General features: G+C 58.7%; 36 protein-coding genes (1 of these 36 cut by a window edge). 20 read left to right on the top strand and 16 right to left on the bottom strand.

Going from position 1 to position 49,007, the window contains the following annotated elements; all coding sequences use genetic code 11:
- The 3 genes from AC2FNN_RS04015 to paaZ form a co-directional block, all read left to right on the top strand.
- Positions 1 to 816 carry the 3' portion of a TRAP transporter large permease gene (locus AC2FNN_RS04015; protein WP_496756768.1) on the top strand. The gene continues 537 nt to the left of window position 1, outside the view, so 816 of the gene's 1,353 nt are visible here — the last part of the coding sequence; its start codon lies beyond the left edge, outside the window; its stop codon occupies positions 814 to 816.
- Positions 816 to 2,003, top strand: coding sequence for a cytochrome P450 (locus tag AC2FNN_RS04020; RefSeq protein ID WP_496756770.1), 1,188 nt, complete (start codon positions 816 to 818; stop codon positions 2,001 to 2,003). The genes AC2FNN_RS04015 and AC2FNN_RS04020 overlap by 1 nt, the downstream gene beginning before the upstream one ends.
- A 119-nt stretch (positions 2,004 to 2,122) precedes the next feature.
- Positions 2,123 to 4,153, top strand: a complete 2,031-nt coding sequence (gene paaZ / locus AC2FNN_RS04025) for a phenylacetic acid degradation bifunctional protein PaaZ (RefSeq protein ID WP_496756771.1) — start codon at positions 2,123 to 2,125, stop codon at positions 4,151 to 4,153.
- Positions 4,154 to 4,468: 315 nt separating this feature from the next.
- On the opposite strand, the gene AC2FNN_RS04030 is transcribed toward paaZ, so the two are convergent.
- Entirely contained in the window at positions 4,469 to 4,924 is a 456-nt protein-coding gene (locus tag AC2FNN_RS04030; protein ID WP_496756772.1) for an Lrp/AsnC family transcriptional regulator, read from the bottom strand.
- Between the two features lie 115 nt (positions 4,925 to 5,039).
- Between AC2FNN_RS04030 and AC2FNN_RS04035 the strand changes: the two genes are divergently transcribed.
- The 10 genes from AC2FNN_RS04035 to AC2FNN_RS04080 all read left to right on the top strand — a co-directional run bounded on the left by AC2FNN_RS04035 (position 5,040) and on the right by AC2FNN_RS04080 (position 20,128).
- Positions 5,040 to 6,239, top strand: coding sequence for a methionine gamma-lyase (locus tag AC2FNN_RS04035; RefSeq protein ID WP_496756774.1), 1,200 nt, complete (start codon positions 5,040 to 5,042; stop codon positions 6,237 to 6,239).
- 14 nt (positions 6,240 to 6,253) lie between these two features.
- Positions 6,254 to 8,635: a thiamine pyrophosphate-binding protein gene (locus AC2FNN_RS04040; RefSeq protein ID WP_496756776.1), complete on the top strand. Its 2,382-nt coding sequence runs from the start codon at positions 6,254 to 6,256 to the stop codon at positions 8,633 to 8,635.
- Between the two features lie 387 nt (positions 8,636 to 9,022).
- Positions 9,023 to 10,999, top strand: coding sequence for a DEAD/DEAH box helicase (locus AC2FNN_RS04045; protein WP_496756778.1), 1,977 nt, complete (start codon positions 9,023 to 9,025; stop codon positions 10,997 to 10,999).
- Positions 11,000 to 11,184: 185 nt separating this feature from the next.
- Entirely contained in the window at positions 11,185 to 13,242 is a 2,058-nt protein-coding gene (locus tag AC2FNN_RS04050) for an adenylate/guanylate cyclase domain-containing protein (RefSeq protein ID WP_496756779.1), read from the top strand.
- A 298-nt stretch (positions 13,243 to 13,540) separates the two neighbouring features.
- A complete protein-coding gene (locus AC2FNN_RS04055; protein ID WP_496756781.1) occupies positions 13,541 to 15,124 on the top strand; it encodes an ABC transporter substrate-binding protein in 1,584 nt (527 codons plus the stop codon).
- Between the two features lie 68 nt (positions 15,125 to 15,192).
- Positions 15,193 to 16,287: a M24 family metallopeptidase gene (locus tag AC2FNN_RS04060; protein ID WP_496756783.1), complete on the top strand. Its 1,095-nt coding sequence runs from the start codon at positions 15,193 to 15,195 to the stop codon at positions 16,285 to 16,287.
- Entirely contained in the window at positions 16,287 to 17,294 is a 1,008-nt protein-coding gene (locus tag AC2FNN_RS04065; RefSeq protein WP_496756785.1) for an ABC transporter permease subunit, read from the top strand. Before AC2FNN_RS04060 ends, AC2FNN_RS04065 begins: the two co-directional genes overlap by 1 nt.
- A complete protein-coding gene (locus AC2FNN_RS04070) occupies positions 17,294 to 18,196 on the top strand; it encodes an ABC transporter permease subunit (RefSeq protein ID WP_496756787.1) in 903 nt (300 codons plus the stop codon). The genes AC2FNN_RS04065 and AC2FNN_RS04070 overlap by 1 nt, the downstream gene beginning before the upstream one ends.
- Positions 18,197 to 18,200: 4 nt before the next feature.
- Entirely contained in the window at positions 18,201 to 19,178 is a 978-nt protein-coding gene (locus AC2FNN_RS04075; protein ID WP_496756789.1) for an ABC transporter ATP-binding protein, read from the top strand.
- The gene (locus tag AC2FNN_RS04080) at positions 19,175 to 20,128 is read left to right on the top strand and encodes an ABC transporter ATP-binding protein (RefSeq protein ID WP_496756791.1); all 954 of its coding nucleotides are present in this window, start codon (positions 19,175 to 19,177) and stop codon (positions 20,126 to 20,128) included. Before AC2FNN_RS04075 ends, AC2FNN_RS04080 begins: the two co-directional genes overlap by 4 nt.
- 355 nt (positions 20,129 to 20,483) lie before the next feature.
- On the opposite strand, the gene AC2FNN_RS04085 is transcribed toward AC2FNN_RS04080, so the two are convergent.
- The gene (locus AC2FNN_RS04085; protein WP_496756793.1) at positions 20,484 to 22,268 is read right to left on the bottom strand and encodes an ABC transporter ATP-binding protein; all 1,785 of its coding nucleotides are present in this window, start codon (positions 22,266 to 22,268) and stop codon (positions 20,484 to 20,486) included.
- A gap of 444 nt (positions 22,269 to 22,712) precedes the next feature.
- Positions 22,713 to 23,651: a c-type cytochrome gene (locus AC2FNN_RS04090; protein ID WP_496756795.1), complete on the bottom strand. Its 939-nt coding sequence runs from the start codon at positions 23,649 to 23,651 to the stop codon at positions 22,713 to 22,715.
- A gap of 96 nt (positions 23,652 to 23,747) precedes the next feature.
- On the opposite strand from AC2FNN_RS04090, the gene AC2FNN_RS04095 reads away from it, so the two are divergent.
- The 3 genes from AC2FNN_RS04095 to AC2FNN_RS04105 are packed head-to-tail and all read left to right on the top strand — an operon-like array spanning position 23,748 to position 26,133.
- Positions 23,748 to 24,272, top strand: coding sequence for an RNA polymerase sigma factor (locus AC2FNN_RS04095; RefSeq protein ID WP_496756797.1), 525 nt, complete (start codon positions 23,748 to 23,750; stop codon positions 24,270 to 24,272).
- A complete protein-coding gene (locus AC2FNN_RS04100; RefSeq protein WP_496756799.1) occupies positions 24,269 to 25,006 on the top strand; it encodes a hypothetical protein in 738 nt (245 codons plus the stop codon). The genes AC2FNN_RS04095 and AC2FNN_RS04100 overlap by 4 nt, the downstream gene beginning before the upstream one ends.
- Before the next feature lie 47 nt (positions 25,007 to 25,053).
- Positions 25,054 to 26,133: a helix-turn-helix domain-containing protein gene (locus AC2FNN_RS04105; RefSeq protein ID WP_496756800.1), complete on the top strand. Its 1,080-nt coding sequence runs from the start codon at positions 25,054 to 25,056 to the stop codon at positions 26,131 to 26,133.
- Here AC2FNN_RS04105 and AC2FNN_RS04110 read toward each other — a convergent pair.
- The gene (locus tag AC2FNN_RS04110) at positions 26,106 to 26,996 is read right to left on the bottom strand and encodes a LysR substrate-binding domain-containing protein (RefSeq protein ID WP_496756802.1); all 891 of its coding nucleotides are present in this window, start codon (positions 26,994 to 26,996) and stop codon (positions 26,106 to 26,108) included. The two genes, AC2FNN_RS04105 and AC2FNN_RS04110, sit on opposite strands and share 28 nt — an antisense overlap.
- Positions 26,997 to 27,103: 107 nt before the next feature.
- On the opposite strand from AC2FNN_RS04110, the gene AC2FNN_RS04115 reads away from it, so the two are divergent.
- Positions 27,104 to 28,105 (top strand): sterol desaturase family protein, encoded by a 1,002-nt coding sequence (locus AC2FNN_RS04115; protein ID WP_496756803.1) that lies wholly within the window; start codon positions 27,104 to 27,106, stop codon positions 28,103 to 28,105.
- 72 nt (positions 28,106 to 28,177) lie between these two features.
- Here the strand turns inward: AC2FNN_RS04115 and AC2FNN_RS04120 are convergent, their stop codons facing one another.
- On the bottom strand, positions 28,178 to 29,482 hold the full coding sequence (locus tag AC2FNN_RS04120; protein WP_496756805.1) for a UDP-glucose dehydrogenase family protein: 1,305 nt from the start codon (positions 29,480 to 29,482) through the stop codon (positions 28,178 to 28,180).
- Positions 29,483 to 29,855: 373 nt separating this feature from the next.
- Positions 29,856 to 30,743: a LysR substrate-binding domain-containing protein gene (locus tag AC2FNN_RS04125; protein WP_496756806.1), complete on the bottom strand. Its 888-nt coding sequence runs from the start codon at positions 30,741 to 30,743 to the stop codon at positions 29,856 to 29,858.
- Between the two features lie 229 nt (positions 30,744 to 30,972).
- Between AC2FNN_RS04125 and AC2FNN_RS04130 the strand changes: the two genes are divergently transcribed.
- Positions 30,973 to 32,328 (top strand): MmgE/PrpD family protein, encoded by a 1,356-nt coding sequence (locus tag AC2FNN_RS04130; RefSeq protein ID WP_496756807.1) that lies wholly within the window; start codon positions 30,973 to 30,975, stop codon positions 32,326 to 32,328.
- Positions 32,329 to 32,646: 318 nt separating this feature from the next.
- On the opposite strand, the gene AC2FNN_RS04135 is transcribed toward AC2FNN_RS04130, so the two are convergent.
- From AC2FNN_RS04135 to xdhA, 8 genes are all read right to left on the bottom strand, one after another.
- Entirely contained in the window at positions 32,647 to 33,384 is a 738-nt protein-coding gene (locus AC2FNN_RS04135) for a maleate cis-trans isomerase family protein (protein WP_496756808.1), read from the bottom strand.
- A complete protein-coding gene (locus AC2FNN_RS04140) occupies positions 33,381 to 34,448 on the bottom strand; it encodes a pyridoxal phosphate-dependent aminotransferase (RefSeq protein WP_496756810.1) in 1,068 nt (355 codons plus the stop codon). The genes AC2FNN_RS04135 and AC2FNN_RS04140 overlap by 4 nt, the downstream gene beginning before the upstream one ends.
- Complete coding sequence (locus AC2FNN_RS04145) at positions 34,445 to 36,109, bottom strand: hydantoinase B/oxoprolinase family protein (RefSeq protein ID WP_496756811.1); 1,665 nt, start codon at positions 36,107 to 36,109, stop codon at positions 34,445 to 34,447. Before AC2FNN_RS04145 ends, AC2FNN_RS04140 begins: the two co-directional genes overlap by 4 nt.
- On the bottom strand, positions 36,109 to 38,205 hold the full coding sequence (locus AC2FNN_RS04150) for a hydantoinase/oxoprolinase family protein (RefSeq protein WP_496756812.1): 2,097 nt from the start codon (positions 38,203 to 38,205) through the stop codon (positions 36,109 to 36,111). The genes AC2FNN_RS04145 and AC2FNN_RS04150 overlap by 1 nt, the downstream gene beginning before the upstream one ends.
- A 516-nt stretch (positions 38,206 to 38,721) precedes the next feature.
- Positions 38,722 to 40,323: a xanthine/uracil/vitamin C permease gene (locus AC2FNN_RS04155; protein ID WP_496756814.1), complete on the bottom strand. Its 1,602-nt coding sequence runs from the start codon at positions 40,321 to 40,323 to the stop codon at positions 38,722 to 38,724.
- A 43-nt stretch (positions 40,324 to 40,366) separates the two neighbouring features.
- The gene (xdhC, locus tag AC2FNN_RS04160; RefSeq protein WP_496756815.1) at positions 40,367 to 41,245 is read right to left on the bottom strand and encodes a xanthine dehydrogenase accessory protein XdhC; all 879 of its coding nucleotides are present in this window, start codon (positions 41,243 to 41,245) and stop codon (positions 40,367 to 40,369) included.
- 3 nt (positions 41,246 to 41,248) lie between these two features.
- Positions 41,249 to 43,567, bottom strand: a complete 2,319-nt coding sequence (gene xdhB / locus AC2FNN_RS04165; RefSeq protein ID WP_496756817.1) for a xanthine dehydrogenase molybdopterin binding subunit — start codon at positions 43,565 to 43,567, stop codon at positions 41,249 to 41,251.
- A 15-nt stretch (positions 43,568 to 43,582) separates the two neighbouring features.
- On the bottom strand, positions 43,583 to 45,046 hold the full coding sequence (gene xdhA / locus AC2FNN_RS04170) for a xanthine dehydrogenase small subunit (protein ID WP_496756818.1): 1,464 nt from the start codon (positions 45,044 to 45,046) through the stop codon (positions 43,583 to 43,585).
- 155 nt (positions 45,047 to 45,201) lie between these two features.
- On the opposite strand from xdhA, the gene AC2FNN_RS04175 reads away from it, so the two are divergent.
- A complete protein-coding gene (locus tag AC2FNN_RS04175) occupies positions 45,202 to 46,104 on the top strand; it encodes a LysR family transcriptional regulator (protein WP_152460540.1) in 903 nt (300 codons plus the stop codon).
- A 53-nt stretch (positions 46,105 to 46,157) separates the two neighbouring features.
- Here AC2FNN_RS04175 and AC2FNN_RS04180 read toward each other — a convergent pair whose 3' ends face one another.
- Positions 46,158 to 47,390 (bottom strand): urate hydroxylase PuuD, encoded by a 1,233-nt coding sequence (locus AC2FNN_RS04180; RefSeq protein ID WP_496756820.1) that lies wholly within the window; start codon positions 47,388 to 47,390, stop codon positions 46,158 to 46,160.
- 101 nt (positions 47,391 to 47,491) lie between these two features.
- Between AC2FNN_RS04180 and AC2FNN_RS04185 the strand changes: the two genes are divergently transcribed.
- Positions 47,492 to 48,412, top strand: a complete 921-nt coding sequence (locus AC2FNN_RS04185; RefSeq protein ID WP_496756822.1) for a LysR family transcriptional regulator — start codon at positions 47,492 to 47,494, stop codon at positions 48,410 to 48,412.
- 5 nt (positions 48,413 to 48,417) lie between these two features.
- On the opposite strand, the gene uraH is transcribed toward AC2FNN_RS04185, so the two are convergent.
- Positions 48,418 to 48,771: a hydroxyisourate hydrolase gene (gene uraH / locus AC2FNN_RS04190; protein ID WP_496756823.1), complete on the bottom strand. Its 354-nt coding sequence runs from the start codon at positions 48,769 to 48,771 to the stop codon at positions 48,418 to 48,420.
- Between the last annotated feature and the right edge of the window lie 236 nt (positions 48,772 to 49,007).

The raw sequence follows: 49,007 nt of genomic DNA on the forward strand, positions 1-49,007 counted from the left end.
AAACTTTTCGTTGCTGGCATCATCCCCGGTGTACTTGGTATCCTCTTCTATCTGTTCGCGGTGCGCTGGACCGTTTGGCGCAGGCCCGAGGCCGGCCCCGCTGGTGAACGCCACGGCTGGGGCGAACGCCTGTCGGCCCTGCGCTCGGTCTGGGCGGTGTTGCTGTTGTTCTTCCTGGTGATCGGCGGCTTGTACGGAGTGTTCGATTTCCATCCTTTGAACCTGACCTTCAGCCCGACCGAGGCCGCTGGTATGGGCGCGATGGGTGCATTCCTGATCGCATTGTCGCGTGGCGGGCTGACCCTTGGGTCGACCTTTGAAGTGCTGAAGGAAACCAGCTTCACCGCAGCGGCGCTGTTCTCGGTTCTGATCGGGGCGCAGATCTTCTCGAATTTCATCAACCTGGCCGGTCTGCCCGAAGCGTTGATTGCCCTGGTCACCGCGTATGAGGTGGAACCCTTCGTCGTGATCCTGATGATCCTCGGGATCTACATCATTCTGGGATGCGTCTTTGAATCGCTGTCGATGCTGTTGCTGACGGTGCCGATCTTTTTCCCGCTGGTCACGTCATTGGGATATGATCCGATCTGGTTCGGCATCGTTGTCGTCGTCGTGACCGAGATCAGTTTGATCACGCCGCCCGTAGGTCTGAACGTGTTCATTCTGAAAGGCGTGGTCGGGGACGTATCGACCGGAACAATCTTCAGGGGGGTCACACCGTTCTGGGTGGCAGATATTTTCCGTCTGGCGCTGATCGTTCTGGTGCCGTGGCTGGTTCTGGTCCTTCCCGAACAAATGGGAGCGATGGGTCACTGATGTTCTCTCTGACTGCGCTTCCGGGCGGGTTTCATGCCGATCCCTATCCAACCTACGCCGCGTTGCGCGAAGACACGCCCGTCTGCTGGCAGCACGATGGTTCGGTGGTCCTGTCTCGGTATGACGATCTGGATCTGGTGTACCGGGATACCGAGCGTTTCATATCGGACAAAAAGGCGGTTTTCGGCCCCAAATACGGTATCGGCAGCCCGCTGTATGAACACCATACCACCAGCCTTGTGTTCAACGATCCGCCGCTGCATACCCGCGTCCGCAAGGTCATGGTCGGGGCGATGAACCCACGGGCGCTGGCGCAGATGGAACCGGGCCTGATTCAACTTGTCGATGGGCTGCTGGACGAGATGCAGGCCAAGGGTTCGGTAGAGTTGATCGAGGATTTCGCCGGGGCCATCCCGATTGAGATCATCGGCAACCTGCTTGGCATTCCCAGATCGGAACGTGGCCCTTTACGAGATTGGTCTTTGGCTATTCTGGGCGCTTTGGAACCTCAATTGACACCCGAGCAGGAAGAATGGGGCAACCGGTCGGTATCTGATTTCAAGGACTTTCTTCGGCATGTCATCGAAGATCGTCGGGCCAACCCCGGAGATCCTGCGACGGATGTCCTGACACGGTTGATGCAGGATGATACCGATGGTGGTTTGACCGAGGTCGAGCTGTACCAGAACTGCATCTTCATTCTGAATGCGGGGCACGAGACCACCACCAACCTGATCGGCAACGCATTGGAACTGTTGGAACGGCACCGCGACAAACGGGCCGAGCTGCTGGCCAATCCGGATCTGATCAACACGGCAGTGGACGAGTTCCTGCGGCTGGAAAGCCCAAATCAGTTTGGCAATCGTCTGACCACCGAAGATGTAACGTTCCACGGTCAGACCATTCCGGCAGGTACAGACATTCACCTGTGTATCGGCGCGGCCAATCGCGATCCGCGGCAGTTTGAACAACCTGATGAGGTTGTATTGGATCGACGTCCCAACAAACATCACGCGTTTGCCGGAGGGCCCCATACCTGCGTCGGCCTGACCCTGGCGCGAATGGAGGGTCGCGTGGCCGTCGGACGGTTTCTGGCGCGATTCCCGACCTATCGCATCACTGACGGCGCCGAACGGGGCGGCCGCATCCGGTTTCGGGGTTTCGCGCGACTGCCAGCGCAAGTCTGAGATGTGCGGTTTGGGGTGCCAATTCGCCAATTTATTGACCGACCGATCGGTTTATATTATGATTTCGTGAGACGTGCACATGGCCGCGCGAAGTTCACACAACAAATGAGGAGACGCTCATGACAATCCAACAGATTTCCAGCTTCGCGGCCGGTGAATGGGTTTCGCCCGGTGCGGGTGCCCGCAATATTGCAAGCGCGGTCACCGGCGAGGTGATCGCCACGGCCGGCAACAGCGCGTTGGATGTGCCGGGGATGCTGGACTATGCGCGCAATGTCGGCGGGCCGGCGCTGCGGCAGATGACGTTTCACCAGCGGGCCAAGATGCTCAAGGCGCTGTCCGTTCATTTGGGTCAGCACAAGCAGGCAATGTATGACCTGTCTTTCAGCACAGGCGCCACCCAGTCCGACCACTTGATCGACATAGACGGTGGTATCGGCACGATGTTCGTCTTCGCTTCGAAAGGTCGCCGCGAGATGCCGGATGGATATGTGTATCTGGACGGTGAGGTTGAGCAGTTGTCGCGCAACGGCACCTTTCTGGGGCAGCATATCTGCACCCCGTTGCATGGGGTGGCGGTTCACATCAACGCGTTCAACTTTCCCGTCTGGGGGATGTTGGAAAAGCTGGCTCCAACACTTCTGGCAGGCGTTCCGGCCATCGTAAAGCCAGCAACGAACTCGTGCTATGTCACCGAACTATGCGTCCGGCTGATGCTGGACTCCGGCATTTTGCCTGCTGGCGCGTTGCAGCTGGTTTCGGGTGGTCTGGGCGATATGCTGGACCGTCTGACCATGCAGGACGTGGTCAGTTTCACCGGATCTGCGGAAACGGCTTCGAAACTGCGTTCCAACCCGGTGATTCTGGAGAATTCAGTTCGTTTCGTGGCCGAGCAGGACAGCCTGAACTGCTCGATCCTGGGCCCTGATGCCGAGCCTGGAACGCCGGAATTCGATCTTTTCGTCAAAGAAGTCCAGCGCGAGATGACCACGAAGGCTGGGCAGAAATGTACGGCAATCCGCCGGATCATTGCCCCAGAACCTCAGGTGCAGGCGGTGATCGAAGCCCTGTCCGTGCGATTGGCGAAAACGGTCATCGGCGATCCGCGGCTGGAAACCACACGCATGGGCGCGCTGGTTTCGAACGGTCAGAAACGCGATGTTCTGGAAAAGGCGGCAATCATCGGGCAGGAAGCCGAGCGCGTTTTCGGCAACCCTGACGATTTTGAGGTTGATGGAGCGGATGCCGAAAAAGGCGCGTTCCTGCCGCCGATGTTGTTTCACTGTGCCAATCCGGATGCGGCCCGTCGCGTCCATGACACCGAAGCTTTTGGCCCGGTCAGCACGGTGATGGGGTATCGCGATCTTGACCATGCGATCGAACTGGCGAATCGCGGGCAGGGGTCGTTGGTGGCATCGGTCATAACCCGTGACGCGGATGTGGCACGGCACGTTGCCCTGGGGGCCGGGGCTTATCATGGGCGGCTGTATTTCAACAATCGCGACTCGATGAAGGAATCCACCGGCCACGGCTCTCCGCTGCCGCATATGGTTCACGGCGGACCCGGACGCGCTGGTGGCGGCGAGGAGATGGGCGGTGTGCGTGGCGTCAAGCATTACATGCAGAGGACAGCCATTCAGGGATCGCCCGATCTGCTGACCGCGATCGGGAACAAATGGGTTCCCGGCGCAACCGAAGTCGAAGGGCCCGCCCATCCGTTCACGCGCCGGTTCCACGAGCTGGCGATTGGCGAGACCCTCCACACGGCGCCCCGTACAATCACGATGGAAGACATCGAACACTTTGCCAATTTCACCGGCGATACGTTCTACGCGCATATGGATCAGGCAGCGGCGGAACGGAACCCGTTCTTCCCGGGCCGTGTGGCCCATGGGTATCTGCTTTTGTCATTTGCAGCCGGATTGTTTGTTGAACCCAACGAAGGCCCGGTTCTGGCAAACACGGGTCTTGACGGGTTGCGATTCATGAAGCCCGTCGAGGCGGGTGATACCATCAAGGTGCGGTTGACGGTCAAGGCCAAGACCAAGCGGAACGAAGAATACGGCGAAGTCCGCTGGCATGTCACCCTGACCCAGCAGGATGATGAAATGGTCGCGGAATATGAGCTGTTGACGATGGTCGCCTACTAGGTCGGGAACCCATTGAATTCGGCAGGTCAGCGTGTTCACGGTTCGAAAAACGAGCTGTGAACATGTCTGATCTCTGGGATACGCGCCAGAATCCAGGGTCGCAAGCTGTGCTGGTTGCCTGCGAAACACACCCAGCGGCGCACTCGCGTCAAGATCACGTTCGACAGGATCAAGGGCTGGCGGCGCGTCGCAACCCTGTGCGACCGGGGCTCAAAGGTCCTCTCGCCCGCGCTGCCATGAGTTGGCTGGAATCCTTATCCCAGCGCCCGTTAAACATGCACCTCAACCTGAGTTTGCAGATTGGCCGGGCGCGTTCTATCCGGGCGGAAAAACGGCGGTCTTTTTTACTGTTCCATAGACAAAGCTGGTATCGATCGAAGCAATCCCACCGATCGGATGAATTCTGTTTCGAATGAATTCTTCATATGCCTCGAGATCCGATACCAACACCCGCAACTGGTAGTCCATCGCCCCGGTCAGCACGTGGCATTCAAGAACTTCGTCGATCATCCGAACGCGTTTTTCGAAATTCTGTACGTCCGTTTCATTGTGCCGCTCCAACCGGATACGCACGAAGACGGTAATGGCCATCCCATACGCGGCAGCGTCAACGTCGGCGCTGTATCCCTTTATCACTCCGTTGGCTTCAAGGTTTTTGACCCGGCGCAAACACGGTGACGGGGACAGGTTCACTTCGTCGGCAAGGTCCTGATTCGTAATGCGCCCGTCCCGCTGCAGCGCCCGAATGATCTGTCTGTCTTTATCGTCCATTTCAACCTTAAACTTGGCAGAATCTGCCAATATAGCCACGCAAGTTGGCATAATTCGCAACCATTAGCCCAAAGTAAAGGTGCAAACTGGCGTCAGCTTGAAACAGGAGCTTGCAATGACTCGTTCAACCGGATTTGCCACCCGCGCCATTCACCACGCTTACAATCCTCTGGAAAATGACGGCGCCCTTACCCCACCGCTGCATTTGACGTCCACGTTTACCTTTGAAACCGCAGAGGCAGGTGGAGAGATGTTTGCCGGTGAACGCGCAGGTCATATCTACAGCCGTATTTCGAACCCCACGTGCGACCTTCTTGAACAACGCATTGCCGTGCTTGAAGGGGCCGAGGCCGGGCTTGCCCTATCAAGCGGCATGGGGGCGATTACGGCAGTGCTCTGGACCCTGCTGTCGCCAGGTGACGAAGTCATCGTGGACAAAACACTCTATGGCTGCACCTTCGCCTTCATGCGCCACGGTCTGGCAAAATGGGGGGTCACGATCACCCATGTCGACATGACAGACCCAGAGAACCTGAAAGCCGCCGTTTCTGACAAAACCCGCGTTGTCTATTTCGAAACTCCGGCCAATCCGAACATGCGTTTGGTGGACATCGCCGCCAGCGCCGAGATCGCGCATTCGGTCGGTGCAACGGTTGTCGTCGACAACACCTATGCCAGCCCCTACCTGACCCGCCCGATCGAGCACGGGGCGGATATCGTTCTGCATTCTGCCACCAAATATCTCGGTGGGCATGGCGATGTGGTGGCCGGGCTGGTTGTCGGGTCCGCCGAACAGATCGCTGAGATCCGCCTTGTTGGGATGAAGGACATGACCGGCGCGGTCATGGCCCCTTTCAACGCGATGCTGATCCTGCGTGGTTTGAAGACACTGAACCTGCGTCTGGATCGTCATTGTGACTCTGCCAAAGTCGTTGCGGACTTCCTCGAAGCGCACCCCGCCGTCGGTGAGGTTTATTTCCCCGGGCTGAAAAGCTTTGCCCAGCACGACGTCGCGCAGCGGCAAATGTCCCAACCCGGCGCCATGATCGCGTTCGAGATCAAGTCCGGCCTGTCCGGTGGGATTGAATTCATGAACCGCCTGAACATGATCCAGCGCGCGGTGTCCTTGGGCGATGCCGAAACGCTGATCCAGCACCCAGCCTCCATGACCCATTCGACCTATACCCCGGAAGAACGGGCCGAGCATGGGATCAGCGATGGTTTGATCCGTTTGTCCGTCGGGCTTGAGGATGTCGAAGATATCCTCGCAGACCTGGAGCAAGCTTTGCCTTACCCTGCCCGCAGCGCCGCCTGAACCCGGAGACCGCCATGCACATTGATCCCACCCAGTTGAAGATCGTTGAACAGCGCCTGCTATGGTTGTCGCATTGGATGATCCACCATGCCAACCACATCCGGCCAAAGGTGGATGGGATCAAGGTTGGTGGCCATCAGGCGTCGTCTGCTTCGATGGTGTCGATCATGACCGCGCTCTATTTTTCGGCCCTGCGCCCTGAGGACCGGGTGGCTGTCAAACCCCATGCCTCGCCGGTTTTCCATGCGATGCAGTATCTCATGGGCAATCAGACCCGAGAGAAGATGGAGAATTTCCGCGGATTTGGCGGTGTGCAAAGCTATCCCAGCCGGACCAAAGATATCGACGACGTTGATTTTTCCACCGGCTCGGTGGGTTTGGGTGTCGCGATCACCTCGTTTGCCTCGATCATTCAGGATTACATCAAGGCCAAAAGCTGGGGCTCGGATGCTCCGATGGGGCGGATGGTGGCCCTTGTAGGCGACGCCGAACTGGACGAAGGCAATGTGTATGAGGCTTTGCAGGAAGGCTGGAAGAATGATCTGCGCAATACATGGTGGATCATTGACTATAACCGGCAATCCCTGGATGGCATCGTCCGTGAAGGGCTGTTCGAACGGATCGAGAAGATCTTCGATGCGTTCGGTTGGGATGTCGTGCGCGTGAAATATGGGGTTCTTCAACGCGCGGCCTTTGAAGAGCCCGGCGGAGACCGCCTGCGTGATTGGATAGACGCTTGCCCCAACCAGGATTACTCCGCTTTGACTTTCATGGGTGGTGCGAATTGGCGACAGCGCCTCATGGACGATCTGGGGGATCAGGGGGATGTGACCGCTCTGATCGAACGGCGAACGGATGCAGAGCTCGCAGCGCTTATGGAGAACCTCGGCGGCAACTGCGTCGAGACCATGGCCCAGACATTTGCCGCTATCGATCATGATCGCCCGACATGCTTCCTGGCCTACACAGTCAAAGGTTGGGGTACCCCTATTGCAGGCCACAAGGACAATCACGGCGGACTGATGAACAACAGCCAGTTCGCCGCGTGGCAATCGCATATGGGCGTGCCAGAAGGCGAGGAATGGGAACCGCTTGCGACAGTGCAGGACCCCGCCGCATTCAAGAATTTTCTGGCCAAGGCACCGTTCTTTGCCAAGGGTCCGCGCCGCTATTTCGATGACAAGCTGGATGTGCCACGGATCGAGGTCGACACCAGCCGTGAAATCTCGACCCAGATGGCGTTTGGCAAGATCCTTGATGATCTGTCAAAAGGTGAAGGCCCGTTGACCGAACGCATCGTGACAACCTCTCCGGATGTCACCGGCACGACGAACCTGGGACCTTGGGTGAACAGGCGCAAGCTGTTTGCCCGATCCACGCAAGCCGACGCTTTCATCGAACATCGTATTCCTTCGACGGCGAAATGGGAGTTCACGCCGGAAGGGCAGCATATCGAGCTTGGCATCGCCGAAATGAACCTCATGTTGCTTCTAGGAGCGGCGGGTCTGTCGCATTCCCTGTTCGGTAAGAGGCTGATCCCAATTGGCACCGTCTATGATCCATTTGTCAGCCGAGGCCTCGATGCGTTAAATTACGCCTGTTATCAGGACGCGCGTTTCATGCTGGTTGGCACACCTTCGGGTGTCACACTCGCGCCAGAAGGTGGAGCACACCAATCCGTTGGAACACCGCTCATCGGGATGAGCCAAGACGGGTTGGCCGCTTTTGAACCCGCCTTTGCTGATGAACTGGCGGTGATCATGGAATGGGCCTTCGACTACCTGCAACGCGACGGCGAAGGACAACCGGACGAGCGCACATGGCTGCGCGATGAAACCGGCGGTTCCGTCTATCTGCGTCTGACGACCAACCCGATTGAGCAGCCCGGCAAACGCGTGGATGACGAGTTTCGTCAAGGCGCCATTGACGGGGCCTATTGGTTGCGAAAACCGGGACCCAATTGCGAAGTTGTAATCGCCTATCAGGGCGCGGTCGCGCCCGAGGCAATCAAGGCCGCCGGTATCATCGGCGAGGGCCGTCGCGATGTCGGCGTTTTGGCCGTGACGTCCGCAGATCGGCTGAATGCCGGCTGGACAGCCGCACAACGCGCGCGGTCGCGCGGCAACCCCGCCGCACTTTCCCACATCGAAAGCCTGATGTCCGGCCTGCCGGCGCATTGTAATCTGGTCACCGTGATTGATGGGCATCCTGCAACATTGTCGTGGCTGGGCGCTGTGCGCGGTCATCAGACCATTCCGATGGGCGTCGAACATTTTGGCCAGACGGGAACGATCGGTGATCTCTATCGTCACCACTGTATTGATGCCGATGCCATCATCGAAAAAGTGAATGGCTTGACCCGGGGCAGAGTACTTCTTCGGGCAACGGGGGCTTGAGATTGGGTCAACAGGATCAGGAACGAACCCGCTCGGACTCTTGTTTGACCCATGTCGCATCGACGACGGTCATGTCATCGAAATGATCGGCGCGATTGTGCGTGTCCGGGGCGGATATCCGTCCTCCAAAGGCAGTTATCTGCCGGCAAAATGTTGAATTATGTTCCCGCGTTGATCCAGTATTGACGCGGCCCGGCCCTGGCGGTTGCGTCAGGGTCTGACCTGTCAGGGAGTTCCTTTACGGGAAGCTTTTCGGCGAAAATGCCCGTTTTCCAGTCTATACAACCGGGTTGGCAGCCGGTAAGGGGCTGTCTTTACCCTTGGATGATCCGCTGATCGCAATTCCGCACAGCGCCTATCACCTGGCCGATACAAAGAACCACCACCGTGAAACAAACCATTGCAGATGCGCTGGCGCGCAAGGGCTATGATACATTGACCCAGGTTCAGCAAGCCGTCACCCAGCCCGAGCTGGAAGGGCGCGACATGCTGGTGTCGGCCCAGACCGGATCAGGAAAGACCATTGGGTTTGGCCTTGCGATAGCGCACAGGGTGCTGGGCGACGAAGAAACGTTCGGCAAGCCCGAAGCGCCGTTGGCGCTGGTTGTTGCGCCGACCCGCGAGCTGGCACTTCAGGTGAAGCGGGAACTTGGCTGGTTGTATTCCGGCGCGGGTGCGTTTCTGGCCTCGTGCGTCGGGGGCATGGACATTCGGGATGAGCGTCGCGCGTTGGCCAGAGGTGCCCATATCGTTGTGGCCACTCCGGGGCGACTTCGCGACCATATCAATCGAGGTTCAATCGATCTGACAGCTATCCGTGCGGTTGTCCTGGACGAAGCGGATGAAATGCTGGATCTGGGGTTCCGCGAGGATCTTGAGTTCATCCTTGATGAAACACCCGCAGATCGTCAGACTTTGTTGTTTTCTGCCACTGTGCCACGCGCAATTGCCAATCTGGCCAAGCGGTATCAGCGCGACGCGGTGCGTGTGAGCACGGTCGGTGAACAGACCCAGCACGCGGATATCGAGTATCGGGCCATGACGGTGGCGCCGCGTGATGGTGAAAACGCGATTATCAATGTGCTGCGATATTACGAGGCCCCCAATGCCATCGTTTTCTGCAACACCCGAGCGATGGTATCGCGCCTGACCGCGCGCCTGTCGAACCGGGGGTTTTCTGTCGTGGCCCTGTCCGGTGAGCTGACCCAGGGCGAACGATCCAACGCGTTGCAGGCCATGCGCGATGGACGGGCCCGGGTCTGTGTCGCAACCGACGTTGCGGCCCGTGGCATCGATCTGCCCAACCTTGACCTGGTGGTCCATGCCGAACTGCCCAACAGCCATGAAACGCTGCTGCACCGATCTGGCCGCACAGGTCGCGCTGGGCGCAAGGGCGTCAGCGCCCTGATCGTCGCGCCATCATCGCGGAAAAAGGCAGAGCGCATTCTGAAATTTGCCAAGCTGACTGCGGACTGGGGATCGGCCCCATCTGCCGATGAGGTGAACGAGCGTGATCAGGCTCGGATGCTGGCGTCGGAAGACTGGCAGGTCGAGATGACGGAAAGCGAACGCCCGTCTGTTGAAAACCTGATTGCTCGATTCACGCCCGAACAAATCGCAGCCGCTTACCTGAGGCAATACAAATTGCGCCATTCCGCACCGGAAGAGCTGTCGGCGGTCGATCAGACCACCCCAAAACCACGCGCATCCTTTGGGCCCGGCGTCTGGTTTTCATTGTCCGAGGGGCGCAATCAGAATGCGTCCCCCCGTCATATGCTGCCGATGATCTGCAAGGCGGGCGATCTGACAAAAGATGACATCGGTGCCATCCGGATTGCCGAGGACGTAACTTATTTCGAAATCAGTGAGGGAAGTGTCGACCGCTTTCTGACCTCCATTGGTCCAGAGATGAAAATCGAAGACACCAAAGACCTTGTGCGGTTGGAAAAAGCACCGGACCTGTCGTCAACCGGTCGGTCCGGTCTCAAAAGAAAGTTCAAAGGCGGACCTTCGGAACACAAAAAGGAAAACTCTCCGGCTGAGCGGAAAGCCCATCGCCGCCAATCCAAGCCCGAGGTTCAGCCCGCCGAGACTGTGCGCGCGACCGAAACCCGCCGGGCGTCGGATGACGACGCAAAAAGCCAGTTCAGGGCCTCGGGCGCAAAGCCGAAAAAGCGCAAGCCCGGCAGCGTTGAACAAAAGAGCGGTCGCTCCAAACCAGCCGGAGACGCGCCGAAAGGTCCGCCGCCGCCGAAGGGCAAGCCAAACAGCAAAAAGAACCGTGCACGCGCGGCGGCCGCCAAATCCGCAAAGGGTGGCAACGCTGTTCCAAAACGTCGCAAACCCGGACCCAAGGGCAGTTGATTTCCGGCACGCGCAAGGTCTGTCCGCTGGGCTATGGCAAGCGACCAGGTGCCGTGGATTTCTGTCACGACATACACATCTGCTTAACAGTTGCGTGATTTTTCGGGGTTGGAGCAAACTAAGCTTTGCTCTTCTTGCGATCTCAACCGAATACTGTGGTACACGACATTCTTTTCGGGGTTTTCATGCGGTTCAGTGTCGGCATTGCAGTATCTATGCTGGTCGCCGTATCCATCGGCGTGTCGACCTTTGTTGTTCATTCGTTGTGGTGGACGACCGCGCGTGACAACAGCCGCATGCTTGCCGCTGAGATCAACAGCCAGATTGCAAACGCGGTCCGCATCGAAGTCGGGGCAACCCTCAGATCCGCCGAAGCCGCTTGGTCGGCGGTGCGCACGATCTTTGTACAGAATGTCATCGCAACACGGCAGGCCGATAAACGAGAGTTCGTGTTTCTGTCTCAGTTGCAGGCGCAGCCGAATATTTCCTGGATTTTCTTCGGTTGGCCGGACGGCAACTTTTTCGCGTCGCACCGGTTGGGCGACAGCGGGCTTGAGATGATAGAGATCGACAAGGCCATCCGCGACCGGAACCTGCGAACCGATCGATACATATTCATACCTGGGGATATTCAGTTCGAGGAAAGGACCTTTGTTCCGACCTCCTATGATCCTCGCGATCATGCCTGGTTCAACAATTTTATGTCTCTGAACTCGATGGGATGGATCGAAGCACGCGATCTTCCGGGAAGTGACAAGACCGTATACGCATTTGCGGGGCCGATCGAAGTCAACCGGGCACGGCAAGGTGTCCTTGCGGTCGCAATCGAAACCGACCGTTTGTCACGCTTTCTGGCGACGCTCGAGCCCGGCGAATTTGGAGCCGCCTTTATTCTGGATGCCGATGGCAAAGTAATTGCTGTTCCCGACGCAAAAGCGGACGAAGTTACACCGGCGCGCATGGGCGAGGGTGAGCTGTACGAGGTCGCCAAGATCTCGGGGGAAAAACTGTTGGGCGACCCGGATGGCAAGACTGCGGGCAGTTCGACGAAACGCGTGGTGATCGATGGCGTCCCTTATGCGGTGGCCCTGACACCTTTGGGTTTTTACGGGTGGCGCGTCGCTACGGTCATTCCGGAGGCGGCGTTTTTGTCGGGTATCGATGCAACTTTGATAGATCTGATCTATATCCTGATCGGGGTCGTGATCGTCTCAACCGCTCTGGCGATCTGGCTGATCCGTCGAATTGTGGCCAATCCTCTGGCGCGGATTGCGGAGGATCTGAGCAAGATCGAACGCTTCGACGTGGAACGCATTCCACGCCGGCCGTCAAACCTGTCCGAGCTTGCCAATTTGTCTGCGGCAACGGCCAGCATGGCCGCAGGATTGTCCGCGTTCCGAAAATACGTACCGACCGATCTTGTGAAGATGCTGGTCGCTGAGGGCATCAAAACGCAGCCCGGTGGCGACATGAAGCAGATATCCGTGTTGTTTTGCGACGTGACCGGATTCACCGGGTTGTCGGAAAAACTCGGCCCCAAAATCATCCAGTTGATGGAACCTTTTTTCTCGGCGGCCGCGGCAGCCGTCGCGCGCCATGACGGGACGATCGACAAATTCATGGGTGACGCGGTCATGGCGATCTGGGGTGCGCCGCGTAAGGATGCCCTCCATGCCGAAAATGCCTGCCGCGCGGCGCTGGATCTTGTCGCGACCGTGGAAGATGCGGGCATCGAGGACGAGGCCGGAAATTCCCTGCGTGTCAGGATCGGGTTGAACAGCGGTGAAGCTCTGGTTGGCAACATTGGGTCAGAGCAGCGGTTGAACTATACGGCAATCGGCGACGTCGTGAATGTGGCCAGCCGGTTGGAAGGGGCCAACAAGGAGTACAGCACGCGCATTCTGATCGGTCCCGAGACCCGGCGCGAAGCAGGCGACGCAATTGTCGTCCGAGAGCTGGACACGCTTGCGGTTTTTGGCCGGACCGAGGAACTGGTGGTCTATGAGCTGATTGCGATGGCCGACAGTTTTGAAGGATCCTTTGATTGGATCGAGACATACGAACAAGGTCTTGCGCATTATCGTTCCGGTCGGTTCGAGCAGGCGATAGCTGCGTTCGAGGCCGCGAATAAAATGCGGGGCGGGGACCCTGTGTCCGTCGCCATGAAGCTGCGCGCAAACAAGCTTTTGACCAACCCTCCTTCACGGGATTGGCGCGCGGTTACGCATACGAACAAGACGTGAGAGTGCAGGCAATGAGAGCATGCTAACAGCACCCATGAACAGAAAGGTCTGAGTGCCCGGCAGAGGGTTTCGGGCCGTGGTATCGATTTCGCAGCGAAGATGAGAATGAGATCCGGAAATCAGGGTGCAACGGTAGAAAGAGTCTTCAAAGATTTCCGCAGAAAGACACTGTTGACATTAGATTTTGTATTTTGGATACATTGGGCAGAGAGATCGCAACGACCTGTGCTGTCACTGAATGCTCTGGCGACAAAGAGCCATGCGATTGTCTTTCAAAGTCCTTTTCTGGGAGAAAATCATGAAACTCAAACTTCTGGCCGCAACCACTGCGATCGCCCTGACGGGTGCCGTGGCGCAGGCAAATACACTTGTATATTGTTCCGAAGGGTCGCCGGAAGGGTTTGATCCTGCGCTGTACACCGCGGGGACGACCTTTGATGCGTCTTCACATCCGATCTACAATCGGTTGCTTGAATTTGAAACGGGCACGACCAATGTGGTCCCCGGCCTGGCCGAAAGTGTCGAAGCCAGCGATGATGGTCTGGAATACACTTTCAAGCTGCGCCAGGGTGTCAAGTTCCATTCGAACGACGAGTTCACGCCGACCCGCGACTTCAACGCGGATGACGTGATTTTCTCTTTCATGCGTCAGAAAGACGAAAACCACCCTTATAATCAAGTGTCAGGCGGAACCTGGGAATATTTCCAGGGTATGGGGATGCCGGATCTGGTCTCTTCTATCGAAAAGATCGACGACTACACGGTGAAATTTACCCTGTCCAAGCCCGAAGCGCCGTTTGTCGCCAATATGGCGATGGACTTCGCCTCGATCGTGTCGGCGGAATACGCTGCGGCAATGATGGAAGCCGGTACGCCGGAAAAACTGAATACGGCACCCATCGGCACGGGACCTTTCTCGTTCGTGGCTTATCAAAAAGACGCGGTGATCCGTTACGCGGCCAATGATGCGTACTGGAAAGACCCGGCACAGGTCGAAAACCTGATCTTTGCCATCACACCGGATGCGTCTGTGCGCTATCAAAAGCTGAAAGCAGGCGAATGTCATGTGATGCCCTATCCGAATCCTGCCGACATTCAGGCAATGAAGGATGATCCGGACATCAACATGCTGGAACAAGAGGGCCTGAACGTTGGTTATCTGGCCTACAACACCACGATGGCGCCATTCGACAATCCGAAGGTGCGCAAAGCGCTGAATACAGCGATCGACAAGCAGGCGATCATCGACGTGGTCTTCCAGGGCTCGGGTCAGGTGGCCAAGAACCCGATCCCGCCTACCATGTGGGGCTACAATGACGCCATCGTGGACGATCCCTATGATCCCGAAGCGGCCAAGGCGATGCTTGAGGCCGAAGGTGTTTCAGACCTGTCGATGAAAATCTGGGCCATGCCCGTCCAGCGCCCCTACAACCCCAATGCCCGTCGCATGGCCGAATTGATCCAGGCGGATTTCGCCAAGATCGGTGTGGGTGTCGAAATCGTCTCGTACGAATGGGGTGAATACCTGTCACGCTCGAAGGAACTGAACCGGGACGGTGCCGTTCTGCTGGGCTGGACCGGCGATAATGGTGACCCGGACAACTTCCTGGCCGTTCTGCTGGGCTGTGACGGGGTCGAAGCATCGAACCGGGCGCAATGGTGCCACCAGCCATTCGAGGATCTGATCCTGAAGGCCAAGCAAAGCACGGATCAGGCCGAGCGGACCAAACTGTATGAAGAAGCGCAGGTTGTGTTCAAAGAGCAGGCTCCGTGGGCAACTATCGCGCATTCGGTCGTTTACATGCCCATGAGCAACAAGGTGCAGGGCTATAAGGTGCACCCTCTGGGTGGTCACATCTTCTATGGTGTGAGCGTCGAGTAAGCCACCACTCACTCACCGGAGCTGCCTGTTCGGCGGCTCCGGCTTTTTAATTGAGGAGGTCGGCCTGAATGCCGGATTTGTCCGAATACCGCCAATTGGCAATGGATATGTCAGTGGACGCAGTGGCCCTGGTGCCCGGTCCGAATTTCACCCGCGCATTGGGCAAATCCTTCATGAGCCACGAGCGCCCTTTTGTCGTGGTGATTCCGACCCTGGGTGATCCGGCGGCGATCGTGCCCAATCTGGAACTCGCGTCATGGGATCTGGTCGGATTTGACGGTGCCGTGTTCGACTGGCGCGATCAGACCGGCTATGACGGTGCATTTTCCGCGCTGGCAGCGCATCGTCCGATCAGATCGTTGGCTGTCGAAGGTCAGGTGATGCGGGTTTTCGTGTCAGACGCGTTTACCCGCGCAATTCCGGGTCTGCGGATTGTGGACGGCGAACGCGAAATCTCAGGCCTTCGCATCATCAAAACCGAAGAAGATATCGCAGCGCTGCAAGCGGCCATAGATATATCGGAACGCGCGTTGGAGCGTGTGATTGCAGGTGTTCATGCAGGTCAGACCGAAAAACACGTTGAGCAGGCGCTGATTCAGGCGCTTTTTGCGGAAGGCGCCGAGACGCTGGCCTTTTCCCCCATCGTGGCTGCGGGGGACAACTCGGCACGACCGCACGGCAAGGCGCGCGCCGACTACCGGATCAAGACAGGCGACGCGTTGCTGTTCGACTTTGGCGCTCGAAAACATGGTTTCGCGGCCGACATCACGCGAACTTTTTTCGTTCAGGACGTCACGGACGAAGGCCGGGACGTCTACGACACCGTTTTGCGCGCCAACAAAGCCGGGTTCGAAGCCTGCCGCCCCGGCGTGACAGCGCATGACATCGACGATGCCGTCACAGGTGTGCTTGAGGCCTCGCCCTTTGCCGATCGTATCCGAACCAAGACAGGTCACGGTCTGGGCCGGGATGTGCATGAGGCGCCGTATATCATGCGCGGCAACAGTCAGAAAATCCTGCCGGGTATGGTCTGGACCAACGAACCCGGCCTGTATGAATTGGACAAGTTCGGCGTTCGCATAGAAGATGACGTTCTTGTCACCGGGGATGGCTGTCGGTCACTGACCCGCTTTCCCAAAGAACTTACTATCATAGGTCGCTGATGCTTGGCTATTTCCTCACCCGTCTTGGCCTGTTTGTTCCGACATTTCTGGGCGTGACGCTGATTTCGTTCATGTTCATCCGGGTGCTGCCCGGTGATCCGATCATCGTGATGGCCGGTGAACGCGGCATGACGGAAGAACGTTATCAGGAAATGGTCGAAAAGCTGGGTTTCGACAAGCCGGTGTTGCAGCAGTATTGGGATTACCTCACCGGAGTGCTTCAAGGTGATCTGGGCGAAAGCTTTGTCACCAGAAAACCCGTATGGGATGAGTTCTTTTCGCTGTTCCCCGCAACGCTGGAGTTGTCTCTGTGCGCCATGATCTTTGCCGTTGCGCTGGGTCTGCCGGCAGGTGTGATCGCGGCGGTGAACCGAGGGAAGTTCTTTGACCGGGCGCTGATGTCCTCGGCGCTGGTCGGGTACTCGATGCCCATCTTCTGGTGGGCGCTGCTTTTGATCATCATATTCTCGGGCAATCTGGGCTGGACACCGGTCTCGGGCCGGATCGACCTGTTGTATTACTTTCCCAGCGTCACGGGCTTCATGCTGATCGACAGCCTGTTGTCGGGTCAGGACGGGGCATTCGGATCGGCCGTGCGCCATCTGATCCTGCCGACGATTGTGCTGGGGACTATTCCGCTGGCGGTTATCGCACGCCAGACCCGGTCGGCGATGCTGGAAGTTCTGGGCGAAGACTACATCCGCACCGCGCGCGCCAAGGGTTTGTCACCTTCGCGGATCAATGGATTGCACGCGCTGCGAAACGCTCTGATTCCGGTTGTTACGGTGATCGGCCTGTCGGTGGGCACATTGCTGGCGGGGGCCATTCTGACCGAAACCATTTTCAGCTGGCCGGGCATAGGAAAATGGATGGTCGACAGCATCTTTCGCCGTGACTACCCGGTTGTTCAGGGCGGATTGCTGATGATCGCGGTGATCGTGATGCTGGTGAACCTGCTGGTCGATGTCCTTTATGGCATCATCAACCCCAAAATTCGGAGGCGGTGATGGCCGAATTATCCTCAACCCCGCCCAGAACGGAAGACCGCCCCAGCGCCCTGCGCGAGTTCTGGTATTACTTCAGTGAAAACCGTGGCGCTGTCATCGGGCTTTGGGTTTTTGCAGCCTTCGTGTTTTGTGCCGCCTTTGCGCCCCTTCTGGCCCCCTATGACCCAACCGAACAGTTCCGCGATCATATCCTGCAACCGCCTGCTTGGCAGGAGGGCGGAAGCTGGGCTTACCCGTTGGGTACCGATCCGCTGGGTCGGGACATGCTGTCGCGCCTGATCATGGGCTCGCGCTATTCCTTCTTTGTCGGAATCGTCGTCGTTTGTGTGGCCGTGTCGGGGGGCGTGATGATTGGCCTGCTGTCGGGCTTTGCTCCCAAATGGGTCGATACGCTGATCATGCGGGTGATGGATATCGTTCTGGCCTTTCCGTCGCTGCTGTTGGCACTGGTGCTGGTGGCCATCCTTGGCCCGTCGCTGACCAACGCGATGATTGCCATCGCCATCGTTTTCCAACCCCACTACGTGCGCCTGACCCGCGCGTCGGTTCTGGCGGAACGTCAGAAGGATTATGTCACATCGGCGCGTGTGGCCGGTGCAGGCAGGTCACGGCTGATGTTCATCACCGTGCTGCCCAATTGTCTGGCACCCATCATCGTACAGGCGGCGTTGTCCTTTTCGACAGCGATCCTGGATGCGGCGGCCTTGGGTTTTCTGGGCATGGGCGCGCAGCCGCCCACCCCGGAATGGGGCACCATGCTGGCCGAAGCGCGCGAATTCATACTGCGCGCCTGGTGGGTGGTCACCTTCCCCGGTCTGGCGATTCTTGTCACCGTTCTTGCCATCAACCTGATGGGTGATGGCCTGCGTGATGCGCTTGACCCGAAACTGAAACGGAGCTGATCGCATGAGCCTTTTGCAGATCCGCAACCTGACTGTTGAATTCGCCACGGCCTCGGGCAAGTTCCGCGCCGTGGACGGTGTCGATCTATCGGTCGACAGGGGCGAGCTGCTGGCCATCGTGGGCGAAAGCGGCTCGGGCAAGTCGGTGTCGATGCTGGCGCTGATGGGGTTATTGCCCTGGACCGCGACGATCACCGCTGACGAGATGCGTTTTGAGGGGCTGGATCTGGCCGGTCTTTCGGCCCGCGAGCGCCGCAAGATCATCGGCAAGGATATGGCAATGATCTTTCAGGAGCCGATGTCGTCGCTGAACCCCTGTTTCACGGTGGGATTCCAGATCAAAGAGGCCCTGCGCATCCATCTGGGAATGAACCGCAAAGACCGCCACCAGCGCGCGATTGAGCTGTTCGACCAGGTCGGCATCCCGGCCCCGGAAAGCCGTCTGAACACCTTTCCACATCAGTTGTCAGGGGGCATGAACCAGCGCGTCATGATCGCGATGGCCATCGCCTGCAAGCCCAAGCTGCTGATTGCGGACGAACCGACCACTGCGCTGGATGTCACCATTCAGGCGCAGATACTCGACCTGCTGGTTCGGTTGCGGGACGAACACGATATGGGCCTTGTACTGATCACACATGACATGGGGGTGGTGGCCGAAACCGCCGAACGGGTTCAGGTGCAATATGCCGGGCAAAAAGTCGAAGAACAGCCCGTGCGTGGATTGTTCCGCACGCCGCGCCATCCCTATACATCCGCCCTGCTGAGTGCTTTGCCCGAGCGCGCGACCTCAAAGATCCTTCCGACGATTCCCGGCGTTGTGCCGGGCCAATTCGATCGCCCCGCAGGGTGCTTGTTCAGCCCCCGATGCCGGTTTGCTGATGCAACTTGCGCTGAAATACCGCCGACCCCCCATGCCGACGCCTTCGGCAGGGCACGTTGTCACCACGTAGAGAAAATTGCGGCCGGAGAATTGGCATGACCGACCCCATCGTTCAGGCGAAAGATCTGACCCGTTTTTACACGGTGAAGGGCGGGTTGCTGTCCAAGTCAGCGACGGTAAAGGCCCTTTCGGGGGTGGATTTCGAACTGAAACCGGGAAAGACTCTGGCCATCGTCGGAGAGTCCGGCTGTGGCAAGTCAACATTGGCGCGATTGGTCACGATGATTGAAGAGCCGACGTCGGGCAGGCTGATGATTGATGGTGTCGACATTACCCCGTCGCGGTGGAGCAAGATGCGGGAAACGGTGCAAATCGTGTTCCAGGATCCTTATGGATCACTGAATCCACGTCAGCGCATCGGCCAGATCCTGCAGGAACCGCTGATCATCAATCGTCCGGACATGTCCGCCGCAAACCGCGAGACACAAGCGCGCGACATGATCGAGATGGTGGGATTGCGGCCCGAGCATTATGATCGCTATCCACATATGTTCTCTGGCGGGCAGCGTCAGCGTATCGCCATTGCACGCGCGCTTATGCTGAATCCCAGGGTCCTGGTTCTGGATGAGCCGGTTTCGGCACTGGACGTCTCGATCCAGTCGCAGATCCTGAACCTGCTTGTGGATTTGCAGGAACGGCTTGACCTCGCCTATCTGTTCATTTCGCATGATCTTTCCGTGGTCCGGCATTTCGCTGACGACGTGATCGTCATGTATCTGGGGCGCGCTGTTGAAAAGGCGCCCAAAGAACAGCTGTTCGCCGCGCCGCGTCACCCCTATTCCAAGGCGTTGCTGTCCACGACGCCCCGGGCCGACCCCACGGCCCAAAAAGAACGGATCAAGCTTGAGGGCGAACTGCCGTCGCCAATGAATGTTCCAATAGGTTGCGCCTTTGCGCAAAGATGTTGGCTGGCAACTGATCAGTGCAGGGCAACATTGCCTGAACTGGCCGGAGAAACGCATCAGGTCGCGTGTCTGTATCCTTTGTAGTGCAAGAGGATTCCCGTGTTGGTGTGAGGCGGTGGCAAACAGGGCGGCCTGAACAAAAGCGACGGTGATTTCTTGTGGGAGAACCACCCCGCCAAAGCGCTGGTAGGAGTGGCGCGCCAGCGTGAGCGACCATGCCACATGTTTGTGCCGGTACAGCCGATGAACGCCATCTTCGAACCCGCGCGAAAGACAGGACCGTTCATTTCCCCAGATGCGGTCCGAGCGGCCCATATCCCTTGGGCGGCTTGGGCCTGACTGTTTCGTTGCACGGGCGCGCGTGACCGGTACAAACCGCCCCTATCCCGAACGGGCCTTGCCCCGGGAAGGGAGGCATGTGCCGGACCGAATGCAGGGGCTACTCGGCCACTTCCGCCGAGGGTTCGTGTTTCTTGAACTGCTGATCGAACAGGTTGCGGAAGCTTCCGTTCTTTTTCATCAACTCGTCCAGATTACCCTGTTCCACGATCGAGCCATCCTGAACCACGATAATCTTGTCCGCTTCCAGAACAGTCGAAAGTCGGTGCGCAATGACAACGACGGTCACGTCCTTTGTCAGGGTGTCCAGAGCCTTTTTGACAAGCGATTCCGATTCAGCGTCCAGCGCGCTTGTGGCCTCGTCCAAAAGCAGGATCTCGGAATTTCGCAGTATTGCGCGTGCAATCGCAATTCGCTGTTTCTGACCACCTGACAGGAAGGTTCCGTTTTCACCGACTTGCGTTTCATACCCTTCCGGCAGGTCCATGATGAACTCGTGCGCATGTGCGGCTTTGGCCGCGGCAATGACCTCTTCCTCGGTTGCGTCAGGCGCCGAGCAGCGCAGGTTGTCCATGATCGACGTCGAAAACAGGAACGTATCCTGACCGACATAAGAGATTTTTTTTCGCAGGGACGCAAAGCTGACCTCGCGCAGATCCTGGCCATCGATCTCGACGCTGCCCTGATCAGGATCGTAGAACCGCATGATCAGCCCGAATATCGTAGACTTGCCACCGCCGGACTGACCGACAAGCGCGGTGGTCTTGCCGGCCTCGAACGTGACATTCATGTTTTCGATCACAGGTACGGCACCCTGATAGCCGAAAGTCACTTCGCGCAGCGTGATCTGGCCGGGGCCTTCGATCAGGTCATGGGCTTCGGGGCTTTCCACCATCGTGTCGTCCTGATCCAGCAGGCCGAACAACATGCTGATACCAACCATGCAGGTTTCGATCTGAACGCGCATTTTCGACAGCCGCTTGGCAGGTTCATAGGCCATCAGCAACGCTGTGATAAAGGACATCAGCTGGCCCGCACTGGGTTGTTCCGTGCCCGCGATTCCCATCGTGCTGACCACTAGTACACCCGCCACGGCGAGGCCGGCCAGAAACTCCATGAGAGGGCTGGCAATGGACTGCAACTTGGCGATGTCGTTCGACCGCTGTTCAACTTTGCGGATTGCCGTGTCCATGCGGTTGATCATACGGTCTTCGAGAGAGAAAACCTTGATGACCTTGATCCCTGCCGATGTCTCTTGCAGCACCCGAATGATTTCCGCCAGCGACTTGAACTCGGCCTGCATGATCGTGCGTACACTCTTCAGCAGATAGCGAACACCCAACAGGGCAATCGGACCCACGACAAAGAACAAGACGGACAGAACGGGCTGCTGATACACCATGACCGCAACCAGCCCGACCAGAGTCAGGGCGTCGCGGACAAACCCGGTGACCAGCACATCGATCAGGTTTCTGGCCGCCTGCGCACCATGGGTGGTGCGCATCAGAAGGTCCGACGATTCATTGGTCGAAAAGAACGAGACCCCATGTCTGAGCAGTTTTCGGTAAACCTTGTCCTGCTGTTCCGCCACGATCCGATTGCCTGCGCGGGCGAGGTAGATAGCCTGAATGTAGGATGCGACCGCCTTGACCAGAAACAGAAGGACAACCCCCAGCGCAATGACATGTGCCCAACCCTGCAAATCGGGGCTGGTCATGGCATCGACAATGTATTCCATCATATATGCGGAGCCGGCCGTGGTGACCGCCACGGCAATCATTGCCAGAACCGCAATACCATACAGTTTGCCTTGCGCGTAAAAGCTTTCACCTACAAGGCGGCCCATATAGCCTGATCGCCACTTGTTCCAGGCGCGCTTTATCATTGCGTTCTCCAAATCGTGAAACTGTGCGCACGCTCAGTTAACCTATATTTTGTCGGGCCTAAAGGACAGATGCCAAGCTGCGGCACAGCGGCCCATCCCGACTGTCTGAGCTGTACGCCCGCTAAATAATGGCTGGTTGACGATCGGACAAGAGTTGGAAAGCGCAAGGACAACCGCGATTTGCCCTTTTGTACGGGCGCAGGCAGGGTTGGTGGCGCGACAGGATTCGCAAAATAACGCCGTAGAACACGGGCTGTTTTGCCACAAATGAGTCGTATGTCCGGCATGAACCCGCTGACAGAAGGCTGTATCTCCTGACTTTGAACACGTGTTGATCCGAAAACCAGACAGGGAACGGACACAAGTATCGTGTCCGATCCTGTCCGGGCCCGGTTGTTTGAAATCGAAATTCAGCGCAGCGGCCAAGCCTCTCGGGTGTTGCCGTCACCCCTCTTCCTGCAAATACGCAAGAAGGTTAACAATATCTTCGTTCTTTTTCAGACCGCGAAACTGCATTCGATTGCCCTGAAGATACCCTTTGGGATCCGTCAGGAACGCGCTCAGGGTCTCATGCGTCCAGACGATGTCGGAACCTTCCAGCGCTGTCGAGTATTTGAACCCTTCTGCCTGACCGGCCTTTGTGCCGAGAATACCGTGCAGGGACGGGCCAACACCATGGCTGCCTTCTTTCAATTTGTGGCAGGCACTGCATTTGCGAAACACCTTTTTGCCCGCCGTCGCGTCCCCCTGAACGTCTGCGGCAGCAACAGCCTCTGTAGCTTCCGATGCCATCGCGGCCTGCTCTTCATCCGTGTGAAAGATCAGCCGGGCAGTAATTGGTACCGTTCGGGTGATGCCGGGCAGGCTTGCCAATTCCATAAGCTTGTCCACGCCAGCGTTGACACCGGCGTTTTCCGTGCTGAGAAACACCATGTCGTGCGTTGAAACAAGCACTGACGTCTCGGACAAGCGCGCGACGAACATTTCCGCGTCAAACTCAACGTCCGTGCCGGCCAGCGAAAGCACGGATGCAGCATCCACAGTGGTGGTTTCACCAACGGCCAGCCCTGAAACCTTTGCCATGTCGAATTCGGCCGTAAGGCGCGCAGTGGGTGCCTGGCGGAAAACAAACTCGATCATCCGTTCGTTGCGAATATCTATGTTGGTCTCGACCGAGGACAGGTCGATCTCGATTTCGGCCACGCCATCCTGCGTCACGTGTCCGCTCAGGCTGGTGAAGCTGTTGACCTCGCCCACCGCGTTTTTCTTGATCGTTCCATAGGCCAGATGCGAGCGGTCGGACTCCAGTGTCCAACCCGCTGCCCAAATGGGTGTTGCAACAATTGCCGACGCAAACGTGACTGCCTTCAACAGAAGTTTCATTTCTTTCCTCCGCGGTTTATGTCAGTTTTGGCCCTGCGGGCCGGGTCCGTTTCTGACAAACACACACAGGTCGCGATTTATTCGATGAGTGCCGAGATGACTTCCGAACAGGCCGTTCGTGACGCCGTACAGATGCACTCAAGACGCGTCTGGCGGTTTGCTCTGGCGTTGTCGGGGGCATCAGATGTGGCGGACGATCTGGTGCAGGCCACATGCCTGCGTGCGCTCGAGCGGCATCATCAGGTAACGTCGCATGATCGTCTGGACAGTTGGCTGATGACGATCTGCCGGTCAATCTGGTTGAACGAAGTGCGGTCTCGTTCCGTCCGGCGGGCACAGGCGCTGTCCGTGACCCCGGAAGCGGAACTGGTCGCAACTTTGCCGGATTCAGAAACGAATATATTTGCGGCTGAAGTGTTTACTCAAGTGATGCAGCTGCCAGAAGCGCAGCGGGAAACGGTCATGCTTGTGTTCGTCGAAGGGTACAGCTACCGCGAAACCGCTGCATTGCTGGACGTTCCCATCGGCACAATCATGAGCCGGCTATCGAATGCCCGGCGGAAACTGAAAACCGTGATGCAGTTTGAGGCGGCAGACGCCGCGCGACGGAGTGGCAAATGACGTTTTCCGACGAGACGCTGTTGGCGTATCTGGAAGGCACGCTGGATGAGGCTCAGAGCCGCGCCATCGAGGCCGCGGTTGAGGATGATGTCGAGCTTGAACGCCGCCTGATGGCGCTGGATCCGTTCGCGCCTGTCGTTCAGGACGTTTTTGAGAAACTGCCCACCAAAGCGCCGAAGGTTGATGTACCGGAACCCGCGACGCAAAACACCAATGGCGGGTTTCTGCGCCTTCTGGCCGTGGCCGCAGGCGTCGGGGTGGCAGCCGTTGCCCTGACATTCTGGGCGACGCGTCCGGCGAAACTGGGCTGGGCGCAGCAAGCGGCGATCTATCAATCGCTTTATGTGCCCGAGACGATTGTCTCGCTGGACAGTTCCGAGGCATCTCTGGACAAGCAGTTCGCGATGGCCGAGGCAGCACTTGGCAGGTCTCTGAACCGTGAAGCGCTGGACTCCCTGCCAGGGTTGGAGTTGAAGCGAGCGCAGGTTCTTTCGTTCAAAGGAAAGCCCTTGATTCAGGTGGTTTTCGCCGATGAGCAGGGTCAACCTTTTGCTTTCTGTGTTATCCGTCAGGGGCCGAACGCCCCGAAGGCAGAGGTCAAACAGGCCGTTCTGAGTGGTTTGGCAACAGCGACCTGGGCGCAGGATGGTTATGGTTACATGCTGCTGGGCAGCTCTCCGCAGACCGATTTGAGCAGCGAACTGGATGTTTTGACCCGAACCTTTGCGGGCTGACGGAATACCCCTTGTGAACCAGCGGGAATGCCCGAAGAATGCGGGGTATGACGTCGAAGAAACCCTTGCCCCTTCCTGAAGACGAGGCCGAAGATCTTGGCCCCGCCAGCATCTATGACGGCGATCCGTCCGAAGAGGACGACCTGTGGTTCTTGCCACCGGATGAAGTCGAGGAAGACGAGGGTTTCTTCCTGCCCGGGCGGCGACGCGAACAGCGCCTGCTGTTCGATCCGCGCGATTGGCGGGCTGCGCAGTCCGACCTTTCTGCGGAACTTGCGGATCTGGCCCTGACTTTTGGCGCGCTGGATGAGCGGTTGCGAGGGGGCCCTGAAGGCTGGACGCACCGTTTGGCATTGATGGAGACATCCGATCTGGGGTGGTGGACCGGAGACCGGATCAGCGTGGATCGATTGGCTTTGTGGACCGGTTTGCGGATCGGCGCGACTCATGATGACGTGCAGGCCCTGTTTCGGGCCGGATGGGCCGTACGACGCCTGAGTTCGGGCGCGCCGCCTGCTGCCGGCGGTTGGGAACGGGGGCTGACCGCGTTTCTTGACCGACTGGCTCAGGGGGCCGACGCGACCCCGGAATCCATCATTGATCTGGCCGAGGTCATGCAAAATTCCGAAGGGTTGCATCCTGTGACGCAGTCGGCAATTGCGTTTCACGCGTGGCGGGCGGTGTCACAAGGCATCGGACAGGACACGGAAGCAGCCGTCATAGCCGCGCGGCATGCGGCCTCCATGGGGCGTGGCGGTGCGCAGTTCATGCCCTTGGCCTTGTCCGGGCCGCGCGCGCTGCGCGGCTCGGGGGATCCGTCGGAAAAACTGAGCGCATGGATCGGTGGCGCAGGGCAGGCTGCCCTTGCGGCGTTGTTGCACCTGGACCGGATCAGCGCGTGGGAGGCGAAAGCCAAAGACGTCACGCAGGATCTGAGCGGTCGCACCCCGCCGCGCCTGATCCATGCATTGACGGCCTGGCCCATGGTATCCGCGCCTTTGGCCGAAGACCTGACCAAGGCTTCTCGCGCGGCGGTACAACGCAATTTCGACCTGTTCGCGCAGCGGGGTCTGGTTCGCGAAGTCACCGGGCAGGGGCGTTACCGCGTCTGGACGGCGGCGCTGTAATCCATCAGCCAATCGCGAAACGTACGCGCTGCCGGGCGCAGCGCCGTGCGGGAGGGATAGACCAGATGATAGGCTTCCTGCCCCGGACATGAGATGTCCGGCAGGCAGGGGACCAAACCGGACAGCTTCATAATGCGATCTGACGCGGGCGCGCGCGCCAAGGCAATGCCGCACCCGCTGGCGCAGAGCTCGGCCGCCATCACGGAATTGTCGGCAAAAAAATACCGTGCCTGGCCCGCTGGCAGCCGCTGGTGTTCGAACCAATGCGGCCAGCTTGCCCGATGGGTCGAAACTTCGATCAAGGTGAAGTCGAACAAGTCCCTTGCCGTCTCGATCCGGGCAGCAATCTCGGGTGGCGCGATGGGATAGAGATGTTCGCGCATCAACTCGTCACTTTCCGAGCCGAACAGCGCCGGGTTTCCGAACACGATCTGAAGGTCAGTGAACCGATTGGCAAAATCCGACACGACATTGCCGGTCGAAAGCGAAAGGTTGATCTGAGGATGCGCCGCCTGAAATCCGGGAACACCCCCGGCCAGAATGCCATGCGCAAACAGCAGCACGGACTGCACGTAAAGCCTTTGCTCGCGGGTTTCACCGAACAGACCGGCGGTTGCCGTTTCCAGCATGAGCAAGGATTGCTGCACCGACGGCAGATAGGCGCGCCCCGTTTCGGTCAAAGTGACCGCATGCGCGTGACGGTGAAACAAGGGTGTGCCAAGCCTTGTCTCCAGCGCCTTGACCTGCTGGCTGACGGCGGCAGGCGTCATGTTCAACTGGGTCGCGGCGCGGGCAAAGCTTTCGGTTCTGGCCGCAGCCTCGAATACGCGCAGCCAGTTGAGGGAAGGGACGCGGGTGTTCATTCCGACAGGCTAAGCAAAACTTAGCCTGACCGGCAAGACAATTAGGTCTGAGCTTTTGATCCCCGGCCTTAGGCTTGTGATCAGTGAACAGATGAAATGAGCCTTCTATGTCAGACCCCGCCCTGCCGCCACGAGCCAAGCGCAAGATCTGGAATTACACGCCTCAGCTGCCGATTCAGACCGCGCCCTATTGGGATTGGCCAATGAAACCTCTGGCCGCGTTGAAATACCTGCTGCAAAGCTGGAATCCGCTTGCATTGCGGGCGTTGCTGCTGGTCTTTGCGGTCATCACCTGGACCTATCTGACGCCCTCTTTAAGCAGGATCGAGACCTTCGGCTGGGATTGGGTTGCGGAAATCTGGTTCCGCAATTTCTGTATCCTGATGGTGGTCGCAGGCGGCTTGCACCTGGCCCTTTGGAGGTTCCGCACGCAGCAGGACGAATACCGCTATGACATGCGCCCGATGATGAAGGGCGCCAAGGTGTTCACCTTCAAAAATCAGGTCTGGGACAACATGTTCTGGACCTTGGGCCCGGCGTTGACGTTCTGGACGTTCTGGGAATGTCTGATCCTGTATTCCTATGCCAATGGCTGGGTCACGATGGTCACATTAGACGGCAACCCGTTCTGGTTCATCGCCGTAACCGTCTTTGTGCCGATCTGGGCCGGGTTCCATTTCTACTGGCTGCACAGGCTGCTGCACGTGGGTATGCTTTATACAAAAGTCCACGCTTGGCATCACCGCAACATCAATACCGGCCCCTGGTCGGGACTTGCGATGCATCCCGTCGAAAGTTTCTTTCTGATGTTCGATACGATGATCTTCTTCCTGCTGCCGTCCCATCCGATCCACGCCATTTTCCTGCTGTTCCATCACGGCATCGGCGCTCCGACCTCTCATGCCGGTTTCGAGCATGTGAAGTTCGGCAACAAGGCCAAGTTTCAGGTCGGGGATTTCTTTCACCAGCTGCATCATCGGTTTTTTGACTGCAACTACGGCACCTGGGAAACCCCTTGGGATGAATGGTTCAACACGTTCCACGACGGCACCGATGAAGGCAATGAAATGGTCAAGGAACGCCGCCGCAAGATCTGGGCCACCGAATAGCCCGTGAAGGCAGATCCCTGCCGGACCCAAGCGGGTCCCGTGGGCGCGTTTGATCCAACCGGCGGTGCGCGTTCAGCGTCCAACGCCGACATAGGTTTCAAAGCCGGATTTCAGCGCCTGCGACTTTGAATAGATATTGCGCAGATCCACCATTCGGGCAGAGTTCATGGAACCGGCTAGCTCGGTCAGGTTCAACGCGCGGAACTCGTTCCACTCTGTCAGCAACACCACTACGTCAGCCCCTTGAACTGCTGCATAGGGGTCGTCGCACCATTCGACCCCGGGCAATAGCGCATCGCCTTCCGATTTGCCCTGCGGATCGACGACGCGCACTTTGGCTCCTCCGCCGATCAAAGCGGGAATGATGGACAGTGATGGCGCGTCGCGCATGTCGTCCGTGTTGGGTTTGAAAGTGACACCCAGAACCGCCACCGTCTTGCCGTTAAGGCGGTCGTCGCAGGCGTCGCGGATTTTCTCGATCATCCGTTTCTTGACCTCGTCATTCACCCGAATGACGGTTTCCGTGATCTGCATCGGATATGCATGATCCTGCCCGATCCGCGCCAGCGCGGCGGTATCCTTGGGAAAACAAGATCCACCATAGCCCGGCCCCGCGTGCAGGAACTTGTTGCCAATTCGTCCGTCCAGACCGATGCCGCGTGAAACTTCCTTGACATCCGCACCGACCTTTTCACACAGGCCCGCTATTTCGTTGATGAAAGTGATCTTGGTCGCCAGAAACGCGTTGGCGGCGTATTTGATCATCTCGGCGCTTTCCAGATCGGTGGTCAGGATCGGGAAGTCTCGCAGATAAAGCGGACGGTAAATCTCGGCCATCACTTCGGCGGCGCGATCGCTTTCCACACCGACCACGACGCGATCGGGGCGCATGAAGTCATCGATTGCAGCACCTTCGCGCAGAAATTCAGGGTTCGAGGCCACGTCGAATTCGGCTGTGGGGTTGGCGGCCGCAACGACCTCCTGAACTTTTCTGTTTGTTCCCACCGGCACAGTCGATTTGGTGACAATGACCGTGTATCCGGTAACCGCTTGGGCGATTTCTTCTGCCGCGGCCATCACATAGGTCAAATCGGCGTGGCCGTCCCCTCGTCGGGTCGGAGTTCCGACCGCGATGAAAACCGCATCGGCGCCATCAACTGCTGTTTTCAGATCGGTTGAAAAACTCAGGCGACCGGCAGCAACGTTTTTTGCCATCAGCACATCCAGGCCCGGTTCATAGATCGGCACTTCTCCGGCCTTGAGCATGTCGATCTTTTGCTCAGCCTTGTCGACGCAAATCACGTCATGACCAAAGTCCGAAAAGCACACACCGGACACTAAGCCAACATAACCGGTGCCGATCATCGCAATACGCATCTAAAAATCCTTCTTACCAATTACCACGGACGGCGTGGGCACAATCAAAGAAACTGACGCCGGTTTCAATGGCCGTCAGCCGTTGCGTGATGCATCCCATAGATTCTTGCGGATATTGAGGCAATAAGAACGCAGACGGTGCAAAGCCCTTCGAGCCCGCGATCATGTCCGCTTTGTTCAGCGGAGCCGAGGATCAGGAAGAACCGGTTGGTGTCGAAATTCGGTTGAACAGATGGTGTTGTTGATGGCTGGAATAGCCCCTGCCTTAAGTATTGATGAGGCGCGGGGGTTATCGCGCGTTCTCGCCACCAACAAGCTGGCTGGCAATGGAAAATAGGGGCCGCGTGACATGCTCCGGCAAATGACCGGTCGATCAGCTGTCCATTTCAGCGGCGGCTTGCAACAGCCAGTTCTGAAACAGCCGGACCGGTGGCGAAACGGGTTTTTCCTTGAGACGCATGAAATAGGTCCAGGGGCTGTTCAGATCGAACCGGAAAGGCTCGATCAGCAGCCCCCGCTCGACATAGGACCGGGCCAGCGACCGGGGCAGGGCGACGCATCCCAGTGACTTGGCGGCCATTTCCATCGCCAGATTCGAGACATTCGTCCGCAACCCGCCCTTCTGGCTCAGATCGGACAATCCGAAATGCCGCGCCGCGTGCTCCCAATAGGAGGGGCGGCCCAGGATGTGGATCAGCGGTGCATTCTGCAATTGCTTGGGGTCGGTCAGTGGCGCGCCATCGACCAGAAAGTCGGGCGCACAGACCAGTGCCAGCTTTTCGATCCACAAACGTTGGGCGTCGGGCGACACATCGTCGACATGATTGATCGTCAGCGAGATGTCCGAAACATTTGGTTCGACATCAGCCCAGACAGTGCCATGAACCGTCAGATCAATATCGGGATGCACCGCGTTGAAACCACGGATCACATCCGGCAACCAGTTCTCGGCCAGACTGACCGGGCAAGATACCACAACTTTGCGGGTATGCGACCGCACGATGACCGATTGCGTGGCAGCATTGATTTCCTGGAGGGCATGGCGCACTGACGGCAGATAGGCCTCGCCCACATCTGTCAGCGACAGCGACCGGGGATGGCGCACGAACAGGGGGCGCTGCAAAAACTCTTCCAACGAGCGGACATGATTGCTGACGGCAGATTGGGTGCAGTTCAACTCTTCGGCAGCAGCGGTAAAGCTCAGGTGCCGTGCCGCCGCCTCGAACGAGCGCAGAAAGGTCAGGTGTGGAAGATTCATCATGACGGACGTTTCTCAGGCAAGGCACATCGCAAAGAATTAATAAGCCCAGGGCTTGCTGTCTTGCCCAGGAGCGACTCACGCGTATGGTTCTGCCTCGAAATGTGATCTGGTCCTAGTCACAAATAATCCGGGGCCATTGCCCCATGATTGTTTTCGTGCCGCTATGCGCAAATTCACATAGGTTTATTCTTGTAACCGGAATCCGAAAGAAAAACCTCGACTGGACACCGTGACAGATACCTTTCAGACCGTTGCAGATTTTGCGCTGGGGCGTGCAGCGCAGGATTTTCCCGACACCGCACGCAAGTCAGCGGCGTTGATGCTGCTGGATACGCTGGGGATCACCATAGGGTCGGGGCCGATGCAGGCCGGACGGATTGCGCGCGAGAGTGCGGCAGCGCTGTTTGGCGCGGGCGACCCGGGGCTGAGTGCGCGCATGCTTTTCGACGGTCGTCGCGTCAGCGTCGCGGGCGCGGCCTATGCGGCAGCCACGCAGACCGACAATCTAGACGGCCATGATGGATACAATCCGACCAAAGGCCACATCGGGGTTGTCGTTGTTCCCGCACTGGCGGCACTGGCTGAAACCGTTCAAGACTTTTCAGGCCCCGAAGCGCTGGCGGCGGTGATCGTTGGATACGAGGTCGCGGGGCGCGCGGGCATTTCTTTGCACGACACTGTCAGCGATTACCACACATCCGGAGCTTGGAACGCACTTGGCGTGGTGGCTGTGGCGGCGCGCTTGCGCGGTTTGACGGCCGAACAGATGCGGCAGGCCATGGGGATCGCTGAATATCACGGCCCGCGCAGCCAGATGATGCGCGAGATCGCCAATCCCACCATGCTGCATGACGGTTCGGGCTGGGGCGCGTTGGTTGGCATTTCTTCTGCGGTTTTGGCCGAGAAAGGCTTTACCGGGGCACCGGCCATCACCATCGAAGCGGCAGACGTTGCCCCCCATTGGCAAGATCTGGGTGATTTCTGGCAAATGGAGCATCAATATGTCAAACCCTACCCGATCTGCCGCTGGGCCCACGCGGCAATTGATGCCACCCGGGCGCTCATGCGTGAAAACGACCTGACTCACCGGGATATTGCCACGATTCATGTAAACACGTTCCGGGAAAGCGCCTGCCTCTTTCAGGGTATGCCGGATGATACGTCCAAGGCGCAGTATTCGCTGCCATTTGCCGTCGCGACAATGGTTGCGCATGGCCGGATCGGGGTCGAAAACATCACCGGTGCGGGCTTGGCCGACCGGCTGGTCGCCTCGATCGTCGAGCGTATCTCGGTTGCAGAGGCCGCACGACATTCCGACCGTTTCCCCGAAAGCCGGTTCGCCGATGTCAGCATCACCCTGACCGACGGGCGGATACTCGAGTCGGGCGACGTACATGCACGCGGCGGACCCGAGGCACCAATGGATGAGGCAGAAGTGATCGACAAATTCATGGAATTTGCGACACCATCACTGGGTGCATCCCGTGCTGCCGCCATTCGTGACGCGGTTCTGGGGCTGGGCGCGCCAGGTTCGAAATTCTCAGACCTTGGCGCGTTGATCTTCGCCCCCGCCGACCAGACGTAAAATCTGCCGAAACTGCCGTACAAACGCATTCCGACCGGCACATCCGCACCCTTGATCCTGATGACGGCGCGGCGACGGTCTTGCCGCCCGCTGCACAGGTTGAACGGAACGCCAAGGCGCTGTTTGATGCCGCCTACAGGATGTCACGCCTTGAAACAGGGGTTCGAAAACCGATGCTGTGCGACTGACTGCACCGGGAAATCTGGGCGAAGAACACGTCGCGGTACGCACCTGAAGCCGACAACAAGCCTGGCTGATCCAAGACGTGTTCGAGGTGAGCTTGCTCTTTTTACACTATCGCCTTGCGCCCTGATCCGGTCAAAGAAGGTCGAACAATCTCCCTGGCAGCGCGTCGTGACGCGGCAGGTTCAGCGCCCGCATAAGGCAGAACATCATCGCCTGATTTGAAGTAACCACCGGCTTGCCCAGCGTTGCTTCAATCCGGTCGATCGCCTCGACCGAACGCATGTCGGTGCAGCTGAGAATTATGGCCTGTGCCTGCGGGTGATCGGCCTGACAGGCCAGTTCATAGACGTCGTCCGGGGTCAGCTCTCCCTGACCGTAATTGCCCAGCTTTCGGCCCACATCGGCGCATCGAATGGTCTCGATTCCGTTCTGGGCCATGAAATTCATTGCCTGTACGTTTATTTCGCCCAGATAGGGTGAGGAAAAGCCGACCTTTGTGGCCCCCAGTGCCTTGATTGCGGCGATCAGTGATCCGGCCGCGGTCAGCGACAGCGCACCGGATTCCGATTTGATCTGTTGCGCCAATTCAGCGTCGAAAGACGGCCCATGGGTCAGGGTGGCCGAGGTGCAGCCGTACAGCACCACATCGGGCCGCACCCCTGAAATCATCCGCAGATCGTGGCTGATATCCGAAGCGCCCAAACCTGCCATTTGATCCGAACCGGGAATTTCATCCACGTCATAGCCGCCCATGCGCTGGAAATGGATGGTGGTGTTTGGCGGTCGCAGCATCTCCATATCCGGTTCCAGATTGGTGTTGGTGAAGGGCACCAGAACACCGATCTTGGCGGCTGTGCGGGTCTCGGTCATGTAAGCGCTCCTTTCAAGATGTCGCGGGCCTTGTTCATCACCTCGGGCGCACAGATCGTGACGCGCAAACAGTCCGACAAACCATAGCCGCCCATGCCGCGCATCATCAGGCCTTTCTCCCGCAGGGCCGTGTCGGCGCGCTGTGCCTGCGCGGTCGAGGCAAAGCGGATCAGCACGAAATTGGTGTGGCTTTCCGACACGCTCAGGCCCAGTTCGCGGCATTCCTGCGCAAACCGGCCCCGAATTTCGGCTGTCCGTGCGACCACGTTGCGCATATGGGCCTGATCGCGCATCGCCGCCGCCGCCGCTGCCTGCGAGGCAATCGAGATGTTGTTGGGATTCAAAAGCTTGCGGACCTCGCCCGAGATTTCGCTTGGGAAACAGCCCCAACCGGCCCGCGCCCCCGCCAGCCCGTAGGCCTTGGAACATGTACGCGTGATTACGGTGTCGCCCTGATCCACCAGCGCAAAGATTTGTGCGGGATCGTTCGTGGCATCGGCAAATTCCGCATAGGCCTGGTCCACCACCAGCAGTGTATCGCCGGGCAGATCCGATCGCAGGCGGACAATTTCGTCATTCGGGATCAGCGTGCCGGTGGGGTTGCCCGGATTGCAGACGAACACGATGCGGGTGGCAGGTGTGACAGTGGCCAGAAGCGCGTCCACCGATACGGTCAAATCGACCTCGGGCGCTGCCACATATTCGGCCCGCGCCTGCGCTGTGGCCGAGGCGACAAAGGCATAGCCATATTGTGTGCCCAGCACCTGATCGCCCGGCCCGGCAAAGGCGCGGATCAGACAGCCAATCAGTTCCATTGAGCCTGCGCCACACAAAATGCGTGCCGGGTCGAGCCCGTGCACCTCGGCAATGGCCGAGCGCATTTCGGCCCATTCCGGATCAGGATAAAGGGCCAGATCCGCCAACGCTGCCTGCCCGGCCGCAACGGCGGCGGGGCTTGCGGGAAAGGCGCTTTCGTTCTGCGCCAGTGAAATCGTGCCTGCGCCGTTCGGATCAGCCAGCGCATAAGCGTCCATGGCGCCAACGTAAGGAACCGGTCGGATCATGCGTTACCCCCGTAAATCCTGGCGCCTTGCGCACTTACCAACCCGCGTTTGATGTCCAGCGCCAGCGCATCCGGGTCGCGTTCGGCGGGGTCGCCAAAGCCGCCACCCCCCGGTGTATCGAAGATCAGGTAATCACCTTGTTCCACCCGCAATTCTCCTTTGCCCGGAATATCGTTTGCACCGTCCCTGAAACGGATGCGACCGGGCGCGCCGGGTTTGCCGCCCATACGGCCAAGCGCCGGGTATTTCAGCCGTTCGACCGACAGGAACACGATAAAGGGCGCACCGTTGGACGAGGTCATCTCGATCCGCTGCCCCAGCCCGCCGCGATACTTGCCCGCGCCGCCGGAATCTGGGCGCAGTTCGCGCCGCCAGATCGTTACGGGTGCGACGCTTTCGGTGATCTCGACCTGACTGCCGAACACGCCGGACGGATAGGCTGTGGCCGACAGACCATCAGCATGAGGCCGCGCGCCGGTTCCGCCATTGTGCACGGGTTCCACCGCGAATTCGCGACCCCCATCACGAGCCACTTCGGGGGCATGGCGCATGGGCAGGTCGAACATGCAACTTGCGCCTTCGGCCGGGACTGCATCGGGCAGGGCCTGATGCAGGCAGCCCAGAACCAGATCGGGCGTGACCTGACCCAGGGTATGCCGCATCGCAACCGGCACCGGGCGCTGCGCGTTCAGGATGCAGCCCTTTGGCCCGTCAACGGTAAACGGCTCCAGCGATCCCGCATTGTTGGGAATGTCCGCGCCGACAATGCAGCGCAAGGCAAACACCGTGTAGGCTGTGGCATAGTTCCGCGGCACGTTGATACCCTTGCGCGAACAGCCCGAGGTGCCCGAGAAATCCACATGCATGCCGTCCTTCCTTATGGTCAGGGTGGCGTGCAGTTCCAGCTCATTCTCATAGCCGTCCATCTTCAGAACATTCTTGTAGACACCTTCGGGCACGTCGGCGATGGCCTCCAGCGTGCCGCGGCGCGACGTGTCTATGATATATGAGCCGAGCGCCTCCAGATCGTCGAGGCCAAATTCCTCCATCATCGACAGCAGCCTTGCAACCCCGGCTTCGCAGCAGGCGATCAGTGCATAGATGTCGCCATCATTGGCGATGGGTTCGCGGCTGTTGGCGCGGATGATGTCCAGCAGCAAAGCGTTGGGAATGCCCTCTTCAACCAGCTTGCAGGGCGGGATCAGCAGGCCCTCGTCATAGATGTCGGAACCTTCGGGGCCCATGCCCAACCCACCCAGATCAACAAGATGCGAGGTGCAGGAGGTAAAGCCCACCACCTTACCATCCTTGAATGCGGGCATCATCAGCAGAAAATCGTTCAGGTGCCCCGAGGCCAGCCATGGGTCGTTCGTCATGTAGATGTCGCCCGGCTTCATGGTCTGAACCGGGAAAGCCCGGCGCAGGTGCTGCACCGCCTCGGCCATGGTGTTGATGTGCCCCGGCGTGCCGGTCACGGCCTGCGCCAGCATCCGGCCATCGGCGTCAAATATCCCGGCAGAGATGTCACCGCATTCGCGTACGATCGGGCTGAAGGCGGCGCGGATCAGGGTTTGGCCCTGTTCTTCGACCACGGCCAGCAGGCGATTCCACATCACCTGCAATCGGGCAGGCGAAAGATCGTGTGAAAGATCGGCCGACATCATGCGCCTCCTTTCTGGTCCTGCACGAGGACGAGGTTTCCCATGGCATCCACATGCGCCGAGAAGTCGGCGGATACGAACGTGGTTGTCTGCGGCTCGGTGATCAATGCGGGACCGTGAAGGTGGTCGCCGGGCTTCAGATCCGCTCGGGCAACGAAGGCCGCTGGCTTCGATACTCCGTCCACGTCACAGGTGATCGGACGGGTTTCCGGCGCCGAAATCGTCTTCAACCGGGGCGTTTTAGGAACCGCCGGCGCGACGCTGTCACAGGTCGCGACACGCACCGCCCAATTGAGAATCTCGATCTGCATTCCTGGTACCGGGCGCGAGAATTGCTTGCGGTATTCCTGTTCGAATGCAGCGGTCAGCGGCACGATATCTTCGGCGGTCAGGGGGCGGTCGGGAAGGGTGATCTCGATCTCGTGCCCTTGTCCGTTGTAGCGCATGAAGGCAGTGCGCAGCGTCTGGGTCGGGACATCGCCGGCCCCTTGGAAGACGACCTCTCTTGCCTCGGAAATCATGGCTTGGAACAGCGTGTTGATCCCGTTCAGGTCCATGCTGCCCAGCAACGAATAACGCGAGCGGACGATCTCGAAAGACACCGGAGCGAACAGGAAACCGACGGCCGATCCGACACCGGGATCGGGCGGGATCACGATGCGGCTGACCCCGGCGGATCGCGCGACCCGGCTGGCGTGCAATGGCCCGTTGCCCCCAAACGCTATCATTGTTCGTGGGCCAAGGTCCTTGCCGGATTCCACCGCGTGCATCCGACCCGCGCTGGCCATGCTTTCGTCGACGATACGGCTGACGCCATCGGCGGCGCCTACGGCATCCAGATCCAGCTTTGACCCGATCACCCGGCTCAGCGCCCGTTTCGAAGCTTCGGGATCAAGCTGAATATGCCCCTCGGCAAACGTGTCCGGTACGATATATCCCAGTGCAATATCGCTGTCTGTTACCGTGGGTTCGGTTCCACCGCGCATGAAGGCGACGGGGCCGGGCTCGGATCCCGCTGATTTTGGCCCTACGGTCAGCCGTCCCAACCGGTCAACCCCGGCAATAGAACCGCCTCCGGCGCCGATCTCGATCATTTCGATGACCGGTATACGTACCGGCATTCCGGACCCTTTGATAAACCGTGCGGCGCGGGCAATCTCGAACTGGCGCGAGGTCTGGGGACGGGCGTTGTCGATCAGGCACAGTTTGGCGGTGGTGCCGCCGACGTCAAAGGACAATACCTGATCCAGACCGGCGCGGGCGGCGACGCGGGCGGCCAGAATTGCACCACCGGCAGGGCCGGATTCCACCAGCCGGATCGGAAACCGCGCGGCGGTTCGCATGGTGCACATTCCACCACCCGCTGTCATCATCAGGATCGGACAGGTGACGCCCCGGGCCTCGAATTGTCGGACAAACCGGGCCAGATACGTTGCCATCAGAGGCTGGATATAGGCGTTGGCGACTGTCGTGCACAGCCTGTCGAATTCGCGCGCTTCGGGGCTGACATCCGACGAAATCGAGACGGTCAGATCGGGGCGCCTGTCCGCCAGCGTATCGCGCAGCCTGCGCTCGTGCTCGGGGTTTGCATATGCGTGCATCAGGCAGATGGCGATGGCTTCCGCTCCGCTGGCGTCGATATCCTTCAACAATGCGTCGATGGCTGTGTCTTCCAGCGGAATCAATACTTTGCCATCCGCCGAAACGCGCTCGCGGACCGTCAGCGCGCGCTCACGCGGCACCAGCAGATCAGGTTTCTCCAGATTGATGTCGTATTGCGAGTAGCGCCGCTCATAGGCGATTTCCAGAATGTCCCTGAACCCTTCGGTGGTCACGGTTGCCACGACCGCGCCGCGTTTTTCGATCAGCGCGTTGGTGGCCAGCGTGGTGCCGTGAATGAAACCGGTGACTTCGCTCAGACGGTGCCCTGTCTGTTGCATCACGCGCGCGGCACCTTGCATGGCTCCGTCGGCGGGGTTGTGATGCGTGGTCAGGGTTTTGGTCGAGGCAAGTATCGTCTCTTCGCCAGAGACAAGAACCGTATCCGTGAACGTACCGCCAATATCGATGGCCAGGCGCAGCGCTTGAGTTGTCATGAGGTTATCCGAAAAATCCGTAGTCACAGCGTGATGCGTAAGGGCCAGAGGCCCTGAGATCAGGCTGGGATCACAAGGTCACAGCCGGTGGCACGGCGGTCCATAGGATTTGGAAAACAACTCTTCATAAGCAGGTATTCTTGTTCACACCAGCATGCCGCAACAAGCCGGAAAGCGACACAAAAGCCCGCAAACGACAAAATTCGTCACGCCTGGCCGAATGCGGGGCTTGCGGGTGAGGTTCTTGAACCCGCGCAAATCACTTGCGATCGTCTGTTTTGTGTGACCCAGCCGATGCTGCGACCGTATTCGTGATGGAGGATGCCCCGGCGGCGCAGCCGTGTGGTGCGCAAGGGTGATCCGCTGCAAGACCCGTGCGAACCACATGCGGTCACACTGAGATAGGCGAGAGAAAGATCAGCAAGCGACAGCAGGGCAAACTCTGCCTCATGAACGGCCGCGATTGGTCGGGAAAGGATGGTTTTTGGGGCAGCCATGCGACTGCCCCGTTGCCGATCAGACCTGTTGAGCGGGTGAATCGTCATCGATGAGATCAGGTTCGTCAGGAACGATGATGCGATGCTCGAGATCCTCTTTGGGGGCGAACATCGGGTAGACGTAGAGGAACGCGCCGATGATCAGATAGCCGATGGTTATCTCGTCGAACTGAGGCATCTGTAGCGTGTAGGAATGGATGATGCCGATCGAAGACATCAGCCCACCTGCGACAGCAAACGCGCCGGCCATCCGGAAGCGCCCGTCAATCACGTCGGCCACGATGGCACCCCAGACCAGACCGGTGATGATCGCCCCCTGGCTCAGGGCAAGGTGCCCCTCGTAATGCGCCCCTTCCATCAGAAGGGCCGAGGTCAGGTCAGGATCTCCCAAGGATGGCAACCCTTCGATACCGCTGCTGCGCAGGGCGTTCATCAACGATCCCCATTTGACCATCAGGAAGGCCGAGATATGGGGCAGGATCGCAAAGGATACCGCAGCCATGTGCATCGGTTTTACAGCCCAGGCCGTGTTGGTGATCAGGCTGACTGAGACAAAGACCAGTACCGGTGCAGCTGCGGCGATCGGGATCAGTCCCGCAAGGAAGGACAGGAAGCCCAGAAAGGCGGCGGCGGCAATGACAACGGCCACACCGACAATATACCCCGCATGGGCATCCAGCCGTTTATAGGCCGGATGGCCGATGTAAACGGTTGTCGGGAATGGCGAACCAAACAGAGCGCCCAGCATCGTGCCCGCGCCGTCCGTCACCTGGCAGAGCCCGACAGGGTAATGGTCGCCTGCCGCTTCGGCGGATTCCACGTTGTTCATCGTTTCGATGAAGTTATAGATCTGCACGGGGATCAGCACCAGGAACAGCTCTGGGTTAGCGAACAGGTATTGCACACCGGCGATCAGGTCACCGAAATACGGGATTGGCGGGTAGAACCCGATGCCGCTGACATCAATTTTGGACTCGCCAAGCAGAAGGGCGATCACGGTACCAGCAGCTATCGCGACAAGGCCGGCTGGAACATTGCCCGGCAGGCGGAAACGGCCGATCAAACCCCAGAGGATGAACAGCAGCGACGTAAAGCCGATGATTGGGTTCTCGAACACTTCGGCCAGCGGCACAGAGCCGATGAAGACCAGGGCAATACCGCACAGCGTCCCCAGCATACCGGCGCGTGGCGTGATCCGCTTGAGATACGGTCCAACCACGGCACCCAGAGCCGCAACGATCCCGCCCATGAATCCGGCGCCGATGCCCACTTGCCAGGCAAGCATTGGGTCATTTGTCGCCCAATAGATGGGTCCGATCACCCCGAACAGGTAGACGAACATAACCGGGGTCGAGATGCCGTAGGGCAACGCGGTTACGTCTTTGCCCTGGGCGTTCGCCGCCCATTTGGCGAGGTAAGTGTAGACAGCGACACCGGCCAAAATCGCGATGGCGGCGCCGGGAACGATGCGGCCAAAGACGATGTCCGCAGGCATTTGAAACACGAACTGGCAGACCCCGGACAGGATCAGCAGGTTGACAAGGTTGTCGGTAAACAGCGCCCAGAAAGCGCTGAAATCGCTGCGGGTAAACAGCTTGTATTCATAGGTCCTCCCGTCCATGACGGTCTCCTCCTCTGATGTGACCGGTTCGGCCCGACGGGTGTCAGGCCGATCTCCCTTTCCGGTCGTGATGGTGGCCCCGCAGGGGCGCCTGGTTTGCCCCGGTCAGGGCGGTCGCGGCAGTTTCAGAGGTCAATTCAGCCATCACTTCGGCCGCCACGAAGGCGGCGATGACGCTGGGCCGCTTGTCGCGGCTACCGCTGGCCCCGATGGGGCATTTCAAATGTTCGATGGACTGTCCGTCACAGTGTTTCTGCGCCCAGTTCCTGAGCTTTATCCGCTTTGTGGCGGAACCGATCATCCCAACGTAAGCGGCGTCCTGACGTTCCAGTGCTGCGGAAGTCAGCAGGAAATCCAGCCCGTGATCATGGGTCAGGATGATAAAGGCACTGCCCGCGGGCGCTCCCCAGATATCAGTTTCCGGGATTGCGCTGACCCGGGTTTCGACATTTGCCTTGCACTGGTCAATCTCTTCGGGTCGCGTGTCGACAAGGATGCAGCGCACCGGCAGATGTTGAAACTGATTGGCCAAGGCACGCCCCACGTGGCCCGCCCCCATGACATAGACATGAGGCAAAGCATCTTCGTTCCGGGCCGCGCGTTCCGTCGCGGCCCATTTGTCGGACGCACGCATGCGGGACAGGTTCAGTTCGACCCGGCCGCCGCAGCATTGCCCGATCTCGGGGCCAAGTGGCACGTCCAGATCCTGATGCAATGCACCGTCACGCAGCATGTCCCGCGCGGCGTTGATTGCGAGGAATTCCAACTGCCCACCGCCTATGGTTCCCCACAACGCCCCGGGCGCGACGAACATTTCTGTCCCCTCATTGCGCGGCGAAGACCCACGTACACGCGTCAACGCAACGCGGATCACGCAATGCTGCGCGGACAGAAATTCGCTCAGGGAACTCGGGACAGCCATGGCTCAGGACCCTGCTTGCAGCCGCGCGACTGCCATCAGCACACGTTCGGGCGTGGCCGGCGCGTCAAGGCGGGGGCATTCCCGGTAATCAGCGACCGAGGCCACGGCCATCGAAAGGGCCTCGAACACCGAAATTCCCAGCATGAACGGCGGTTCGCCAACGGCCTTGGAGCGTTTGATGGTCAGCTCGCGGTTTTCCGACCAATCGGCAAGGTTCACGTTGAAGATGCGCGGGCGGTCTGACGCCAGCGGGATCTTGTATGTCGACGGGGCATGGGTACGCAGGCGACCGGCATCGTCCCACCAAAGCTCTTCAGTGGTCAGCCATCCCATACCTTGAATGAAAGCGCCTTCGACCTGACCTTTGTCCAGCACAGGGTTCAGCGAACGTCCGACGTCGTGCAGCAGATCGGTGCGATCCACGCGGTATTCACCGGTCAGAGTGTCAATCGTGACTTCTGAACAGGACGCCCCATAGGCGAAGTAATAGAACGGGCGGCCTTGTCCTTTGGCCCGGTCCCAGTGGATTTTTGGCGTCTTGTAGAACCCGGCCGCCGACAGTTGCACGCGCGCCAGATAGGCCTGTTTGATGAATGCATCGAAGGCCAGAACGTCTTGGCCGATATGCACCTGATTGGCGTGGAAGGACACTTCCTCTGGCGAGACGCTCCAGGTCTCGGATGCGAACTTCACCAGACGTTCCTTGATCTGTTCGACCGCGTTCAACGCCGCCATTCCATTCAGGTCGGTCCCGCTGGATGCCGCAGTGGCCGAGGTGTTGGGAACTTTTTCAGTCGTCGTCTTGGTGATCTTGATCCGGTTGAAATCGACCTGGAAGGCCTCGGCCACGACCTGAGCAACCTTGGTGTTCAGACCCTGGCCCATTTCGGTGCCACCGTGGTTCAGGTGGATCGACCCGTCATTATAGACATGCACCAGCGCACCGGCCTGATTATACCAGGTCGCAGTAAAGGAAATGCCGAACTTGACCGGTGTCAGCGCGATGCCTTTTTTCAGAACCGGCGATGTCCTGTTGAACGCGATGATGTCCTGACGGCGCTTGCGGTATTCCGAGGTCTCTTCCAACTCTCCGACCAGCCGGTCGAGAATGCAGTCTTCGACCACTTGGTGATACGGGGTCACGTTGCGGTCCGTGGTGCCATAGAAATTGGCCTTGCGCACATCCAACGGATCCTGCCCCGTGGCATAGGCGATTTCTTCGATCATCCGTTCCGCCGCGATCACGCCCTGCGGGCCGCCAAACCCACGAAACGCAGTATTCGATACGGTGTTGGTTTTCATAGGGTGGCTGTTCAGACGCACATTCGGATAGAAATAGGCGTTGTCCGCGTGGAAAAGCGCCCGGTCGGTCACGGGGCCGGACAGGTCTGCCGAAAAGCCACAGCGCGCGGCGAAGCTGCCTTCGACCGCCTGAATGCGGCCCTCGTCGTCAAAGGCGACATCATAGTCGATCACGAAATCATGGCGTTTTCCGGTTGCGGTCATGTCCTGATCCCGGTCGGGGCGGATTTTGACAGCGCGGTTCCACTTTTTTGCAGCCATGGCCGCCACTGCGCAGAACAGGTTCATCTGGCTTTCCTTGCCGCCAAATCCCCCACCCATGCGGCGGACGTTGACCACGACCGCATTGGACGGCACCCCAAGGACATGCGCCACCATGTGCTGCGCCTCGGACGGGTGCTGGGTCGAGCAATGCACCACCACATCGTCGTCTTCGCCGGGAATCGCAAAGGCGATGTGACCTTCGAGGTACATGTGATCCTGACCGCCTACGCTCATGCGGCCTTTGATCCGGTTGGGCGCGGCCGCCTGAGCCGGTGCGATGTCTCCCCGCTCCAGCTTGAGAGGCGCTGTGACATGCGGGTATCCTGCTTTCTGCGCGGCGACCGGGTCCAGCGCGTGGGGCAGGGTTTCGTAGTCGATCTTTGCCCGTTCAGCGGCGCGGCGCGCGATGTCGCGGGTCTCGGCAATCACGGCAAACAACGGCTGGCCGTGGAATTGTATGGCGTCGGTCGGGAAAACCGGTTCGTCGTTCAGGTGGGTCGGGCTGATATCATTGGCCCCCGGCACGTCATCAGCGGTCAGCACACCGACCACGCCGGGCGTTGCCAGAACGTCGCTGAAATCGATACCCAGAAGCTTGGCGTGCGCGACGTCTGAAACGCCGAGATACGCGTGCAGCGCGCCTTGTGGCAGCGCAATGTCATCCGTGTAGTCGGCCTGCCCCGTGACATGCTTGACCGCACTGTCATGGTTTACATTGGTGTGAGCCGATCCAATGATGGAAACGTTGTCTTTCATGTTGTCGTCTCCTGATCAGGCACAAGTCAGTTGAACGGGGGTGTCGGTTTCGCGGTCGTTTTCAAGGAAGAATCGGCGCAGCAGGTTTTGGGCGGTCAGCATCCGGTAGTCAGACGATGCACGCCAATCGGTCAGAGGTGAGAAATCCTGTGCCAGCGCCTCGGCGGCGGCTTCAAAGCTTTCGCGCGCCCAGGGTTGACCAGCCAGTGCCGCCTCGGCGGCCGATGCACGTTTGGGCGTGGCAGCCATGCCGCCGAATGCGATGCGTGCGTCGCTGATGGTGCCGTCTGTGATCGTCATGTGGACACCCGCAGCGACGGAAGATATGTCCTCGTCACGCCGCTTGGAAATCTTGTAGGCAGCGTCCAGATCATTTGGCCCGGGCAGAGGCACGCGGACGCTTTCGACAAATTCATCGGGTTGGCGGTCTTGCTTGCCATAGTCGATGAAGAAATCCGCCAGAGGCAGCGTCCGGCTTTCGGAACCGCGCCGCAGCGTGATCTCAGCACCAAGCGCAATAAGAACCGGCGGCGTATCCCCGATGGGGGAGCCGTTGGCGATGTTTCCACCGACGGTTCCCATATTCCGCACCTGCCACCCTGCGATGCGATCCCAGTAGGAGGACAGGTGTGGCAGGTGTTCAGACAGAAGGTCCTGGCAATCGGTGTAGCTGGCGCCAGCACCGATCAGGAGGAGGGAACCCTGTCTTTCAACCGTTTTCAGGTGTTCGAGATGACCCGTGAAGATGGCAGGCCCGATGTTGCGCAGGAATTTGGTGACCCAAAGACCCACGTCCGTGGCCCCCGCCACGATTGTGGCCTTGGGATAGGTCTGCAGACACTCGGCCAGATCATCAACGCTGGACGGGAGAATGCTCAGATTGTCTTCGGGCCCAGTCACAACGCGCCGTCCGTCCTTCAGGGCGGCCAGTCGGGCGGTCATGGATTCGCGTTCAGTGTTCAGGTGGTCCGCCGCCGGGGTGCCATAGCGGCTGACAGCAATGGCCGCCCGGATGATTGGCTCATACCCTGTGCAGCGGCACAGATTGCCCTGCAATGCGGTTTCAACCTGCGCTTCGGTCGGTTCCGGAGTTTGCATCCAAAGCGCATAGAGGGCCATGACGAAGCCCGGTGTGCAGAACCCGCACTGGCTGCCATGGTGATCGACCATGGCTTGTTGAACCGGGTGCAGCCGGCCCTGAGGCCCGGACAAATGTTCAACCGTCACGACATGACAGCCGTCGACAGAGGCAAGAAACCGGATACAGGCATTGACCGGAGCATAGTGCAGGCCCGTGCGCCCAAGCCGTCCGACAAGCACGGTACACGCGCCGCAGTCGCCTTCGGCGCAGCCTTCTTTCGTTCCTGTCAGCCGGCGCTCCAGGCGCAGGAAATCAAGAAGTGTCTGGCCTGCCGACACGTCTGGGACGGAGACATCCTTGCCATTGAGGACAAATTGGATGTGGGTGCGATGCGTCATGGAATTCTCCCTCTGCCCCTGCCTTCCGGAGGGTGGTCAGTGGAACCATAGGAGCAAAGATTGAGGTGGAAAATCGCTGCAAACGGCAAATACTTTCAACAGATCGTTGAAAAAGAAGGGGCCATGCCGCATTCTTTCACTGCTGGGAGGTTCCAATGTCTTACATCGAAAGTCTGCGTGTTTTTGTCCGAGTGATGGAGCTGGGCAGCATCACCTCTGGCGGGCGAGATCTTCGGTTGACCCCGGCGGTGGCCAGCAAACGGTTGAAAGAGCTTGAAAACCATCTGGGTGTGCGGCTGTTCAACCGAACCACCCGATCAATGACACCAACCGAAGTGGGGACGGTTTTCTACGATGAAGCCAAGGCGGTCCTGCTGGCGCTTGATCACGCCGAAGCGCGTGTCGCCAGCTTTTCCGACGCGCCTCGGGGGGCGATCCGCATCACCGCGCCTTTGGGTGTCGGGCGCAGAATCGTTGCGCCTCTGGTGCCGGAATTCTCGGATCGCTACCCGGAAACAGAGATTCGCATGCGCCTGTCCGATCGCAAGGTGGACATTCTGGCCGACGGTCTGGATATCGCCTTTTTCATTGGAGAGCCCGGCGATTCAACCATGAAACTGCGGAAGTTCGCGGATTGTGATCGTGTTCTGTGTGCCTCGCCCGATTACCTGTCGCGGTTTGGGACGCCCAAGACACCGGATGATTTGTTGCACATGCCTCATAACTGCCTGTTGCTGCGTTATCCAAGGTCTCCGGAATACTATTGGACTCTCCGCACTGACATGGGGCCGCGAAAGCTTGAAGTTGGCGGCAAATACGACGCGGATGATGGTGATGTTCTGACCGACTGGGCCTTGGCCGGCAGGGGGATCGTCAACAAGCCGCGCTTTGACGTGCGGGAATTTCTCGAGGATGGACGGCTGGTCGAGGTCTTGCCCGAGACGCCCCCCTTGCCTACGATTTTCGGGTGTCTTTATCCGCACAAAAAGCTGCAAGATCCCAAGGTGCGCCTGTTTGTCGAACACATCGCGCAGCACAGCAAACGCTTTTTCGCGTAAAGAAAACCGGGCATCACGACCCGGTTCGCTGTCATCGTTTTGCGCGCAGGAGTCTATTGGTCTCTGACTTCGCGCACCCATGCGATGATGGTTTGGCGTGCCTCTTCATCCATTTGCACTGCCGATGGTGGCGGCATTGCGTGGCTGATCCCGGCTTGCAGATAGATCTGGTCAGCATGTCGGGCGACATCACCGGGTGTCTCAAGATAAACTTTCTTCGGGGCCCATTTCATGGTGCCGTACACCGGCTCGCGGGCGTGGCACATCGAACAATTGCCCAAGACCGTGTCATAGGCGTCTTCGAAGCCCGCGGCGGACGCATATTTCTGCTCGTATGGCGTCAGCTCGCGCGCTTCGGCGTCTTCCCATGTCTCAGTGTTTCTCACCGAAGACAGCCAGGCGATCACGACCATTAGCAGAACCGTCACGCCCCAGGTCCAGTGCGGACCTTTACCAGTTGCGTGCATCGTGTTGAAATAGTGACGGATGGTGACGCCCGTCAGAAAGATCAGGCTGGCGATGATCCAGGAATACTCGGTGCCGAAAGCAAGCGGATAGTGGTTCGACAACATCAGGAACACGACCGGCAAAGTCAGGTAGTTGTTATGCGTGGATCGTACCTTGGCGATCTTGCCGTATTTGGCATCAGGCGTCCGACCGGCCTTGAGGTCTTCGACCACGATCCGTTGGTTCGGCATGATCTGAAAGAACACGTTGGCCGTCATGATCGTCGCAGTGAAAGCGCCAAGATGCAAAAGCGCCGCACGACCGGTGAAGATCTGGTTGTAGCCCCAGGACATGATCACCAGGATCACGAACAACAGCAGCATCAGAACGGTCGGGTGTTCGCTCAGTTTCGATTTGCACATCTGATCGTACAGCAGCCAACCAATGGTCAGTGATCCGCCGGAAATCAGAATCCCCTGCCACAGCGCCAGGTCCACTTTGGTCGGATCAAGCAGGAACAACTCGCCACCGACCCAGTATATGATCATGAGCAACGCCGCCCCTGACAGCCAGGTCGTGTAACTCTGCCATTTGTGCCAGGTCAGGTGTTCGGGCATGCGCGAGGGCGCAACCAGGTATTTGACGGTGTGGTAGAAACCGCCGCCATGTACTTCCCATTCTTCACCGTAGGCCCCGTCCGGCAGGGCTGGGTTCGGCTTAAGCATGAGGTCCAGCGCGATAAAGTAGAATGACGCCCCAATCCACGCCATCGCGGTGATCACATGCAGCCAGCGGACGGAAAAGGCGATCCACTCCCACATTACGGCCAAGTCATACATGGCTTTGCTCCTAAGATTCTTTGCTTCCGGTTACTCTATGCGAGTGTGTTTTGTTCTGGTATTGCTGGTAAAGACCAAGCAGTATCAAAAAATGCAAAAAAATGTCCTACCTTGATAACATCAGAACCTTTGTCCGAGTCTATGAATTGGGCAGCATGTCCGCCGCGGGCCGTGATCTGAGGGTTTCGCCAGCCGTCACGTCGGCGCGTATATCGCAATTGGAAGAGCATCTTGGCGTGCGTTTGTTCCAACGCACGACACGCAGCCTGACGCCCACCGAGCAGGGAAAATCTTTCTATCGCGGCGCGGCAGAGATCCTTGAAGCAGTCGAAAGTGCCGAAGCCCAGATCGTCAATCTGACCGAGAACCTGAAAGGGTCACTCTATGTCGCGGCGCCCTTGGGGGTCGGGCGCCGGTTGATTGCGCCGCAGGTCCCGAAGTTTCTTGCCGAGTACCCCGAGGTGAACGTCCGGCTAAGGCTTACCGACCGGAAGGTCGATCTGACAACCGAAGGTCTGGACCTGGCATTTTTTCTTGGTCAGCCAGAGGACAGCAACCTGCGTATTCGCAAGATCGCGGATGTTGAAAGAGTGCTTTGTGCATCTCCGAAATACATCAAAAAACGCGGGATGCCCGAAAGCGGGGACGCGTTGATCGCTGATGAGCACGAATGTCTCAATTTGCGGTTCCCGGGCGCGACCGAGTTTCAATGGCTTTTGAGGACCGATGCGGGACCAAAACGGTTCCGGGTTTCCGGGCGCTACGAGTCAGACGATGGCGACGTGCTGACAGACTGGGCGCTTGGCGGACACGGCATCGCGTTGAAACCGATTTTTGAGATCGCTCAGCATCTCAGGGCCGGGACATTGGTTCCGGTGGCGGAAAAGACGCCGCCAGAACCGATTCAGATGGCATGTCTGTTTACGCACCGCCGTATGCAGGACCCCAAAACGCGGCTTTTCATGGAATTCATAATCGAACGCATCGGGTCGTCGATTGCGGCGGCAAATACGGCCCGGTAGGTCGCTCAGCTGCCGCGATAGGTCGAGTATCCGAAGGGCGAAAGCAGCAAAGGCACGTGGTAATGCGAATGTTCGGACATTCCAAACCGGATCGGGATGACGTTCAAAAAGCGCGGGTTTTCAGGAGGTGTGCCGCAGGCATCAAGGTAATCTCCGGCATGGAAGACAAGTTCGTAGTCACCTGTTGAAAACTCTGTTTCGGGCAGAATTTGTTCGTCGGTCCTGCCGTCGTCATTGGTGACCAGAGTTTTCAGCAACTGGCGCTCTGCACCTTCAATGCGGAACAGTTCGATCTTCAATCCTTCGGCGGGGCACCCCCGCGCCGTATCCAGAACATGTGTTGTAAGGTAACCGGTCATTTGCGCTACTCCTCAAGTTATACAGTTACTAGTCTGTTTTCGCATCCAGGAGCAAAGGCAGTCTGTGGGAAGCTGCTTTCAGTATTTTTTGAAAAACATCATTGATTATCTGGGGTATTGATCAACTCAAGAAGAAGGAAACCGATGTGAAGCCTTATCCACGAGACATGACCGGTTACGGCGGGCAAGTTCCCAAAGCAAACTGGCCGAACGAAGCCAAAATCGCAATTCAGATC

This window comes from Ruegeria sp. BHSA118 (assembly GCF_059613405.1).

What these genes read in the sequence shown, in the direction of transcription:
- AC2FNN_RS04020 (WP_496756770.1), top strand. Translation starts at nt 816, where the DNA reads ATGTTCTCTCTGACTGCGCTTCCGGGCGGGTTTCATGCCGATCCCTAT.
- paaZ (WP_496756771.1), top strand. Translation starts at nt 2,123, where the DNA reads ATGACAATCCAACAGATTTCCAGCTTCGCGGCCGGTGAATGGGTTTCG.
- AC2FNN_RS04030 (WP_496756772.1), bottom strand. Translation starts at nt 4,924, where the DNA reads ATGGACGATAAAGACAGACAGATCATTCGGGCGCTGCAGCGGGACGGG.
- AC2FNN_RS04035 (WP_496756774.1), top strand. Translation starts at nt 5,040, where the DNA reads ATGACTCGTTCAACCGGATTTGCCACCCGCGCCATTCACCACGCTTAC.
- AC2FNN_RS04040 (WP_496756776.1), top strand. Translation starts at nt 6,254, where the DNA reads ATGCACATTGATCCCACCCAGTTGAAGATCGTTGAACAGCGCCTGCTA.
- AC2FNN_RS04050 (WP_496756779.1), top strand. Translation starts at nt 11,185, where the DNA reads ATGCGGTTCAGTGTCGGCATTGCAGTATCTATGCTGGTCGCCGTATCC.
- AC2FNN_RS04055 (WP_496756781.1), top strand. Translation starts at nt 13,541, where the DNA reads ATGAAACTCAAACTTCTGGCCGCAACCACTGCGATCGCCCTGACGGGT.
- AC2FNN_RS04060 (WP_496756783.1), top strand. Translation starts at nt 15,193, where the DNA reads ATGCCGGATTTGTCCGAATACCGCCAATTGGCAATGGATATGTCAGTG.
- AC2FNN_RS04065 (WP_496756785.1), top strand. Translation starts at nt 16,287, where the DNA reads ATGCTTGGCTATTTCCTCACCCGTCTTGGCCTGTTTGTTCCGACATTT.
- AC2FNN_RS04070 (WP_496756787.1), top strand. Translation starts at nt 17,294, where the DNA reads ATGGCCGAATTATCCTCAACCCCGCCCAGAACGGAAGACCGCCCCAGC.
- AC2FNN_RS04075 (WP_496756789.1), top strand. Translation starts at nt 18,201, where the DNA reads ATGAGCCTTTTGCAGATCCGCAACCTGACTGTTGAATTCGCCACGGCC.
- AC2FNN_RS04080 (WP_496756791.1), top strand. Translation starts at nt 19,175, where the DNA reads ATGACCGACCCCATCGTTCAGGCGAAAGATCTGACCCGTTTTTACACG.
- AC2FNN_RS04085 (WP_496756793.1), bottom strand. Translation starts at nt 22,268, where the DNA reads ATGATAAAGCGCGCCTGGAACAAGTGGCGATCAGGCTATATGGGCCGC.
- AC2FNN_RS04090 (WP_496756795.1), bottom strand. Translation starts at nt 23,651, where the DNA reads ATGAAACTTCTGTTGAAGGCAGTCACGTTTGCGTCGGCAATTGTTGCA.
- AC2FNN_RS04095 (WP_496756797.1), top strand. Translation starts at nt 23,748, where the DNA reads ATGACTTCCGAACAGGCCGTTCGTGACGCCGTACAGATGCACTCAAGA.
- AC2FNN_RS04100 (WP_496756799.1), top strand. Translation starts at nt 24,269, where the DNA reads ATGACGTTTTCCGACGAGACGCTGTTGGCGTATCTGGAAGGCACGCTG.
- AC2FNN_RS04105 (WP_496756800.1), top strand. Translation starts at nt 25,054, where the DNA reads ATGACGTCGAAGAAACCCTTGCCCCTTCCTGAAGACGAGGCCGAAGAT.
- AC2FNN_RS04110 (WP_496756802.1), bottom strand. Translation starts at nt 26,996, where the DNA reads ATGAACACCCGCGTCCCTTCCCTCAACTGGCTGCGCGTATTCGAGGCT.
- AC2FNN_RS04115 (WP_496756803.1), top strand. Translation starts at nt 27,104, where the DNA reads ATGTCAGACCCCGCCCTGCCGCCACGAGCCAAGCGCAAGATCTGGAAT.
- AC2FNN_RS04120 (WP_496756805.1), bottom strand. Translation starts at nt 29,482, where the DNA reads ATGCGTATTGCGATGATCGGCACCGGTTATGTTGGCTTAGTGTCCGGT.
- AC2FNN_RS04125 (WP_496756806.1), bottom strand. Translation starts at nt 30,743, where the DNA reads ATGATGAATCTTCCACACCTGACCTTTCTGCGCTCGTTCGAGGCGGCG.
- AC2FNN_RS04135 (WP_496756808.1), bottom strand. Translation starts at nt 33,384, where the DNA reads ATGACCGAGACCCGCACAGCCGCCAAGATCGGTGTTCTGGTGCCCTTC.
- AC2FNN_RS04140 (WP_496756810.1), bottom strand. Translation starts at nt 34,448, where the DNA reads ATGATCCGACCGGTTCCTTACGTTGGCGCCATGGACGCTTATGCGCTG.
- AC2FNN_RS04145 (WP_496756811.1), bottom strand. Translation starts at nt 36,109, where the DNA reads ATGTCGGCCGATCTTTCACACGATCTTTCGCCTGCCCGATTGCAGGTG.
- AC2FNN_RS04150 (WP_496756812.1), bottom strand. Translation starts at nt 38,205, where the DNA reads ATGACAACTCAAGCGCTGCGCCTGGCCATCGATATTGGCGGTACGTTC.
- AC2FNN_RS04155 (WP_496756814.1), bottom strand. Translation starts at nt 40,323, where the DNA reads ATGGACGGGAGGACCTATGAATACAAGCTGTTTACCCGCAGCGATTTC.
- xdhC (WP_496756815.1), bottom strand. Translation starts at nt 41,245, where the DNA reads ATGGCTGTCCCGAGTTCCCTGAGCGAATTTCTGTCCGCGCAGCATTGC.
- xdhB (WP_496756817.1), bottom strand. Translation starts at nt 43,567, where the DNA reads ATGAAAGACAACGTTTCCATCATTGGATCGGCTCACACCAATGTAAAC.
- xdhA (WP_496756818.1), bottom strand. Translation starts at nt 45,046, where the DNA reads ATGACGCATCGCACCCACATCCAATTTGTCCTCAATGGCAAGGATGTC.
- AC2FNN_RS04175 (WP_152460540.1), top strand. Translation starts at nt 45,202, where the DNA reads ATGTCTTACATCGAAAGTCTGCGTGTTTTTGTCCGAGTGATGGAGCTG.
- AC2FNN_RS04180 (WP_496756820.1), bottom strand. Translation starts at nt 47,390, where the DNA reads ATGTATGACTTGGCCGTAATGTGGGAGTGGATCGCCTTTTCCGTCCGC.
- AC2FNN_RS04185 (WP_496756822.1), top strand. Translation starts at nt 47,492, where the DNA reads ATGTCCTACCTTGATAACATCAGAACCTTTGTCCGAGTCTATGAATTG.
- uraH (WP_496756823.1), bottom strand. Translation starts at nt 48,771, where the DNA reads ATGACCGGTTACCTTACAACACATGTTCTGGATACGGCGCGGGGGTGC.